At 74.3% G+C, this 57009-nt stretch carries 48 protein-coding genes and 2 pseudogenes (1 of these 50 only partly in view); 27 read left to right on the forward strand and 23 right to left on the reverse strand.

What is annotated here, in order from left to right:
* A pseudogene (locus AB0I11_RS14690) lies at window positions 1-368 on the reverse strand (hypothetical protein); the annotation flags it as partial.
* A 286-nt stretch (window positions 369-654) separates the two neighbouring features.
* On the reverse strand, window positions 655-2130 hold the full coding sequence (locus tag AB0I11_RS14695; protein WP_357319231.1) for an aminopeptidase P family protein: 1476 nt from the start codon (window positions 2128-2130) through the stop codon (window positions 655-657).
* 111 nt (window positions 2131-2241) lie between these two features.
* Here AB0I11_RS14695 and asnB point away from each other — a divergent pair, with 111 nt between their 5' ends.
* On the forward strand, window positions 2242-4203 hold the full coding sequence (gene asnB / locus AB0I11_RS14700; RefSeq protein WP_357319234.1) for an asparagine synthase (glutamine-hydrolyzing): 1962 nt from the start codon (window positions 2242-2244) through the stop codon (window positions 4201-4203).
* 96 nt (window positions 4204-4299) lie between these two features.
* Here asnB and AB0I11_RS14705 read toward each other — a convergent pair whose 3' ends face one another.
* The gene (locus AB0I11_RS14705; RefSeq protein ID WP_357319602.1) at window positions 4300-5421 is read right to left on the reverse strand and encodes a lytic polysaccharide monooxygenase; all 1122 of its coding nucleotides are present in this window, start codon (window positions 5419-5421) and stop codon (window positions 4300-4302) included.
* Between the two features lie 352 nt (window positions 5422-5773).
* Here AB0I11_RS14705 and AB0I11_RS14710 point away from each other — a divergent pair, with 352 nt between their 5' ends.
* Window positions 5774-6706 (forward strand): carbohydrate kinase, encoded by a 933-nt coding sequence (locus AB0I11_RS14710; RefSeq protein WP_357319237.1) that lies wholly within the window; start codon window positions 5774-5776, stop codon window positions 6704-6706.
* Between the two features lie 251 nt (window positions 6707-6957).
* Here AB0I11_RS14710 and AB0I11_RS14715 read toward each other — a convergent pair whose 3' ends face one another.
* Window positions 6958-8178 carry a multidrug effflux MFS transporter gene (locus AB0I11_RS14715; protein ID WP_357319240.1) on the reverse strand — a complete coding sequence of 407 codons (1221 nt, stop codon included), beginning with the start codon at window positions 8176-8178 and terminating at the stop codon, window positions 6958-6960.
* 81 nt (window positions 8179-8259) lie between these two features.
* Between AB0I11_RS14715 and AB0I11_RS14720 the strand changes: the two genes are divergently transcribed.
* On the forward strand, window positions 8260-8706 hold the full coding sequence (locus AB0I11_RS14720; RefSeq protein WP_357319243.1) for a MarR family transcriptional regulator: 447 nt from the start codon (window positions 8260-8262) through the stop codon (window positions 8704-8706).
* Between the two features lie 40 nt (window positions 8707-8746).
* Here AB0I11_RS14720 and AB0I11_RS14725 read toward each other — a convergent pair whose 3' ends face one another.
* The gene (locus tag AB0I11_RS14725; RefSeq protein ID WP_357319246.1) at window positions 8747-9577 is read right to left on the reverse strand and encodes an MBL fold metallo-hydrolase; all 831 of its coding nucleotides are present in this window, start codon (window positions 9575-9577) and stop codon (window positions 8747-8749) included.
* Window positions 9574-9978: a hotdog domain-containing protein gene (locus tag AB0I11_RS14730; RefSeq protein WP_357319249.1), complete on the reverse strand. Its 405-nt coding sequence runs from the start codon at window positions 9976-9978 to the stop codon at window positions 9574-9576. Before AB0I11_RS14730 ends, AB0I11_RS14725 begins: the two co-directional genes overlap by 4 nt.
* A 111-nt stretch (window positions 9979-10089) precedes the next feature.
* Here AB0I11_RS14730 and AB0I11_RS14735 point away from each other — a divergent pair.
* A pseudogene (locus AB0I11_RS14735) lies at window positions 10090-11046 on the forward strand (phosphatase PAP2 family protein); the annotation flags it as partial.
* 381 nt (window positions 11047-11427) lie between these two features.
* Here AB0I11_RS14735 and AB0I11_RS14740 read toward each other — a convergent pair.
* The 3 genes from AB0I11_RS14740 to AB0I11_RS14750 all read right to left on the reverse strand — a co-directional run bounded on the left by AB0I11_RS14740 (window position 11428) and on the right by AB0I11_RS14750 (window position 13944).
* On the reverse strand, window positions 11428-12798 hold the full coding sequence (locus AB0I11_RS14740; protein ID WP_357319605.1) for a PH domain-containing protein: 1371 nt from the start codon (window positions 12796-12798) through the stop codon (window positions 11428-11430).
* 368 nt (window positions 12799-13166) lie between these two features.
* The gene (locus AB0I11_RS14745) at window positions 13167-13691 is read right to left on the reverse strand and encodes a PH domain-containing protein (RefSeq protein WP_357319252.1); all 525 of its coding nucleotides are present in this window, start codon (window positions 13689-13691) and stop codon (window positions 13167-13169) included.
* A gap of 22 nt (window positions 13692-13713) precedes the next feature.
* A complete protein-coding gene (locus tag AB0I11_RS14750) occupies window positions 13714-13944 on the reverse strand; it encodes a hypothetical protein (protein ID WP_357319255.1) in 231 nt (76 codons plus the stop codon).
* A gap of 241 nt (window positions 13945-14185) precedes the next feature.
* Here AB0I11_RS14750 and AB0I11_RS14755 point away from each other — a divergent pair, with 241 nt between their 5' ends.
* The 3 genes from AB0I11_RS14755 to AB0I11_RS14765 are packed head-to-tail and all read left to right on the forward strand — an operon-like array spanning window position 14186 to window position 17219.
* On the forward strand, window positions 14186-15295 hold the full coding sequence (locus AB0I11_RS14755; protein WP_357319259.1) for a MoxR family ATPase: 1110 nt from the start codon (window positions 14186-14188) through the stop codon (window positions 15293-15295).
* Window positions 15274-16272 (forward strand): DUF58 domain-containing protein, encoded by a 999-nt coding sequence (locus AB0I11_RS14760; RefSeq protein ID WP_357319608.1) that lies wholly within the window; start codon window positions 15274-15276, stop codon window positions 16270-16272. The genes AB0I11_RS14755 and AB0I11_RS14760 overlap by 22 nt, the downstream gene beginning before the upstream one ends.
* On the forward strand, window positions 16269-17219 hold the full coding sequence (locus AB0I11_RS14765) for a VWA domain-containing protein (RefSeq protein WP_357319262.1): 951 nt from the start codon (window positions 16269-16271) through the stop codon (window positions 17217-17219). Before AB0I11_RS14760 ends, AB0I11_RS14765 begins: the two co-directional genes overlap by 4 nt.
* A gap of 503 nt (window positions 17220-17722) precedes the next feature.
* Here the strand turns inward: AB0I11_RS14765 and AB0I11_RS14770 are convergent.
* From AB0I11_RS14770 to AB0I11_RS14785, 4 genes are all read right to left on the reverse strand, one after another.
* Window positions 17723-19066 (reverse strand): acyltransferase, encoded by a 1344-nt coding sequence (locus AB0I11_RS14770; RefSeq protein ID WP_357319265.1) that lies wholly within the window; start codon window positions 19064-19066, stop codon window positions 17723-17725.
* Entirely contained in the window at window positions 19063-19959 is an 897-nt protein-coding gene (locus AB0I11_RS14775) for an alpha/beta hydrolase (RefSeq protein WP_357319268.1), read from the reverse strand. Before AB0I11_RS14775 ends, AB0I11_RS14770 begins: the two co-directional genes overlap by 4 nt.
* Window positions 19960-20057: 98 nt before the next feature.
* Window positions 20058-20720, reverse strand: coding sequence for a response regulator transcription factor (locus tag AB0I11_RS14780; protein ID WP_357319271.1), 663 nt, complete (start codon window positions 20718-20720; stop codon window positions 20058-20060).
* On the reverse strand, window positions 20717-21934 hold the full coding sequence (locus AB0I11_RS14785; protein WP_357319274.1) for a sensor histidine kinase: 1218 nt from the start codon (window positions 21932-21934) through the stop codon (window positions 20717-20719). The genes AB0I11_RS14780 and AB0I11_RS14785 overlap by 4 nt, the downstream gene beginning before the upstream one ends.
* Before the next feature lie 153 nt (window positions 21935-22087).
* Between AB0I11_RS14785 and fabG the strand changes: the two genes are divergently transcribed.
* The 4 genes from fabG to AB0I11_RS14805 all read left to right on the forward strand — a co-directional run bounded on the left by fabG (window position 22088) and on the right by AB0I11_RS14805 (window position 25544).
* Window positions 22088-22792, forward strand: coding sequence for a 3-oxoacyl-ACP reductase FabG (gene fabG, locus AB0I11_RS14790; protein WP_046570982.1), 705 nt, complete (start codon window positions 22088-22090; stop codon window positions 22790-22792).
* Between the two features lie 23 nt (window positions 22793-22815).
* Complete coding sequence (gene fabI, locus AB0I11_RS14795) at window positions 22816-23583, forward strand: enoyl-ACP reductase FabI (protein WP_357319276.1); 768 nt, start codon at window positions 22816-22818, stop codon at window positions 23581-23583.
* Between the two features lie 113 nt (window positions 23584-23696).
* Window positions 23697-24728 carry a ferrochelatase gene (locus AB0I11_RS14800; RefSeq protein ID WP_357319279.1) on the forward strand — a complete coding sequence of 344 codons (1032 nt, stop codon included), beginning with the start codon at window positions 23697-23699 and terminating at the stop codon, window positions 24726-24728.
* Window positions 24729-24764: 36 nt separating this feature from the next.
* A complete protein-coding gene (locus AB0I11_RS14805) occupies window positions 24765-25544 on the forward strand; it encodes an HAD-IIA family hydrolase (RefSeq protein ID WP_357319282.1) in 780 nt (259 codons plus the stop codon).
* Between the two features lie 12 nt (window positions 25545-25556).
* Here AB0I11_RS14805 and AB0I11_RS14810 read toward each other — a convergent pair whose 3' ends face one another.
* Window positions 25557-26351 carry a hypothetical protein gene (locus AB0I11_RS14810; protein ID WP_357319285.1) on the reverse strand — a complete coding sequence of 265 codons (795 nt, stop codon included), beginning with the start codon at window positions 26349-26351 and terminating at the stop codon, window positions 25557-25559.
* Between the two features lie 161 nt (window positions 26352-26512).
* On the opposite strand from AB0I11_RS14810, the gene AB0I11_RS14815 reads away from it, so the two are divergent.
* Window positions 26513-27325 carry a DUF3097 domain-containing protein gene (locus AB0I11_RS14815; protein WP_357319288.1) on the forward strand — a complete coding sequence of 271 codons (813 nt, stop codon included), beginning with the start codon at window positions 26513-26515 and terminating at the stop codon, window positions 27323-27325.
* A gap of 46 nt (window positions 27326-27371) precedes the next feature.
* On the opposite strand, the gene AB0I11_RS14820 is transcribed toward AB0I11_RS14815, so the two are convergent.
* The gene (locus AB0I11_RS14820; RefSeq protein WP_357319291.1) at window positions 27372-28685 is read right to left on the reverse strand and encodes a serine hydrolase domain-containing protein; all 1314 of its coding nucleotides are present in this window, start codon (window positions 28683-28685) and stop codon (window positions 27372-27374) included.
* A 91-nt stretch (window positions 28686-28776) separates the two neighbouring features.
* On the opposite strand from AB0I11_RS14820, the gene AB0I11_RS14825 reads away from it, so the two are divergent.
* The 4 genes from AB0I11_RS14825 to AB0I11_RS14840 all read left to right on the forward strand — a co-directional run bounded on the left by AB0I11_RS14825 (window position 28777) and on the right by AB0I11_RS14840 (window position 33609).
* Window positions 28777-29250, forward strand: coding sequence for an NfeD family protein (locus AB0I11_RS14825; protein ID WP_357319294.1), 474 nt, complete (start codon window positions 28777-28779; stop codon window positions 29248-29250).
* 4 nt (window positions 29251-29254) lie between these two features.
* Window positions 29255-30361, forward strand: a complete 1107-nt coding sequence (locus AB0I11_RS14830) for an SPFH domain-containing protein (RefSeq protein ID WP_357319297.1) — start codon at window positions 29255-29257, stop codon at window positions 30359-30361.
* 137 nt (window positions 30362-30498) lie between these two features.
* Window positions 30499-31293 carry a hypothetical protein gene (locus AB0I11_RS14835; RefSeq protein WP_357319300.1) on the forward strand — a complete coding sequence of 265 codons (795 nt, stop codon included), beginning with the start codon at window positions 30499-30501 and terminating at the stop codon, window positions 31291-31293.
* 108 nt (window positions 31294-31401) lie between these two features.
* Window positions 31402-33609: a transglycosylase domain-containing protein gene (locus AB0I11_RS14840; RefSeq protein ID WP_357319303.1), complete on the forward strand. Its 2208-nt coding sequence runs from the start codon at window positions 31402-31404 to the stop codon at window positions 33607-33609.
* Window positions 33610-33651: 42 nt separating this feature from the next.
* Here AB0I11_RS14840 and AB0I11_RS14845 read toward each other — a convergent pair whose 3' ends face one another.
* Entirely contained in the window at window positions 33652-34254 is a 603-nt protein-coding gene (locus AB0I11_RS14845) for a thymidylate kinase (protein ID WP_357319306.1), read from the reverse strand.
* 127 nt (window positions 34255-34381) lie between these two features.
* Between AB0I11_RS14845 and AB0I11_RS14850 the strand changes: the two genes are divergently transcribed.
* The gene (locus AB0I11_RS14850; RefSeq protein ID WP_357319309.1) at window positions 34382-34939 is read left to right on the forward strand and encodes a dihydrofolate reductase family protein; all 558 of its coding nucleotides are present in this window, start codon (window positions 34382-34384) and stop codon (window positions 34937-34939) included.
* A gap of 3 nt (window positions 34940-34942) precedes the next feature.
* Here the strand turns inward: AB0I11_RS14850 and AB0I11_RS14855 are convergent, their stop codons facing one another.
* Window positions 34943-36781 carry a thiamine pyrophosphate-requiring protein gene (locus tag AB0I11_RS14855; protein WP_357319312.1) on the reverse strand — a complete coding sequence of 613 codons (1839 nt, stop codon included), beginning with the start codon at window positions 36779-36781 and terminating at the stop codon, window positions 34943-34945.
* 110 nt (window positions 36782-36891) lie between these two features.
* On the opposite strand from AB0I11_RS14855, the gene AB0I11_RS14860 reads away from it, so the two are divergent.
* From AB0I11_RS14860 to AB0I11_RS14870, 3 genes are all read left to right on the forward strand, one after another.
* Window positions 36892-37713, forward strand: a complete 822-nt coding sequence (locus AB0I11_RS14860) for an RNA methyltransferase (protein ID WP_357319315.1) — start codon at window positions 36892-36894, stop codon at window positions 37711-37713.
* Between the two features lie 53 nt (window positions 37714-37766).
* Window positions 37767-39218 (forward strand): argininosuccinate synthase, encoded by a 1452-nt coding sequence (gene argG, locus AB0I11_RS14865; RefSeq protein ID WP_357319318.1) that lies wholly within the window; start codon window positions 37767-37769, stop codon window positions 39216-39218.
* Window positions 39219-39599: 381 nt separating this feature from the next.
* Complete coding sequence (locus tag AB0I11_RS14870) at window positions 39600-42164, forward strand: PucR family transcriptional regulator ligand-binding domain-containing protein (protein WP_357319322.1); 2565 nt, start codon at window positions 39600-39602, stop codon at window positions 42162-42164.
* 45 nt (window positions 42165-42209) lie between these two features.
* Here the strand turns inward: AB0I11_RS14870 and AB0I11_RS14875 are convergent, their stop codons facing one another.
* The gene (locus AB0I11_RS14875) at window positions 42210-43559 is read right to left on the reverse strand and encodes a hypothetical protein (protein ID WP_357319325.1); all 1350 of its coding nucleotides are present in this window, start codon (window positions 43557-43559) and stop codon (window positions 42210-42212) included.
* An 88-nt stretch (window positions 43560-43647) separates the two neighbouring features.
* Between AB0I11_RS14875 and murD the strand changes: the two genes are divergently transcribed.
* On the forward strand, window positions 43648-44994 hold the full coding sequence (gene murD / locus AB0I11_RS14880; protein WP_357319328.1) for a UDP-N-acetylmuramoyl-L-alanine--D-glutamate ligase: 1347 nt from the start codon (window positions 43648-43650) through the stop codon (window positions 44992-44994).
* A 34-nt stretch (window positions 44995-45028) separates the two neighbouring features.
* On the opposite strand, the gene AB0I11_RS14885 is transcribed toward murD, so the two are convergent.
* From AB0I11_RS14885 to AB0I11_RS14895, 3 genes are all read right to left on the reverse strand, one after another.
* Window positions 45029-45595 carry a DUF6114 domain-containing protein gene (locus AB0I11_RS14885; RefSeq protein WP_357319331.1) on the reverse strand — a complete coding sequence of 189 codons (567 nt, stop codon included), beginning with the start codon at window positions 45593-45595 and terminating at the stop codon, window positions 45029-45031.
* 1 nt (window position 45596) lies between these two features.
* A complete protein-coding gene (locus tag AB0I11_RS14890; protein ID WP_357319334.1) occupies window positions 45597-46226 on the reverse strand; it encodes a DUF6230 family protein in 630 nt (209 codons plus the stop codon).
* Between the two features lie 214 nt (window positions 46227-46440).
* Window positions 46441-47205 carry a TetR/AcrR family transcriptional regulator gene (locus tag AB0I11_RS14895; protein ID WP_357319337.1) on the reverse strand — a complete coding sequence of 255 codons (765 nt, stop codon included), beginning with the start codon at window positions 47203-47205 and terminating at the stop codon, window positions 46441-46443.
* 414 nt (window positions 47206-47619) lie between these two features.
* Between AB0I11_RS14895 and AB0I11_RS14900 the strand changes: the two genes are divergently transcribed.
* Window positions 47620-48282 (forward strand): Tat pathway signal sequence domain protein, encoded by a 663-nt coding sequence (locus tag AB0I11_RS14900; RefSeq protein ID WP_357319341.1) that lies wholly within the window; start codon window positions 47620-47622, stop codon window positions 48280-48282.
* A gap of 103 nt (window positions 48283-48385) precedes the next feature.
* Here the strand turns inward: AB0I11_RS14900 and AB0I11_RS14905 are convergent, their stop codons facing one another.
* A complete protein-coding gene (locus tag AB0I11_RS14905) occupies window positions 48386-49357 on the reverse strand; it encodes a hypothetical protein (protein WP_357319344.1) in 972 nt (323 codons plus the stop codon).
* An 88-nt stretch (window positions 49358-49445) separates the two neighbouring features.
* Between AB0I11_RS14905 and AB0I11_RS14910 the strand changes: the two genes are divergently transcribed.
* The 4 genes from AB0I11_RS14910 to AB0I11_RS14925 all read left to right on the forward strand — a co-directional run bounded on the left by AB0I11_RS14910 (window position 49446) and on the right by AB0I11_RS14925 (window position 54555).
* Window positions 49446-50318, forward strand: a complete 873-nt coding sequence (locus AB0I11_RS14910) for a hypothetical protein (RefSeq protein ID WP_357319347.1) — start codon at window positions 49446-49448, stop codon at window positions 50316-50318.
* Window positions 50319-50330: 12 nt separating this feature from the next.
* On the forward strand, window positions 50331-51311 hold the full coding sequence (locus AB0I11_RS14915) for a hypothetical protein (protein ID WP_357319350.1): 981 nt from the start codon (window positions 50331-50333) through the stop codon (window positions 51309-51311).
* A gap of 267 nt (window positions 51312-51578) precedes the next feature.
* Entirely contained in the window at window positions 51579-52886 is a 1308-nt protein-coding gene (locus AB0I11_RS14920; protein WP_357319353.1) for an aspartate aminotransferase family protein, read from the forward strand.
* Between the two features lie 178 nt (window positions 52887-53064).
* Window positions 53065-54555: a CoA-acylating methylmalonate-semialdehyde dehydrogenase gene (locus AB0I11_RS14925; protein WP_357319356.1), complete on the forward strand. Its 1491-nt coding sequence runs from the start codon at window positions 53065-53067 to the stop codon at window positions 54553-54555.
* Here AB0I11_RS14925 and AB0I11_RS14930 read toward each other — a convergent pair.
* Window positions 54527-56047, reverse strand: a complete 1521-nt coding sequence (locus AB0I11_RS14930) for an acyltransferase (RefSeq protein WP_357319359.1) — start codon at window positions 56045-56047, stop codon at window positions 54527-54529. The two genes, AB0I11_RS14925 and AB0I11_RS14930, sit on opposite strands and share 29 nt — an antisense overlap.
* A gap of 206 nt (window positions 56048-56253) precedes the next feature.
* On the opposite strand from AB0I11_RS14930, the gene ngcE reads away from it, so the two are divergent.
* Window positions 56254-57009 carry the 5' portion of an N-acetylglucosamine/diacetylchitobiose ABC transporter substrate-binding protein gene (ngcE, locus tag AB0I11_RS14935; RefSeq protein ID WP_357319362.1) on the forward strand. 663 nt of this gene lie beyond the right edge of the window, so the window shows 756 of its 1419 coding nt (coding positions 1-756); it begins with the start codon at window positions 56254-56256; its stop codon lies off the right edge, out of view.

Below are 57009 nucleotides of genomic sequence, written 5' to 3' on the forward strand. Positions count from 1 at the left end.
ACCGCCTCGACCAGCTCCTCGTCGTCACACGGCACCGCCCGCACCTCGCCGTGCTCACCCCACTCACCCCAGCCGTGGTCCTTGCCGTCCCGGCCCGCCTCGTCGTCGCGGTGGTCCTTGTCCTTGTCCTTGTCCGTGTCCTCGGCCTTGCCGGCGTCGCTGGCGTTCTGCGGCGCGACGGCGTGGTTCTCCGCGACCCGCTTCGGGTCGTCGGACTTGTTGTCCCGAGCGGCGAGGCCACCGAGCGCCGCCAGACCGACGACGCCGGTCAGCCCGGCCACGCCGGTGGCGACCCAGAGGGCTCGCCGCCTGCTCGTCGGCGGAGGCACCGGGGCCCCGCCGTCGGAAGTGGTTACGTCGTTGGACATCAGAGCTTCCGCCCTTTCGGTGTCTACCAAAGGGGCCGCACCACCCGAGGCGGGGCGACCAGCTACAAAACGGTTGTAGCCTCTGATCGACACCGTATGAGAAGGATCCTCGCGACGCGGACGTATCCGAAAAAATCGCGCATTAGCCCCAGATCGGGGAGCTGGGCGCGCAGTCGGGCGGACGGGTCTGAGCAGCGCAAACGGCGACGGGCCCGGCACCGGTGCCCGGCGACGACAAACGTCGCGAACACCGGCGGCGGGCCCGCCGTGGGTCGTACCTCCCGGATCAGCCCGGCAGGCGGGGGCCGGCCTCGCGCTGCTCGGCCAGCCAGGTCTCCACCTCGTCGGAACGCCGCGGCAGCCCGGCCGAGAGGTTCACCGGACCGTCCGCGGTCACCAGGATGTCGTCCTCGATGCGTACGCCGATGCCGCGCAGCTCCGCCGGGACCAGCTCGTCCTCCGGCTGGAAGTACAGCCCCGGCTCGACGGTGAGCACGTAGCCCTCGCCCAGCGGGCCGTCCCGGTACATCTCCTTGCGGGCGTTGGCGCAGTCGTGCACGTCGATGCCGAGCATGTGGCTGGTCCCGTGCAGGGTCCACCGGCGGTAGACCGTCGACGCCGGGTCCATCGCCTCGTCCACGCTCACCGGCAGCAGGCCGAGGTCCTTCAGCGCCTCGGCGAGCACCCGCATCGAGGTGAGGTGCACCTCCCGGAACGCCACGCCCGGCTTGATCGCGTCGATGCCGGCCTGCTGGGCCGCGTACACGGCGTCGTAGACCTGGCGCTGCAACGGGGTGAACCGGCCGTCGACCGGCAGCACCCGGGTGACGTCCGCGGTGTAGAGGTTGCGGTTCTCCACGCCCATGTCCATCAGCAGCAGCTCACCCGGGCGGGTGGCGCCGTGGTTGTGCACCCAGTGCAGGATCGTGGCGTGCTCGCCGGCGCCGACGATCGAGCCGTACCCGACGTCGTTGCCGTCGTGCCGGGCGCGCAGCGCGAAGATCCCCTCCAGCAGCCGCTCAGAGACGCCCCGGTCGGCCGGCAGCGCCCGGGCGACGTCCTCGAAGCCGCGCACGGTGGCGTCGCACGCCTCCTGGAGCTGGGCGATCTCCCACTCGTCCTTGACCAGCTTCAGCTCGGAGATCGCGATGGCCAGCTCGCGGTCCCGGCCCGGCTGCCCGTCGACCCGGGCCCCGTCGTACGGGCGCACCGCCGCGTCCACCCGGGCGTCGAAGCCGCGCAGCACCCGGGTACGCCCCGGCGCCAGGTCGGCCAGGGACGCCTCCAGCCCGGTCAGGTCGGCGGTGGGCAACCCCAGCTCGGTCGACTTCTCGCCCAGCGTCGGCCGGCGGCCCACCCACAGCTCGCCGTGCCGGCTGCGGAAGAACTCGTCGGTCTCCCGGGACGACCGGGGCCGCATGTACAGCATCGCCTCGCCGGCCGGGCGCAGCACCAGCACGCTGTCCGGCTCCAGGTCCCCGGTCAGGTACGCGAAGTCGCTGCCCGGCCGGAACCGGTGGTCGGTGTCGTTGGCCCGTACCTTCTCGGTGCCGGTGGGGATGACCAGCGTCTCGCCGGGGAAGGCCGCGGCGAGCGCGGCCCGCCGCTTGGCGTAGTTGGGCACCTCCGGGCGGGGACCGACCGGCAGTTCGGTGTCCTGCCAGCCCTGCCGCATGAACGCCAGGAAGGCCTCCGGGAAGTCCGGGTCGTGCGACTCGGTGCCGTCCGCCGGCTTGCCCTGCTGCGTCCGCTCCTCGGCCATGATCGTCCTCCTCGAGCCTCGTCGCTGGTCCAGACGGTATCGCGCGTCCGGCCGCGGGGAGAGCCTGCGGTGCCGCGACGGCCGCTCCGGAGGCGTGGAAAGATGGCCTTCATGTGCGGACTCCTGGCCTTCTTCAGCGCGCGCGGTGACGCCGCCGCTCACCGCGACCACATCGCCGGCGCACTGGAGTGCCTGCACCACCGGGGCCCGGACGAGACCGGGGTCGAGGTGGTCGGCGACGCCTCCGGCCGGTACGCGGACGGGGTGTTCGCGCACAAGCGGCTGGCGATCATCGACGTGGCGCTCAGCCACGAGCCGCTGCCCTACGCGGGCGGTCGCTACCTGCTCACCTTCAACGGCGAGATCTACAACTACATCGAGCTGCGCGACGAGCTGATCCGGGACTTCGGTGCCCAGTTCGCCACGAACGGCGACGGCGAGGTGATCGTCGCCGGCTACCACTACTGGGGTGAGCAGGTGCTCACCAAGCTGCGCGGCATGTTCGCCTTCGTGATCTGGGACCGGCAGGAACGCCGGGCCTTCGGTGCGCGCGACTACTTCGGCATCAAGCCGCTGCACTACCTGGAGACCGCAGACGGGCTCTACCTCGCCTCGGAGAAGAAGGCGCTGCTGCCGTTCGCCCAGTCGGCGTACGCCGGCGACGCCGGGATCGACACCGCCAGCCTGAGCCACTACCTGACCCTGCAGTACGTCCCCGAGCCCGGCACCCTGCACCGGGGGATCAACCGGATCGGGTCGGGGGAGTACCTGACCTGGAGCCCGGGCGGCCGGATCGAGGTGCGGCGCTGGTACCGGCCGGTGTTCCGGCCCGCGCCGGTCGCCGACGAGCAGAAGCTCTACCAGGAGATCCGGGAGACGCTGCGGGAGAGCGTCCGGATGCACATGCGCTCGGACGTGCCGGTCGGCTCGTTCCTGTCCAGCGGGATCGACTCCACCGCCGTGGTGGCCCTGGCCCGCGAGTTCAACCCGAACATCCTCACCTTCACCGTCGGGTACGACGTGCCCGGCTACTCCGAGATCGACGTGGCCCAGGACTCGGCCCGGCACCTCGACGTCACCACCATCCCGACGAAGATCGGGCCGCAGGACATGATCGACGCGCTGCCGAAGATCGTCTGGCACCTGGACGACCCGGTGGCCGACCCGGCGCTGGTGCCGCTCTACTTCGTGGCCAAGAAGGCCGCCGAGCACGTCACCGTGGTGCTCTCCGGCGAGGGCGCGGACGAGTTCTTCGGCGGGTACACGATCTACCGCGAGCCGCTCTCGCTCAGCACCGTCAACGGCCTGCCCGGCGGCGTGCAGAAGGGCCTGCGCGCGGTCTCCAAGGCGATCCCGCAGGGCGTGAAGGGCAAGAGCTTCCTGGAGCGCGGCACCACCCCGATCGAGCAGCGCTACTACGGCAACGCCCGGATGTTCACCGAGGAGGAGAAGCAGCACCTGCTGCGCCGCTACGACCCCTCGGTCCGCTACACCGACGTCACCGCGCCGATCTACGCCGAGGCCACCGAGCTGGACGACGTCACCAAGATGCAGTACGTCGACCTCTACACCTGGCTGCGCGGCGACATCCTGGTCAAGGCCGACCGGATCTCGATGGCGCACTCGCTGGAGGTGCGGGTGCCCTTCCTGGACCGGGAGGTCTTCAACGTGGCCGCCGGCATCCCGGTCGACCTGAAGCTGCCGCCGCGCTCCGAGGCCACCAAGTACGCGATGCGCCAGGCGTTGCAGGGTGTGGTCCCGCCGGCCATCGTCAACCGCAAGAAGCTCGGGTTCCCGACCCCGACCCGGGTCTGGCTGCGCGGCGAGATGTACGAGTGGGCCCGGCACGTGCTGGCCACCTCCGGCGCCGGCGACCTGATCGACCTGTCGTACGCGATGCGGCTGCTGGACGAGCACAAGCGGGAGGAGGCCGACCACTCCCGCAAGGTGTGGACGGTGCTGATCTTCTGCATCTGGCACGCCATCTTCGTGGCGAAGACCCTCGACCCGGGCATCCAGCGCAACCAGTCCGCGCTGCTCACCAAGCCGGTGGTCGGCAGCATGGTGCGCTGACCAGGACGCGGCGAAGGGCCCCCGGAACGTCCGGGGGCCCTTCCTTTTGCGCGTGCTCAGCTCGTGCTGCGCGGGCTCAGCTCGTTCTGCGCGTGCTCAGCGGCCGGTGCAGCTGACCGTGGGCAGGCTGTTCGTGCCGGAGACGTTCGCGGTGAAGCCGAAGGAGGTGCTGCCCTCCGGTGCGATCGTTCCGTTGTACGAGGCGTTGTTGACCGTCACCGCCGCGCCGCTGCCGCTCACCGTGCCGTTCCACAGCTGGGTGATGGTCTGACCATTGGCCCAGGTCCAGTTCGCCGTCCAGCCGGCGTACGTCCGGGTGCTGTGGTTCATGATCGTGACCTCGGCCTGGAAGCCGCCGCCCCAGGCCGTGACCACCTTGTAGACCGCCATGCAGCTGTTGGTGCCCGGCGACGTGTCCGGGGTGCTCGGCGAGGTGCCCGGCGTGGTCGGCGTGGTACCCGGCGTGGTCGGCGTGGTGCCGGGCGTGGTCGGCGTGCTGCCCGGGGTGGTCGGCGTGGTGCCGCCGCTCCCGACTCCGGTCACCTCACCGTTGCCGCCGTCGAAGGTCACGTCCGAGCAGCCGAAGAAGTTCTCCTGGCTGTCCGAGCGGACCCAGCGCGAGTAGATGATGTGCCGGCCGCTCTTGTTCGACGGCAGCGTGCCGTTGAAGTAGTAGTGGCCCTCGTTGGTCCCCACCGCCCCGCTCTGCGGCGGGTTGGTGACCTGGAGGAACGGCTGCTCCTCCAGGTCGCTCCAGGCCAGCGGCCGGGTCGGGCTCCAACTGTCCTTGGTCACGTAGAAGTAGAAGGTGCCCGGGTGGTGGGCCCAGTTGCTGTAGTTGAACTCCATCGTGCGCCCGGCGGTCAGGTGGGTGAGCGGCCAGTCGTTGCGGGCCGCGTCGTAGCCGGTGAAGTTCGGGTTGCCGCCGCTGCACAGCTTGCCGTCGGGGATGAACCCGACGGTCCGGCCGCCCGCGTCGGAGCGCAGCACGCTGAACCAGTTGTACAGCGAGTTCGTCCCGCTCTCGGCGACCGCCGCCGCGCAGGCGGGGTTGTTCGGCCGGATGTCGCCCTGCGGGCTCAGCCCGTCCTTCCAGCACAGGTAGGTCCGGGAGCCCGGCTTCATCGCCGCGCCGTGCGCGGCGGCCGGGTCGGGATTGCTGGCCAGCGCGAAGGCGCCCAGGGCCAGGGTGGCGACCGCGGTGAGCAGCGCGGCCATACGGGATCGTTGCACGGGTTTCTCCTGACTCGCGGGGCGCGACCGCACGGATCCGCCCCGCTGCGAGCAGCGGATGCGACCATCGCGGTGCCACGCCCGGCGGGCCCGGGAGTGCGGCCGGGGCCGTCGGAACGCGTGCACCGCCCCCGGTCCATGCCACGGACCGGTGTGCCCTCGCGTCGGCTCGACCCGGCGGCCGGTGGCGCGGCAGCCCCCGCACCCGTCCGGCAAGCGTCATCCCATCACGTCCCGCCAGCGGAGGCAATAGCTGTCGGTCGATGAGGCCGTCTCGTCGCGCCACCCCGGTGCCATACGCCAGGATCGGGGGGTACGACGGACGGAAGGAGCCAGCATGGGATACGCGGTGGTGCTCGGTGAGGCGCTGGTCGACCTGCTCGACGGCGAGTTCGACGGGCAGCCCGGCTACCGGCAGGCGATCGGCGGCGGGCCGCTCAACGTGGCCGTGGCGGTCGCCCGACTCGGCGGCGACGTCCAGTTCGTCGGCTCGCTCGGCGACGACGCCCTGGCGGAGCGGATCCGCGCCTTCCTCACCGCCGCGGGCGTCGGGCTGGCCGGGGCGGTGACCGTGCCGGCCCCGACCGCGCTGGCCGTGGCCACCTTCGCCGGCCCCGAACCGGACTTCCGCTTCTACGGCGAGCCCCGCTCGTACGCCCAGCTCACCGCCGACGACCTGGACGTGGCCCTGGTCGAGGGCGCCGACGTGCTCTACTGCGGCTCGATCGTGCTGCTCGACCCGCCGGTGCTGGCCGCCGCCCGGCGGGCCTGGACGATCGCCGGCGCGCTGCGGGTGTTCGACCCGAACGTGCGGCCGCGGCTGCTGACCGGGCCGGACGCGCTGGACGGGCTGCGCGCGGTGGTCGCCGAGTTCGCCGCGAGCGCGCATCTGGTGAAGCTGAGCAGCGCCGACGCCCGGCTGCTCTACCCGCACGAGCCCGTCGAGGGGGTCGCCGCGTACCTGCGCGAGCTGGGCGCGGCAACCGTGGTGGTCACCCTCGGCGCGGACGGCGCCCTGGTCGCCGCCGCCGACGACGTGGTGCGGGTGCCCGCGCCGAAGGTCCACGCGGTGGACGCCACCGGCGCCGGGGACTCGGTGATGGGCGCGCTGATCGCCGAGCTGCTCGCCGCCGGCGAGCCGGCCGACCCGGCCGGCTGGCGGGACCGGGTGGCCTTCGCGCTCCGGGTCGCCGGCCTGGTCTGCGAGTCCCCCGGCGGCGCCACCGCCATGCCCACCCGCCCCGCCGTCCACTCCCGCTTCCCCACCTGACCCCGCCCCTCCCACCCCCACCCCCGCCCCGCCCCGCCCCGCCCCCCGGCCCTCGCCCTCGCCCCCCGCTTCGTCGATCAAGGAGTTGTGGTGGTTGACATAGGGGGCAAAAGTGGCACAGCGGGCGCCACAACTCCATGATCGGCGTGGGGCGTGGGGCGTGGGGCGTGGGGCGTGGGGCGTGGGGCGTGGGGCGTGGGGCGTGGGGCGTGGGGCGTGGGGCGTGGGGCGTGGGGCGTGAGGGTGCGGGGCTAGCGGGGGCGGGTGAGGGTGAGGACGGCGGTGAGGGAGAGGGCGGCGGCGCCGGCCAGGACGACGGCCATCGGGAGGGCGCTGCCCTCGCCGCCGAGTCCGACCAGCGGCGCGGCGAGCGCGCCGACCACCGACTGGATGCCGCCCATCAGCGCGGCCGCCGTGCCGGCGTGCCGGGCGTGCGCGTCCAGCGCCAGCGCGGTGCTGTTCGGCATCACCATGCCCAGCGAGCCGACGAAGGCGAACAGCGCCACCGCCGTCACGGCGAGGCTGCCGGCGAGCGCACCGGTGAGCACGCCGATCGCCATGACCAGCCCGACCATCAGCGTGGTGACCAGTAGCCGACGCGGGCTGAACCGGTCGAGCAGCCGGGCGTTGAGCTGCCCGGTGGCCACCAGGGCGAGCGCGTTGACCCCGAAGACCACGCTGAACACCGTCGCCGAGACGCCGAAGACGTCCTGGAACACGAACGACGACCCGGAGATGTACGCGAACAGCCCGGCGAACGCGAAGCCCTGGGTCAGCGCGTACCCGAGGTAGACCCGGTCGGCGGCCAGCGAGCGCATGGTCCGGGCGGTGCTGGCCAGGCCGCCGGTGTTGCGCCGCTGCGCCGGCAGGGTCTCCGGCAGGCGCAGCGCGACGGCGACGGCGAGCACCGCCCCGATGACGGCCAGGGCGAGGAAGACCGCCCGCCACGAGCCGAACCGGAGCACCAGGCTGCCCACGCTCGGCGCCGCCACCGGCGCCACGCCGAAGACCAGGGTGAGCCGGGAGAAGTACTTCGCGGCGTCCCGGCCGGAGTAGAGGTCGCGGACCACCGCGCGGGCCACCACCACGCCCATGCCGCCGGCCAGGCCCTGCGCGAAGCGGGCGGCGGCCAGCATCGGGGCGTTCGGCGCCGCGGCGCAGGCCAGCGCCAGCAGGGCGTACGCGATGACGCCGATCAGCACCGGGCGGCGCCGGCCCCAGCGGTCGCTGAGCGGGCCGGTGACCAGTTGGCCCAGCGCCAGGCCGATCAGGCAGGTGGTCAGGGAGAGTTGGATGCCGGCCTGGTCGGCGCCGAGGTCGCGGGTCATCGCCGGGAACGCCGGCAGGTACATGTCCAGCGAGAGCGGACCGATCGCGGTGAGGGTGCCGAGCAGCACCAGCAGGGTGATGCCACCGCCGCGGGCGGACCGGTCGGCGGACGGGCGCGCGGCGGCCCGCACGGTCTGGCTCACGAAGGTACCCCCTGGATCTGGTGCGCTCCGGTAACCTTACCTCTGTAGTCAGAACTATTGCGATGTGAAGCAGGTGACTCCGTGGCGACCCAGGAGGAGATCGCGCGGTTCGGGGCGGTGCTGGGGGAGCTGCACCGGCTGCTGCGCCGCAGGACGGTCGCCCGGGCCGACGGCGAGCCGTTGCCCGAGGCGCAGGTGGAGGTGCTCCTGCTCGTCCGGGGCGCGCCCGGGATCAGCGGCAAGGAGGTGGCCCGCCGCCTGGGCACCGCCCCGAACACGGTCAGCACGCTGGTCCGCGACCTCACCGACGCCGGTCTGCTGGCCCGCGACCGCGACCCCGCCGACCGGCGGGTGGTCCGGCTGCGCATCACCGAGGCCGCCCGGGCCCGGATGGCCGACTACGAGGTCCACCGCGTCGCGCTGCTCACCGAGGCCCTCGCCGAGCTGGACCCGCCGGCCCGGGCCGCCGTGCTGGCCGCCGCGCCGCACCTCGACGCGCTGCTCACCGCGCTACGCGTCCGCGCCTGACGGCCGGCCCCGCCCCTGCCGTGGCCCGACCGGGCGGCGGTCAGGCGGTGCCGTCGAGTTCGGCGTAGCCGCGGCGGGCCGCGATCAGGCCGGGACGGGCCCCGAAGGGCGACTCGGCGGCCACCCGCTCCGGCGGAGCGTTGCCGGTGTGGCCGGCCCGGATCAGCCACGCCTGGCGGGCCAGCTGGGCGTGCTGGTCCCGGACGAAGTCGGCGTCGACCGGCTCGCCGTGCCCCGGCACCACCACCGTGCCGGGCGTGGTCAGCCGCAGCAGGTCGGCCACCGCGTCCGGCCACTGCAACGGGTACGACTCCTCGAAGGCCGGCGGCCCGCTCTGCTCTACCAGATCGCCGGCGACCAGCACGTCGGCGTCCGGCACGTGCACCACCAGGTCGGCGTCGGTGTGCCCGTGCCCGGGGTGGCGCAGCACCACCCGCCGGCCACCCACGTCGAGCACGGTCTCGCTGACCACCCCGTGGGTCGGCGCCAGCAGCTCGGTGTCGGCCAGCTCGGCGGCGAGCGCGGGCTGCTCGGCGCGCATCTCCTCGTACGCCGCCCGGCGCAGCGTGTCCGGATGGTCCCGGAGCACCACGAGGGCCTGCTCGTGCGCGTACACCGGGCGGGGCGGGTCGGCGGCCAGGGTGGCGTTGCCGAAGCAGTGGTCGAAGTGGTGGTGGGTGTTGACGATCGTCCACGGGTGCGGCGTGACCGCCCGGGCGGCCCCGGCCAGCTCCCGGGCCTGACCGGCGGTGGAGAGCGTGTCCACCAGCAGGGCGGCCCCGTCGCCCACCACCAGCGTCACGTTGACCCGCAGCAGCGGGTCGCGCAGCACGTGCACCCGGTCGGCGACCTCGACGAACCGGGCGGTCATGACGCCCGCGCGGCGCGCTCGACGAACCGCTGGCGGTCGACCAGCGCCCGCTCGACCCGCCCGTCGGCCACGGTCTCGTCGCCGTCGGTGACGGCCACCTCGAACAGCAGCCGCCGGCCGTCGACCTCGGCGAGCCGGGCCTGCGCCACCACCGTCCGCCCGACCGGGGTGGCGGCGCGGTGCGCCAGCTCGACCCGGGTCCCGACGGTGGTCGCGCCGGGCGGCATCCGGGTCGCGGTGGCCGCCACCGTCGCCGCCTCGGCCAGGGCGAGGACCCGGGGCGTACCGAGCACCGGCACGTCGCCCGAGCCCACCGCCTGCGCGGTGTCGGCCTCGGTGACGGTCAGCTCGACCCGGGCGGTCAGCCCCGGCGCGAAGGGCGGCTCCGGCTGCTCCTGCATGCCCCGAGCCTAGACGAGCCGGGGCGGGGACGTCCGGTCTCCGCGGCCGGGGGCCGGAGCACCGGTGGTCGCCGTCGGTCGATGCCTTCCGCGCCGTTAACCTTGACCGCGATGGCCGTCCAGACAGAATCCCAGCCCCCTGCCCCGACCAGCGCCTCCGCCGCGCCGGACGGCGGACGTCGCCGCGTCATCGCGATGGTGATCTGGGGGGTCGCCTTCGTGGCCGCCTGGCTCGCCATCGGCCTGCCCACCGACCCGGCGTACGCGTTCGTCTGGATCTGGGCCGCCACCATCGCCTGGCACTCGGCCCGGCCCTGGCGCAGCCACCTGCGCTTCGCCCGGGACTGGATCCCGGTGGTGCTGCTGCTGGCCGCGTACAACCTCTCCCGCGGCTTCGCCGACAACGGCGCGACCCCGCACGCCATGGAGCTGATCGTCGCCGACCGGTTCCTGGTCGGTTGGGCCACCGGCGGCGCGGTGCCCACGGTCTGGCTCCAGCAGCACCTCTACCGGCCCGAGGTGCACTGGTGGGACGTGCTGGTCAGCTGGATCTACTTCTCCCACTTCGTGGCGACGCTGGCCGCCGCCGCGGTGCTCTGGATGCGCAACCGGGCGAGTTGGGCGGCGTACATGCGCCGGTGGGGCTTCCTCTGCGCCGCCGGGCTGGTCACCTACTTCCTCTACCCGGCCGCCCCGCCCTGGTGGGCCGCCCAGAACGGGCTGCTGACCGAGGTCGCCCGGATCTCCACCCGGGGGTGGAAGGAGGTCGGCATGCACGGCGCGGGCAACCTGCTCAACGCCGGGCAGGTGGCGTCCAACCCGGTGGCCGCGATGCCGTCCCTGCACACCGCCTTCGCGCTCTTCGTGGTGCTGTTCTTCATGCCCGCGGTGCGCCGCCGGTGGTGGCCGCTGCTGCTCGCCTACCCGCTGGCGATGACCTTCACGCTGATCTACAGCGGCGAGCACTACCTGATCGACGTGCTGGTCGGCTGGGCGTACGTGGGACTGACCTTCCTGGTCGTGGGCCTGGCCGAGCGGGCCTGGGCCGGCTACCGGGCCCGGCGCGCCGCCGCGCGGCCCCCGGCGGCGACCGCACCGGCCGGCGCCGCCCCCGCGCCGGACGCGACCGAGCCGGTCCTGGCCGGGACCGCACCGGCCGTCGCCGCACCGGCGGCGCAGGCCCGGCCCGCCGGCCCGGCCGGCAGCGCCGCGGCTGTCCCGGCGGCGGCGTCGAACGGCAGCGCCCCGGGTACCGGCCCGACCGGCAACGGCGGGGCGGGCTCGAACGGTGACGCCGGGGCGGGCCCAAACGGCAACGGCGGGGCGGGCTCGAACGGCAACGGCGGGGCGGGTCCGAACGGTGACGGCGGGGCGGGTCCGGACGGTCCGGTCGCCAGCGACCCGTCCGCGGTGTCCGCCGAACGCTGAGCGCTGAGCGCCCGGCGCGGCTCAGCGCCGCCGGCCCCGGTCGTCGTGCCGGGCGGCGTGCGCCCGCGCGGTCAGCTCGGCCGCCAGCTCCCACGCCTCGCCGAGGTCCCGGTCCGGCGCGGCGGCGCCCGACCCGCCGGCGGTGTCCGTGTGCACGGTGGCCAGCCGTAGCCGCCGCTGGGCCGGACCCTGGGTCACCCGCACGCTCTGGATCCGGGCGTACGGCACCAGCGTCAGCCGGCGGGTGAGCAGCCCGGACCGGGCGACGAACACCTGCTCGTCGAGGCCGGCGCCGACCGCCCGCCAACTCAGCGGGCGCAGCCACCGGGCCCGGCGCGGCGGCGTCGTCGACGGCAGCGCGTCGAGCCGTACGCCGGGCAGCACCTCCGCCACGATCAGCGTCGCGGTGCCCGCGTCGCCGACCGGCAGCAGGCGGTCCGGCCGGTTCCGGTCGTCCGGCTCGGCGGCCGAGTAGCCGGCCACCTCCAGCCGCAGCCGCAGCCAGCCCTTCATCCGCCAGAGCAGCGGCCAGGTGACGCCGACCGTCTGCACCCGGTGCAACGGCACGGTCTGCACCCGGGTCTCCAGCAGCCCGTTGCGGACCCGCAGGGTGCCGTCCTCCCGGTCGAGCCGGAAGCCCCAGTCGTCGAGGACCCGGCGGACCGGCTGGAGCAGGACGCCGGCCATCGCGGTGAGCGTGCTGGCCACCGCGATGAACGACCACGACCCCTCGGAGAGGAACTGCGCCACCACGAAGGCCACACCGAACGGCAGCAGGAACGCCTGCGGGGTGAGCAGCTGGCTGACCAGCAGGTCCGCGTTGCGTACCGTGTGCAGCCGGCGCCCGGCCGGGGCGGGCGGGGGCACGGGCTCGGCGCCGGTCGGGACGAGCGCCGGCGGGGTGTCGGTCGGGACGGGCTGCGGCGGCCGGCCGGCCACCGCGAGCAGCCGCTGGCGCAGCGCGGTCGCCTCGGCCACCGAGAGGTACGCCAGCGGCGCCTCGGTCTTGCCCCCGCCGACCACCTCCAGCCGCAGCTCGGCCAGCCCGGTGAGCTGGGCCAGCAGCGGCCGGACCACCTCCACGGCCTGCAACCGTTCCAGCGGGATCGCCCGGGTACGCCGCCAGAGCAGCCCCTCGTGCACCCGCAGCTCCCGGCCCACCACGTGGTAGCCGGTGTTCCACCAGCTGACGATCGACAGCACGGTGGCGCCGAGCACGAAGATCACGACCAGCGCGGCGAACCACCCGAAGCCGACCCGGGACAGCGTGGACCAGGAGAGACCGGCGATCACCACGACCAGGGACTTGGCCCCGTGCAGCACGGGGCTCAGCGGGTGCAGCCGTCGCCGCGGCTCCCCGAGGCCGCCCGGCGGCGCCGGGAACGGTGGCAGGCCCGCGCCCCCGGGATACGGCGCGCCGGGAAGCGGGCCGTACCCGGGCGGCGGTGGCGCGGCGGGGCCGTACCCGGTTGGTGGTGCCGGTGGACCGTAGCCAGGTGGTGGCACCGGCGGGCCGTGCCCGGGTGGCGGCGCCGGCGGGCCGTATCCCGGTGGCGGCGCGGCGTGGCCGTAGCCAGGTGGTGGTGCGGGCGGACCGTATCCGGGTGGTGGTGGTCCGGCCGGGCCTGGTCCCGATGGAGCCGGCGGCGGCTGGCCGGGCGGGGGCGGCGGCCAGGGCTGGCCGTTCACGGCCGGCGGGGTGCGGGCCGGGCCGTCGTCGGCCGGCGGCGTCGCGGGCCCCGGCCCGGCCGGGCCCTGGCTCACAACCCCTCCGCCCGGTCCTCGCCGAGCGCGGTGAGCCGGTCCCGCAGCCGGGAGGCCTCGGCCGGGCGCAGCCCCGGCACCCGGGCGTCGCTCGCCGCGGCGGCCGTGTGCAGTTGCACGGTGGCCAGGTCGAACGCCCGCTCCAACGGCCCCGCGGTGACGTCCACGAACTGCATCCGGGCGTACGGGACGATGGAGAGCCGCCGGACCAGCAGCCCGTGCCGGACCAACAGGTCCTGCTCGCGCTCGGCGTAGCCCCAGGCGTGCACGGCCCGGACGATGGTGACGGTGCGCCAGCCGGCCAGCAGCAGCACCACGCCGACGGCCACGCCGAACAGCCAGTGGCCGGTGGTCGCCCAGCCGACCGCGAGCACCACCAGCGCCACGGCGAGCAGGATGCCGAGCCGGATCAGCTCCACCCAGATCAGGTCCCGGGAGATCGGCTGCCACCGGACGGTCGCCGGCCAGGGCTCCAGCGGGCCGGGCGGGGTGGGTGGCCGGCCGGCGAGGTCGTCGGTCACCGGGTTGGTCCGCTGCGCTCGCTCACCCTTCGAGAGTAGGCGATCCGGGCACCGCGACCACCTCGCGCAGGAAGCCCCGCGCCTCCAGGAAGCCGCCGAGGGACTCCCGATGGTCGGGGCAGGCCAGCCAGGTCTTGCGCCGGTCGGGCTCGTGCAGGCGGGGATTGTTCCAGCGCAGCTCCCAGTGGGCGGGGGCACGACACCCTCGCGCGGAGCAGATCAACGCCTCGCCGGCGGGAGTGGGAGTGCTCACCGGGGCCAGTCTACGGTCGCCACGCCGGGAGCTTTAGCGCCGGGCGGCCACGGGGGGAGCCGCCCGGCGACGGGATGAATCGTACACGCGGCGGACCCCCTGTTGTCCACCCGTGTTCGGGGTTTTCAGTGGCCGGTGACGACGCGGCGAAAATCGTCCCTCTCCCGCCCTCGGCTCTCAGCGAGGCATGACAGTCTTGGTACGCATCACATCGCGACGCCGACCAAGCTGTGGAGGACCGGTGGCCCAGCCGACCACGCCCGACGCTTCGACCCCGACCGCGGCGCTGCCGGAGGCGCCGCCGCCGGCGGTCAGCACCCCGGCCCAGGACGCCACGCTGCTGGAGCGGGCGCTGTTCGAGATCAAGCGGGTGATCGTCGGCCAGGACCGGATGGTCGAGCGGATGTTCGTCGCCCTGCTCGCCCGGGGCCACTGCCTGCTGGAGGGGGTCCCGGGCGTCGCCAAGACGCTGGCCGTGGAGACCCTGGCCAAGGTGGTCGGCGGCTCCTTCGCCCGGGTGCAGTTCACCCCCGACCTGGTGCCCGCCGACATCATGGGCACCCGGATCTACCGGCAGTCCAATGAGAAGTTCGACGTCGAGCTGGGTCCGGTGTTCGTCAACTTCCTACTGGCCGACGAGATCAACCGGGCCCCGGCGAAGGTGCAGTCGGCGCTGCTGGAGGTGATGAGCGAGCGTCAGGTGTCGATCGGTGGGGAGACCCACCGGGTGCCCGACCCGTTCCTGGTGATGGCCACCCAGAACCCGATCGAGCAGGAGGGCGTCTACCCGCTGCCGGAGGCGCAGCGGGACCGCTTCCTGATGAAGATCGTGGTGGGTTACCCGACCGACGCCGAGGAGCGGGAGATCGTCTACCGGATGGGCGTCGCCGCGCCGGAGCCGGCCCGGGTCTTCGACACCCCGGACCTCATCGCCCTGCAGCACAAGGCCGACCAGGTCTTCGTGCACAACGCGCTGGTCGACTACGCGGTCCGGCTGGTGCTGGCCACCCGCGCCCCCGCCGAGCACGGCATGCCCGACGTGGCCCAGCTCATTCAGTACGGCGCCAGCCCGCGCGCCTCGCTCGGCCTGGTCCGGGCCACCCGGGCGTTGGCCCTGCTGCGCGGCCGGGACTACGCGCTGCCCCAGGACGTGCAGGACATCGCCCCGGACATCCTGCGCCACCGGCTGGTGCTCAGCTACGACGCGCTCGCCGACGACGTGCCGGCCGACCACATCGTGCACCGGGTGATGTCGACCATCCCGCTGCCGGCGGTGGCGCCCCGGCAGCAGGCCACCCCGCCGCCACCGGCCGTGCCGAACGGCGCCGGCTGGCCCGGGCAGCGGCCGTGACCCCACCCACCCGACTGCCGGCCAGCGGCGACCGTTCCGGTGCCGTGCTGTCCCGGCTGCAGTTGCTGGTCACCCGCAAGCTCGACGGGTTGCTCCAGGGCGACTACGCCGGGCTGCTGCCCGGACCGGGCAGCGAGGCCGGGGAGTCCCGGGAATACCGTCCCGGCGACGACGTACGCCGGATGGATTGGCCGGTGACCGCGCGGACCACCACGCCGCACGTGCGGCGGACGGTGGCCGACCGGGAGTTGGAGACCTGGCTCGCGGTGGACCTGTCGGCGAGCCTGGACTTCGGCACCGGCCAGTGGCTCAAGCGGGACGTGGTGGTGGCCGCGGCGGCGGCCCTGGTGCACCTGACGGTCCGGGGTGGCAACCGGATCGGCGCGGTGGTCGGCACCGGCGCCCCGGTGCCGGCGCGCACCGGCCGGTGGCGCGGCGCGCCACCGGCCACCGGGCCGGGGACGCTGGTCCGGCTGCCCGCCCGGGCCGGCCGCAAGGAGGCGCAGGGCCTGTTGCGGGCCATCGCCGGCACCGAGATCCGCCCCGGGCGCGGTGACCTCGGCGCGCTGGTGGACATGTTGAACCGGCCGCCGCGGCGGCGGGGCGTGGCCGTGGTGATCTCCGATTTCCTCGCGCCGCCGCAGCAGTGGGCGCGACCGATCCGTAAGCTGCGGGTCCGGCACGACGTGCTGGCGATCGAGGTGGTCGACCCGCGCGAGCTGGAGCTGCCCGACGTGGGGGTGTTGCCGGTGGTCGACCCGGAGACGGGCGAGCTGCACGAGGTGCAGACCGCCGACCCGGGCCTGCGCCGCCGGTACGCCGATGCGGCGGCCGCCCAACGCGCCGCGATCGCCGCCGAGCTGCGCGCCGCCGGCGCCGGGCACCTGCGACTGCGTACCGACCGAGACTGGCTGCTGGACATGGTGCGATTCGTGGCCGCGCAGCGGCACGCCCGCACCCGGGGGACGACGCGATGATCCGTTTTCTGCAACCGTGGTGGCTGCTGGCCGTGCTGCCGGTGCTCGCGCTGGCCGCCGCGTACGTCTGGCGGCAGCTGCACCGCCGCGCGTACGCGATGCGGTTCACCAATGTGGACCTGCTGCGCACCCTCGCGCCGAAGGGGTTGGGCTGGCGGCGGCACGTGGCGGCCACCGCCTTCCTGCTCTGCCTGCTGGTGCTGGCCACCGCGCTGGCCCGGCCGGCGGTGGACACCAAGGAACCCCTGGAACGGGCGACCGTCATGCTGGCCATCGACGTGTCGTTGTCGATGCAGGCCGACGACGTCGCGCCGAACCGGCTGGAGGCCGCCCAGGAGGCGGCCAAGCAGTTCGTCGGGGAGCTGCCGGAGAGCTACAACCTCGGGCTGGTCTCGTTCGCGAAGTCGGCGAACGTGCTGGTGCCGCCGACCAAGGACCGGGGTGCGGTGACCACCGCCATCGACGGCCTGGTGCTGGCCGAGGCGACGGCCACCGGGGAAGCGGTCTTCACCTGTCTGGAGGCGATCCGGTCGGTGCCGGCCGACGGCGCGGCCGGCATCCCGCCGGCCCGGATCGTGCTGCTCTCCGACGGGTACCGGACCGCGGGGCGGTCGGTGGAGGAGGCGGCCGCGGCGGCCCAGGCGGCGAACGTCCCGGTCTCGACCATCGCGTTCGGCACCGACTCGGGTCAGGTGGACATCGGCGGCCAGCTCCAGCGGGTGCCGGTGGACCGGATGGCGCTGTCGCAGCTCGCGGAGACCACCCAGGGCTACTTCTACGAGGCGGCGTCGGTGAGCGAGCTGAAGCGGGTCTACCAGGACATGGGCAGCTCGATCGGGTTCCGCACCGAGCCGCGGGAGGTCACCCAGTGGTACGCGGGGCTGGCGCTGCTCCTCGCGCTCTGCGCGGGGGCGCTGAGCCTGGTCTGGTCGTCCCGCCTGATCTGAGGCGGGACGGGGCCGGCCTGGCCGGCCGGGGCGGTCAGTGACCGCCGCCGGCCAGCACGAAGAGGACGGCCACCCAGACGGCGGCGAGGGTGAAGCCCAGCGGGGCGACGTAACGGCTCATGGGACAGCTCCGTGGCGACGAGACGGTCCGGGCGGCGCGGGCCGGACCGCAGGGGTGGCTCAGGGCGTACGCACACGAAGTCGTGACCGGGGTGCTCCGCCGGCGGGCCGCGCAGCATGCCCGCCCCGGCTGGTAGGCCGAGGAGGCGGGGCAACGCGGAGGGCGGAAAGCGGGTCAGCTCGCCTGACTGAGTCGCGGCTCAGCAGGGCTGACGATCGGCCCGGCCACGACTGGGAGGATCGCTATCTCGCACAGCGATCACCTCCTGCGGTCGGCGGGTCCGAGGGCGGGCGGTCGATGGCCCGCAAACGCGATCATCGTACACCCGGGGCGCGGCGGGCACGCACTCGGCCGAGTGGCCCGGGCGCACCCGCCAACCGGGTCAGCCGCCGAGCCGACCACCTGCCGGACCTCGATATCCGCCGGGTGCCGCCGCGCCGCCGGGGATCGCCGGGGCGCGCCGCCGGACCGCTCCCGGGCCCGCGGCCCGGCCGCCGAAAGCAGTGAGCTGCGCCACACCGTCGACCGGAGTGCCGGCACCTACGCGACCGACCCGACCGGCGGCGGTGCCGCGGCCGGCCGGGGCGCCGGTGCCGACGGGGCCGGCCGGGGCGTCCGTGCTGATGAGGGGGACCGGGGCGGCGGGGTCGGCGTCGCGAGCCGGCGACCGGCCGGGCCGGCGCCGCATCGCCAGCAGGACCGCCGCGAAGACCGGCAGCCAGCAGAGCCGGGCCAGCACCCAGAGCAGGTCCCGCGGCGCGGTGTGCAGGCCGGGCAGGGCGAGGCCGGCATGCGCGAGCAGCGCGGTCACCCCGACCAGCACGGGCTGGTGGCCCAGGTAGACGCCCATGGCGGACCGATTGACCGCCGCCACCACCCGGGCCGGGGCCGGCCGCGCCAGCAGCCGCCGCACCGCCGGACGGAGCAGCAGGGCCAGCCCCACCTGGGCCACGGCCAGGGCCACCGCCACGAGGGACGGCGGGCTGAGGTTCGACATCGCCGCGCCGGGGACGCCGACCGCGCTGGCCGGGTAGCCGAGCGTGAACAGCGCGGCCAGCGCCACCGCCCCGGTGCCGGCCAGCGCCGCGCCGGCTCGCCGGCCGGCCAGCCGGCCGTCGGCGTGGGCCAGGCCGAGCAGCCAGGGCACGCACCAGGCGGCCAGGAGCGCGACCGGCAGTCGCCCCGGCACGGCCGGCAGCAGCCGACCCGCCAGATCCGCCGCGGCGACCAGGACCACCGCCGGGGCCACGCAGCGCCAGGGCCCCCACCGGCGTACGGCGGCGCGCAGCGGGACGATCAGCGCGGAGAGTGCGACCAGCGGGAGCAGGAACCACAGTGGGCTGATCGCGAGGTGGAGCGCCACGGCGAGGGTGGCGTCCGGGGTGCCCGTGACGATCGCGGCGAGCAGCACGGCGGAGCCGATGCCGAGCAGCGCGAGGATGGGCAGGACCAACCGGCCCATCCGCCGGGCCCACCAGCGCGCCGCACCGCCCGGACCGCCGGCCAGCGAGCGGGCGGCGGCGTACCCGGAGACGAAGAAGAACAGCCCGAGGGTCTGCAGCAGCCAGGTGACCGGCGCCAACCCCGGCATGGCGGCCAGCGGGCTCGCCACGTGCAGCGTGCCGTCGGCGTCCAGCACCAGCGCGGTGACCAGCCAGTGCCCGAGCACCACCCCGCCGATCGCGTACGCCCGCAGCGCGTCGATCACCCGGTCCCGGCCGTTCACCGGGTCACCGCCCGGGCGCCGGCGCCGTCCAGCACCACCGACGCCACCGCGGCCGTCGTGGCGCTGCCGGCGGTCAGGTAGTCGTCGTGACCGGCCACCCCGGTCACCGGCAGGGATCGCGCGCCGAAGGCCGGGTCGCCGGGCCGGCGGCCGTGACCGAGCCCGAGCAGCCGGACCTGCGGCACCCGGCGGATCCAGTCCGTCGGCGCCTCCGCCGCCCACACCCGTACCCGGCCCAGGTCGCCGGCCCGGTCGACGCCGAGGCCGATCCCACCCAGCGTCACGACGTCGGTGACCTGCGGCGGGGCGTCCCGCGCGGCGAGACCGACGACCAGCGCGCCGTAGCTGTGCCCGAGCAGGGTGATCCGCGCCCGCGGGCGCCGGTCGGTGAGTTCACGCACCTCCGCGCGCAGCCCGGCCGCCCCGCGCCGGGCGGCGGCCGAGCCGGCGGCGGACGTCACCGTGTCCGGCGGGTCGTAGCCGAGCCAGGCGAGCACGGCGACCCGCGCGGCCGGCGCGGCGGTGTGCAACGCCCGGTACACCTCGGCCGCCTGCCGGGCCGGCGCGCGGCGCGCGACACCGCCCAGGCCGCGGTCGAAGTCGCGTAGCGTGCTGCCCACTCCGGGCACCAGCACCACGATCCGGTCGGCGGTGGCCAGGTCGCCGAGGACCTCCACGGCGAGACCGTCGCCGTGGGGCTCGAAGGCCAGGAACCGCCGGCCCGCCGCGGCCCACCCGTCGTACGGCGGCCCGGCCGCCCGCAGCCGGGCGTCCACCGCCGGGTACGCCTCCAGATAGGCCACCGGCGCCAGCGGACCGGGCCGGGCCGGTACCAGCAGGCCGAACCCGAGCAGCGCGGCCAGCGCCATCCGGGCGGGTCGAATCCAGTGCATCGTGGTGCCCCCTCCGCGAGTTCTCGGCGGAAGGATGCGGTGCGGAGCGGTCGAAGATCGTCACCCCACGGGGCGGTTCCCGGCGTGCTACCCGGGAGCTACTCGCCGGCGGCGACCAGACCCGTCTCGTACGCGACGACCACCGCCTGGGCGCGGTCGCGGAGCTGGAGCTTGGCCAGGATCCGCCCGACGTGGGTCTTGACCGTCTGCTCGGCGACCACCAGGTCGGCGGCGATCTCGGTGTTCGAGCGGCCCCGGGCGATCAGCCGCAGCACGTCCGTCTCGCGGGGGGTGAGCGCGGCCAGGTCGGTCGGGCGGGGACGGCGGTGCGCCGGCCGGGCCGCGAACTCGGCGATCAGCCGGCGGGTCACCGCCGGGGCGAGCAGCGCGTCACCGGCGGCCACCACCCGTACCGCCTGCACCAGGTCGGCGGCGGGCGCGTCCTTGAGCAGGAAGCCGCTGGCGCCGGCGCGCAGCGCCTCGTACACGTAGTCGTCCAGGTCGAACGTGGTCAGGATGAGCACCCGGGGACGGTCGGTGCGGCGGTCGCCGAGCAGTTGCCGGGTCGCCGCGAGCCCGTCCAGCACCGGCATCCGGACGTCCATCAGCACCACGTCCGGGTCGAGCCGGCGGGACGCCTCGACCGCCGCCGCGCCGTCCGCGGCGTCGCCGACCACGAGCAGGTCGGGCTGGGCGGCCAGCAGCGCGCCGAACCCCTGCCGGACCATCGCCTGGTCGTCGGCGATCAGCACCCGGATCATCGCGTCGGGTCCTCCGTTTCCAGCGGCAGTTCGGCGGTGACGGCGAACCCGTCGGCGGTCCCGCCGGCGCTGAACGTACCGCCCAGCAGGCGGGCCCGTTCCCGCATGCCGGTCAGCCCGTGCCCGCTGGTCGGCTGCGCCGGCGCCGGCGGCCCGCCGGTGTCGCGTACCGCGATCGCCAGCACCCCGTCGTGCTCCCGCAGCCGGACGGTCACCGCCGCACCGGGCGCGTGTCGTGCCGCGTTCGCCAGGGCCTCCTGCACGATCCGGTACGCGGCCAGCCCGACCGCGTCCGGCGTGTCCGGCGGTGTGCCGTCCAGCCGGACCGCCATCCCGGCGCGTTCCGCCGCCGCCACCAGGTCCGGCACGTCCGCCATGCCGGGCTGCGGCGCCGTGGCCGCCGGGTCGGCGTCGCTGCGCAGCACCCCGAGCAGCCGGCGCAGCTCGGTCAGCGCCTCGCGGGCCGAGCCGGCGATGTCGAGGAACTCGGTCCGCGCGGCCTCGGGCACCGGGCCGACCCGGTACGGGGCGGTCTCCGCCTGCACGGCGATCATCGACATGTGGTGTGCGACGACGTCGTGCATCTCGCGGGCGATCCGGGTGCGCTCCTCCAGCACCGCCCGTCGGGCCTGCTCCAGCTCGCTCCGTTCGGCCTGCTCGGCCAGCGCCCGCCGGGTGTGCACGTTGCGCCGCACCAGGTCACCGAGGACCAGCACCACCACGAACAGCAGGATGACGCCGCCCTGGTTGGACCGCGGCACGAAGATCCAGATCGGGAGGAGGCTGAACAGCCCGAGCCAGGCCAGCACCGCCCGGTCGACCCGGATGGCCACCACGACCAGCACGGCGAGGATGACCAGGACCTGGCTGGGGCTCCACGGCCAGTCCTCCGTCGGCGGCCGGTTCAGCGTGCCGAGGAGTTGCCCGAGGAACATGATCCGCCAGGCCCACAACGGCCGGGCCAGCAGGATCGGCAGCGGCGCGACGGTGAGCGCCGCGAGCAGCCAGGCGGTGGCCGTCGGCAGCTTCCGCTCGTCGAGCAGGAACTGCGCGGTGATCAGGGTGAACCCGAGCAGCGCCAGCAGCGCGACCGGCGGGCCGGCGGCGGCGAGCCGGGGCCAGCGGCGCAGCGACGGCCGGGCCGGCGGGTAGTCCGGTCCGGCCCAGACGCGGCGCAGCGCCGCCAGGCCGGCGCGGACGGGGCTGGTGTCCATCTCCCGCAGGCTAGTGCGGCGGCCCGCGCCCGTCGTGCCACCCAGGACTGACCCGGTCACCCCTACCTGGGTATGACCCGCGGTTAGCGATTACCTATCGGTAACCCCTAGGCTCGCCAGCGACCGAGAGATCAGCAGACCAGAGGGGGAACCGTGGCCCGTACCGTGCTGGTGACCGGCGGAAACCGGGGCATCGGCCTGGCCATCGCGCAGGCCTTCGCCAAGCAGGGTGACCGGGTGGCGGTGACCCACCGCAGCGGCGACGCTCCCGAGGGGCTGTTCGGCGTGCGCTGTGACGTGACCGACGCCGAGTCGGTCGACGCCGCCTTCGCCGCCATCGAGGCCGAACTGGGTCCGGTGGAGGTGCTGGTCGCCAACGCGGGCATTACCGACGACACGCTGATCATGCGGATGTCCGAGGAGCAGTTCACCCGGGTGCTGGACACCAACCTGACCGGCGCGTTCCGCTGCGCCAAGCGGGCCTCGACGAAGATGCTCCGGGCCAGGTGGGGCCGGATGATCTTCGTCTCCTCGGTGGTCGGCCTCTCCGGCGGCGCCGGACAGGTCAACTACGCGGCCAGCAAGGCCGGCCTGGTCGGCGTGGCCCGCTCGATCACCCGCGAGCTGGGCAGCCGCAACATCACCGCGAACGTGGTGGCGCCCGGCTTCATCGACACCGACATGACCGCCGGGCTGCCCGAGGAGCGCAAGGCGGAGATCCGCAAGTCGATCCCGGCGGGCCGGATGGCCAGCGCCGACGAGGTCGCCGCCGTGGTCACCTGGCTCGCCTCGGACGCGGCCGGCTACGTCTCCGGCGCCGTCATCCCGGTCGACGGCGGCCTGGGCATGGGTCACTGAGAGAGAGCACGGAGGAACTGGCAATGTCCGGACTGCTGGCCGGTAAGCGGCTGCTCGTCACCGGCGTCATCACCGACGCCTCGATCGCCTTCTCGGTCGCGAAGCTGGCCCAGGAGAACGGCGCCCAGGTCGTGCTCACCGGCTACGGCCGGCTCTCGCTGGTCGAGCGGATCGCCAAGCGGCTGCCCGAACCGGCCCCGGTGATCGAGCTGGATGTCACCAGCACCGAGCACCTGGCCGGCCTCGCCGACAAGGTCCGCGAGCACGTCGACGGCCTCGACGGGGTGGTGCACTCGATCGGCTTCGCCCCGCAGAGCTGCCTGGGCGGCGGCTTCCTGGACGCCCCCTGGGAGGACGTGGCGACCGCCCTGCAGGTCTCCACCTACTCGTACAAGTCCCTGGCCATGGCGGCGCTGCCGCTGATGTCGGCGGGCGGCGCGGTGGTCGGGCTCACCTTCGACGCCACCAAGGCCTGGCCGGTCTACGACTGGATGGGCGTGGCCAAGGCCGGGCTGGAGTCCGCCTCCCGCTACCTGGCGCTGCACCTGGGCAAGCAGGGCATCCGCAGCAACCTGGTCGCCGCCGGCCCGCTGCGTACCATCGCCGCCAAGTCGATCCCCGGCTTCGATCAGTTCGAGACCGCCTGGGCCGAGCGCGCCCCGCTCGGCTGGAGCCTCACCGACCAGGAGCCGGCGGCCCGGGCCTGCCTCGCGCTGCTTTCCGACTGGTTCCCCGCCACCACCGGCGAGATCGTGCACGTCGACGGCGGCTACCACGCCATCGGCGCCTGAGGGGTGAGCCGGGGGCCCTCCGCGACCTCTCCGGTTGCGGAAGGGCCCCGGGTCACACCCGAATCCCGGGGGCCATCGCCGGGCCGGCCCGGGCCTCGGGGGAGAATGGACCCATGGCGTACGACGCGTTGGTGCTGGTCTCCTTCGGCGGGCCGGAGCGGCCCGAGGACGTGGAGCCGTTCCTGCAGAACGTGACCCGGGGACGGGGCGTGCCCCCGGAGCGGCTCGCCGAGGTCGTCCAGCACTACCTGCACTTCGGCGGGGTGTCCCCGATCAACCAGCAGTGCCGCGACCTGCTCGCGGCCATCCGCGCCGACTTCGCCGAGCACGGCGTGGACCTGCCGGTCTACTGGGGCAACCGGAACTGGGACCCGATGCTCGCCGACACCGTGGCCCGGATGCGTGACGACGGGGTGCGGCGGGCGCTGGCCTTCGTCACCAGCGCCTACGGCGGCTACTCCTCCTGCCGGCAGTACCAGGAGGACATCGCCGCGGCGCGGGCCGCCGTGGGCCCGGACGCCCCGGTGATCGAGAAGCTCCGCCAGTTCTGGGACCACCCCGGCTTCGTCGAACCGCACGCCGACGCGGTACGCGCCGCGCTCGCGCAGCTCGACCCGGCCCAGCGGGACACCACCCGGGTGGTCTTCACCGCGCACTCCGTGCCCACCTCGATGGCGGCCACCGCCGGCCCGCAGGGCGGCCGGTACACCGCGCAGCTCGCGGAGACCGCCCGGCTGGTGCACGCGGCGGCCGCCCCGGACCTGCCGTACGACCTGGTCTGGCAGAGCCGCTCCGGGCCGCCGCAGGTGCCGTGGCTGGAGCCGGACATCAACGATCACCTGGCCACCCTGGCCGAGCAGGGCGTCACCGCCGTGGTGGTCAGCCCGATCGGGTTCGTCTCGGACCACCTCGAGGTGGTCTGGGACCTGGACACCGAGGCGCTCGAGACGGCCAAGCAGCTCGGCCTGGACTTCGTCCGGGCCGGCACGCCGGGCACCGACCCGCGGTTCGTCGCGATGGTCCGGGAGCTGGTGCTCGAGCGCACCACCCCGGACGGCGAGCGGCTGCGGCGCCGGCTCGGCGAGCTGCCGATGTGGGACACCTGCCCGACGCCGTGCTGCGTGCCCCCGGCCCGCCGTCCCTGAACCCGACCGACTACCGAGATCCCATGGGGACGACACATGCATGAGCGCAAGCCGGTGCAGAGCTGGCTCACCGACATGGACGGCGTACTGGTGCACGAGGGGCAGCCGGTGCCCGGCGCGCCCGAGTTCGTCAAGAAGCTGCGCGGCTCCGGCAAGCCCTTCCTGGTGCTGACCAACAACTCCATCTACACGCCCCGTGACCTGCGGGCGCGGCTGGGCCGGATGGGGCTGGACGTGCCGGAGGAGGCGATCTGGTCGTCGGCCCTGGCCACCGCCAAGTTCCTCGCCGACCAGCGGCCGGGCGGCACCGCGTACGTGATCGGCGAGGCCGGCCTGACCACGGCGCTGCACGCGGTCGGCTACGTGCTCAGCGACTTCGCGCCGGACTACGTGGTGCTGGGGGAGACCCGCACCTACAGCTTCGAGGCGATCACCAAGGCGATCCGCCTGATCAACGACGGTGCCCGGTTCATCTGCACCAACCCGGATGTCACCGGCCCGTCGGTCGAGGGCGCCCTGCCGGCCGCCGGCTCGGTCGCCGCCATGATCTCCAAGGCGACCGGGGTGGAGCCGTACTTCGTCGGCAAGCCGAACCCGATGATGATGCGCTCGGCGTTGAACACCATCGACGCGCACTCCGAGTCCACCGCCATGATCGGCGACCGGATGGACACCGACATCCTCTGTGGCCTGGAGGCCGGGTTGGAGACGATCCTGGTGCTGACCGGGATCAGCTCGCGGGCCGAGGCGGAGCGGTACCCGTACCGGCCGTCCCGGATCGTCGAGTCGGTGGCCGACCTGATCGACGAGCTGTAGCCGCCGCCGCGGTCAGGGGCGCAGCGGGGCGTTGCAGGCGGCCACCAGGGCCTGCCGGCAGGCGGTGGTCAACGGGCGCAGCGCCGCGTCCCGCTGCTGCGCCTCGTAGGTGTTCACCGCCCCGCCCGGTGCGCTCTCCCCGGCCAGGGCGAGCACCCGGTCCAGCACCGCGGCGCGGGCGAAGAGCCGCCGGGCCCGCGGGTCGAACCCGGGCGGCAGGTCGGTGATGCCGTCCGGGCGGCGCAGCGCGGCCAGGGCGCCGGCCAGTTCGGGCCGCCACTGGGCCACGTCCAGCCGGGTGAGGGCCGCGGTGGTCTCGGCCAGCACGGCGGCCAGTTCGGCCTCCGCCTCGGCGGCGCCCGGCACGGCGAGCGACGCCCGGGGCGCGTCCGCCGGCAGCGGGAAGACCCGCCAGAGCACGGTTTCCCAGGTCATGCCGGAGCCCGAGGTGTGGCTGCGCACCTCCGGGACCAGGCCCAGCCCGCTGGCCACCACCGCCTCACCGGCGAGCAGCGCGGCGCCGGCGAAGTCGCCCGGGCCGGGCAGCCCGCGGGGGTCGCCCGGGGCGGGCAGCACCAGGCGGATCTCGTCCGGGGAGAGCTTGGCCAGGCTGGGTAGCGCCTCGCGGAGGGAGACGTCGGTCCAGGTGCCGGGCGCGTCGGCGACCAGGTGCTCCTCGTCGCCGGCGATCTCGTCGGCGACCTCGTCGAACGGCACCAGGCCGGCACGCCAGGCACGCACCCAGGCGACGAACCGGCTCGACCGGCGCGGAGCCAGTGTGGCCGCGCCCGTTGCGGGGAGGGACATGCCGAAAGGGTACGTGCTCGCCGCCGTCGCTGTCTCGGCTGCCGCTCCGGTGGCGTGACCTGCCCCTGACTACCCCCTTCGCCCCTTTCTGTGTCCGGCGCGGAACGCCTGGTCGGCGCGTCGCCGGGCGACACGCCGGCGCGCTGGCTAGCGTGATCGACATGGCGGGGCGATACGACGGAGACGTGCTGGCGGGCGGCTGGCGGCGGCGCAAGGTCACCCCGGAGGTGGACGCCGAGCTCGACCTCGTGGTCGAGGACGCCGAGTCCGGGTTCTGCGGCGCGGTGGTCGGCTTCGAGTCCGGCGCGGTGGTGCTGGAGGACCGGCACGGCCGGCGGCGCAACTTCCCGCTGCTGCCCGCCGCGTTCCTGCTCGACGGCCGGCCGGTGACGCTGCGCCGGCCGGCACGCGCCCCGGTGCCCGCCGCGCGGCGGCGTACCGCCTCCGGCTCGATCGCGGTCGACAACGTTCCGGCGCAGGTCGCCCGGGCCAGCCGGATCTGGGTCGAGGGCGTGCACGACGCCGCGCTGGTCGAACGGATCTGGGGCGACGATCTGCGCGTCGAGGGCGTGGTGGTGGAGCCCCTGGACGGCATCGACGCGCTCGCCGCCGAGGTGCGCGCCTTCGCGCCCGGGCCCGGCCGCCGGCTCGGCGTGCTCGTCGACCACCTGGTGCCCGGCTCGAAGGAGAGCCGGATCGTGGCGCAGGTCACCTCGCCGTACGTGCTGGTCACCGGGCACCCGTACGTGGACGTGTGGCAGGCGGTGAAGCCGGCGGCGCTGGGCATCCGGGCCTGGCCCGTGGTGCCGCCGGGGCGGCCCTGGAAGGAGGGGGTCTGCGCGGCTCTCGGGGTGGCCGAGCCGGCGGACCTGTGGCGGCACATCCTGTCCCGGGTGAACAGCTTCGCGGACGTGGAGACGCCGCTGATCAACGCGGTGGAGCGGATGATCGACTTTGTGACGTCGCCTGCGTGAGTGGTTGCGGCTGAGGGCCGGGGCGACCGTGCCCGGCTCCGGGCGGTCAGGGTTCCTGGTCGGGGTCTCTGGTGAAGACGAAGGTGGCGATGTCCAGGGCGGCCGGGGCGCCGGAGTCGTCGCGGACGACGGTGAGGATCTCGCCGTCCTGGGAGCCGGATCGGCCCCGCCAGCGGTCCGGGCCCTCCGGGGTGAAGCGCAGCAGCGGCCGGCCGACCGGGCCGCCGACCAGTTCGCCGGCCGGGTCGATGCGGAACTCGTACTCGCTGCCCATCCACCACCAGCGACCGGTCAGCTCGGCCAGGGCGGCGGGCGGGGCCTGCGCCGGGCGCCACGGCGCGGGGGCGGCCGGCTCGGCGTCCAGCACCAGGGTGAGGACCTCGCGGGCCAGCCCGACGATGTGGTGCCCGGCGCGCAGGCCGTACGAGTTGGCGAAGTCGACCACGGCGGTGCGGGTCGGCCGGTGCACGGCCAGGCCGGCGACGTACCCGGGCATGGAGCCGCCGTGGCCCAGGTACACCCGGTCGCCGACCCGGTAGAGCTCCACGCCGAGGCCGTGCCCGCCGGTCCAGGAGTCCAGGTCGCTGATCACCACGGGCGCGCACATCTCGGCCAGCGTTGCCGGGGCGAGCACGTCCGGGGCCGGGTCGGCCAGGAAAGCCGCCCAGCGGGCCAGGTCCTCGACCGTCGACCAGAGCTGGCCGGCCGGCGCCATGGCCCCCGTGTCGGTGCGCGGCTCCTCGCGCAGCGTCTCGTGCCAGGGGTGCACCACGTAGCCCCGGGCGTAGGGCTCGGTGGGGTGGTAGGTGGTGCGCCGCATGGCCAGCGGTTCGAGCAGCCGGTCGCGGAGCAGGTCCGCCCAGGGGGTGCCGGTGATCCGCTCCAGCACCCCGCCGAGCAGCCCGTACGCCAGGTTCGAGTAGTGGTAGACGCGGTGCGGCGGGTGGGCGATCTTCGCCGGGGTGAGCCCGGCGACCAGGGTGGCCAGGTCGCTGCCGGCGGCCCGTTCCCACCACTGCCCGTCCGGTTCCCGCTGGAGGCCGCTGGCGTGCCCGAGCAGCTGGCGCAGGGTGAGGGCGCCGACCGGGGTGCCGGGCAGGTGCTTCTCGAGCGGGTCGTCCAGGGCGAGGCGGCCGGCGTCGCGCTGCTGCATCACCAGCACCGCGGTCATGGTCTTGCTGATCGAGCCGATCCGGTACTGCAGGTCCGCGTCGGGGCGGGGCTGTTCGCCGGCGAGCGCCACGTGCGCCAGGGCGCCGTCCCGGACCACCCCGAGGGCGAGGGAGGGGCCGCGCCCCTCCGCCTGGGCCCGGGCGACCAGCAGGTCGACCTGTCGGGCGGTCTCGGGCAGCAGGGCCATGTCGTCCTCCTCGTCGCTCCGGCGCCGTTCACCGGGACCACGTGATCATGACAGTTCGATGACAGGTGCGTCGACGTGTCACGATCGGTGGGTGGACGCCGTGTTCTGGATCGTGCTGGGTGTGCTGCTGGCGGTCGCCGAGATCTTTACGACGACGCTCTTTCTGATCATGTTCGGGGCCGGGGCGTTCGCCGCCGCCGGGGCCGCGGCGCTCGGCGCCCCGGTCGCGCTCCAGGCTCTGGTCTTCGCGGTGGTCTCCGCGCTGTCGCTGTTCCTGGTGCGGCCGGTGATCAAACGGCACGCCATGCCGGCGCTGGAGAGCGGCGACCAGCCGTTCGGCATCGAGGCGATCGAGGGCTCCAGCGCGGTGGTGCTGGAGACGGTGGACGCCGAGCGGGGGTTCATCAAGATCGACGGTGAGCTGTGGACCGCCCGGTCGTACGACGCGACGCGCAGCTACGCGCCGGGCGAGCGGGTGCAGGTGATAAAGGTCCAGGGCGCGACCGCCCTGGTCTGGCAGGACGAGATCTCCACCCCGGGCGGGTTGCCCGAAGGGGAAAGGTGAAGATATGGAATTTGCAGCGATCGTCTTGATCGCCATCGCCGTGATCGTCGTGGTCACGCTCGTCAAGGCCGTGCGCATCGTGCCGCAGCAGCGGCAGGACGTGGTGGAGCGGCTGGGCAAGTACAAGCGCACGCTGAACCCGGGGCTCAACCTGCTGGTGCCGTACATCGACGCGGTGCGGACCAAGGTCGACATGCGCGAGCAGGTGGTCAGCTTCCCGCCGCAGCCGGTGATCACCTCCGACAACCTGGTCGTGTCGATCGACACGGTGCTCTACTTCAAGGTGGTCGACTCGGTCCGTGCCACCTACGAGATCTCGAACTTCCTGCAGGCCATCGAGCAGCTCACCGTCACCACCCTGCGTAACGTGATCGGCTCGCTGGACCTGGAGCGGGCGCTGACCAGCCGCGAGGAGATCAACCGGCACCTGTCGGGCGTCCTGGACGAGACCACCGGCCGGTGGGGCATCAAGGTGACCCGGGTCGAGATCAAGGCGATCGAGCCGCCGCCGAGCATCCGCGACTCGATGGAGAAGCAGATGCGCGCCGAGCGGGACCGCCGGGCGGCGATCCTCAACGCCGAGGGGCACAAGCAGTCGCAGATCCTCACCGCCGAGGGTGAGAAGCAGGCCGCCGTGCTGCGCGCCGACGGTGACCGGCAGGCCCGGATCCTCCAGGCGGAGGGCCAGGCGAAGGCGATCCGTACCGTCTTCGACGCGATCCACCAGGCCAACCCCAGCCAGAAGGTGCTCGCCTACCAGTACCTGCAGGCGCTGCCGCAGATCGCCAACGGCACCGCCAACAAGGTCTGGATCGTCCCGACCGAGCTGACCAAGGCCCTGGAGGGCATGGGTGGCGCGCTGGGTGGCCTGGCCAACATGGTCGGCGACGTGCCGTCGCCGGAGGCCACCAAGAGCGCCGGCGAGGTCGAGCGGGAGGCCGCCGAGGCCGCGCGGGCGGCGGCCACCGCCGCCCAGGAGATCCACAACGAGGTACGCGTCGCCGAGGCGCAGGCCACCGGGGGCAACGCCCCGCAGGGGCTGCCGGCTCCCGAGCCGGTCTCTCCGCAGAGCCTGCTCAACGACCCGACCGACCAGCGCGAACGGGGCTGATCGGCGCCCGCCGGCAAATCCGAGAATCACTCATACGGCGCCCCGGCGCCTGCCACGATCGGTCTGAGGACCGGTGGTGGCGGGGCCGGGGCGCCGTCGTGTGCCCCGCGCCTCCCGGAGGCGGAGCGAGGTGTCGCATGAAGGATCCGGCGAACAGGCTGTTCTCCAGGACCCCGGTGCCCGGCGCGCACGACCCCGCCGGGCCGGTGGGCACCCGGCGCGCCGGAGGCGGGTTCCGGGTGCTGCCGTTCGTCTCCGAGCCCGGACCGGCAGCGCCGGCCACCGACGCCAGCTGGGCCTGGTCGGTCCGCCGGTTCGCCCGGGCGGCGGTCTGGCTGCTGCCCGCGTACGCGATCCTCTACGGCCTGGTGGCGATGGCCAGCGACGGCGGGGTGGGCAACGACCCGTACCCGGCCGACGGCCGGCCCGTCTACCTGGTGGGCTGGGTGGCCGCGGTCTGGCTCGGGCTGCTCGCGCTGCTGGCCCTCACCGGCCTGCTCGCCGCCACCCGCTGCCGGCGGGTCGCGCTGGTGGGTCTGCTCGCCAGCATCGGCGGGATGGTGCTGATGCTGCCCTTCGCCGGGCTGGCCGAGCAGGCGCCGGTCTTCGGCACCACGGCGCGCCACATCGTGCTGTTCGGGGCCACCTGGTACAGCCTGGGCTGGTTGCTCACCGGCTGGTCGGTGGCCCGCTCCGGGCTGTTCAGCATGGGTGACGGGGTGATGCTGATGATCGCCGCGCCGCTGCTCGGCCTGGGCGGCGCGCTGATCGGCTCGCTGCAGACGTTCGGCGCGATCTTCGTGCTGATCGCCGGGATCGGCATCGGCTACCGTTCGGGCCGCCTGGTGCCGGCCGTCATCGCCCGCGACGCGGTGGCCGCCAGCGTGGCCGCCACCCCCGCCCCACCCCCCAACGGTCCGTTGCCGAGCTGACCCGGGCCCGCGGCGCCGGCCGGAACAAGCTGCGAGGTCACCGTGAGGTAACTGACAGTTGGCTGGCGAACTGGCCGCTTGGCGGCTTTCGCGGTAATCCTGGGGTGCATGCCGTCACCCCGGTCGCCGCTGTCGCGGCTCTTCACCGTGCTCCTCGCCGGCCTGCTGGCCGGGCTTGCCCTCGCGGTCGCCGGCCTGCCCGGCAGCCTGCTGGGCGGGTTCGCCGCCAAGGCCGCCCTGGGCGCGTACGCGGAGTTGCCCGACGCGCTGCGCACCCCCACGCAGCCGCAGCGGTCGTACCTCTACGCCAACGACGGCAAGACCCTGATCACCACGTTCTACGACGTGAACCGCAGCGACGTGCCGCTGGCCGAGATCGCGCCGGTGATGCGGCAGGCGATCATCGCGGCCGAGGACCGGCGCTTCTACTCGCACGGCGGCGCCGACCCGCGCGGCATCGTCCGGGCCCTGGTCGCCAACGTCAAGGGCGGCGGCACGGAACAGGGCGGCTCCACGCTGACCATGCAGTACGTCCGTAACGTGCTCAAGACCGACCCGTCCCGCACGGCCGAGGAGCGGCGGGCCGCCACCGAGCAGACCGTCGGGCGCAAGCTCCAGGAGATCCGGTACGCGAACGCGCTGGAGAAGACGCTCAGCAAGGACGAGATCCTCAACCGCTACCTGAACATCGCCTACTTCGGCTCCGGGGCGTACGGCGTCGCCGCGGCCAGCCAGCGCTACTTCGGCAAGGCGCCGGCCGACCTGACCCTCGGCGAGGCCGCCCTGCTCGCCGGCCTGGTGCAGTCGCCCGACGAGTACAGCCCGATCGACGGGGACAAGGACCAGGCCGTGGCCCGGCGGACGTACGTGCTGGACTCGATGGCCGAGACCGGGGCGATCACCGCGCAGCAGGCCGCCGCGGCCAAGGCCACGCCGGTGACCCTGCACCCGACCCCGCAGCCCAGCGGCTGCACCGCGGTCGCCCGGGGCCACGACGACTGGGGTTTCTTCTGCGACTACCTGCGCCGCTGGTGGCTCGGCCAGCCGGCCTTCGGCCACACCGTCGAGGAGCGCGAGCAGGCGCTGCGCCGCGGCGGCTACACCGTGGTCAGCACGCTCGACCCGAAGATCCAGCAGACCGCGCAGCAGCAGGCCACGAAGGTCTACGGGTACGACAACAAGCGGGCCCTGCCGATCGCCGCGGTCGAGCCGGGCACCGGCCGGGTGCTGGCCATGGCCGTCAACCGGCACTACAGCCTGGCCGACAACCCGGCCGGGCAGGCCAACCACCCGAACACGGTCAACCCGCTGATCTCCGGCGGCGCCAGCGTGCACGGCTACCAGGCCGGCTCGACGTTCAAGCTGTTCACCATGCTCGCCGCGCTGGAGGCCGGCAAGCCGCTGGCCACCGGCTTCGACGCCCCGGCCAAGCTGCCCACCCGGTACGCCTCGGACGACGAGGGCAACTGCGACGGCAAGTGGTGCCCGGCCAACGCCAACCCGGCGTGGATGGACGGCTACCGGATGATGTGGGACGGCTTCGGCCGCTCGGTGAACACCTACTTCGTCTGGCTCGCCGAGCAGGTCGGAGAGGACAAGGTGGTGGAGATGGCCCAGCGGCTCGGCATCACCTTCCGGGCCGACTCCGACGCCGCCTTCGCCAAGGACGACGCGGAGAACTGGGGCGCCTTCACCCTGGGCGTGGCCGCCACCACCCCGCTGGACCTGGCCAACGCGTACGCCACCGTGGCGGCCGAGGGCACCTACTGCACCCCGCTGCCGGTGGTGTCGGTGACCACGGCCAACGGCGAGAAGGTGGACGTCGGTCAGCCGTCCTGCAGGAAGGTGCTGGACACCGACGTGGCCCGGGCCGCCACCGACGCGGCCCGCTGCCCGGTCGGCCAGCAGTCGGCGTACGGGCAGTGCAACGGCGGCACGGCGACCTCGGTGGACCGGATCGTCGGCCGGCCGGTGGCCGGCAAGACGGGTAGCTCCGAGCAGAACGCCACCGAGACGTTCGTCGGGTTCACCCCGCAGGTGGCGGTCGCCGGGATCGCCGCCAACCCGGACGACTCGACCGACCTGGTCGGCTCGGCCGTGCAGGCCAAGGTCATCGACGGGGTGGCCCGGGTGATCAGGACGGCGGTGGCGGGCAAGCCGGTGCGGGACTTCACCGCGCCCAGCCGCGCGCTGGCCGGCGAGCCGCGCCGGCCGCAGCCCCGCGACACCCCGACGCCCGACGACGAGCGCCGGCAGGATCGGGACAACCTCCCCTCGGACCTGCTGCGCTGGCTCCAGGGCCGCGGCCGCGGCTGACCGCTCCCGGGCAGCGGCCGGACCGCGCGTGGCGGGGCCGGGTCAGCGGGGCAGCAGGGGGGACACCGCGCGGTCGAGCGCGCGGGCCACCTCGTCCGGGTCGGGATCGCCGTCGAGCACCACGAAGGAGCCGAACTCGGGCAGGCTCCGGTAGGCGCGGTCCAGCGCCCGCAGGTGGGCCAGTTCCTCGGTGTCGATGCCCCGGGCCGCCACCCGGCGCTGCGCGACCTCCGGTGCGGTGGCGAGGAAGCAGACCACCGTCGGGCGGGGGAAGATCGCGTACGCGGCCCGGACGGCCCGCCGCCCTCGGTCGCCGCGCGCCGCCATGACGACCTCCTGACACCAGGTCCACCGGTCCAGCACGGCCGTGCGCCCGGTGAGCCGGGTCACCAGCACGGTGCGCGCCATCGCCAGCGCCCGCACCGTCGCCTCCAGCACCGGATAGCGGGTACGACCGAACAGCGCCATCCCGTCCGGCCGGCCGACCGCCCGGGCCAGCCGGTTCCACAGCGGCCGGCCACCGGCGTTCTCGAAGTACCGGGCCGGCACGCCGGCGGCGGTCAACCGCCGGGCCAGGGCCTTGGCCTGGGTGCTCTTGCCGGAGCCGTCGACGCCGATCAGGGCGATCATCACGGGGCGGGTCACGGGCCGGACCGTAGTGGGTGCGGGCAAATCTTCTGGAAAAGTTCGGGCCGGGGTGTCGGATCGGGTCGGCCGGCTCCGACCCACCGATGAGCGCGCCCGCCGGGCGCCCACCGAGCAGGAGGACACCATGCGCAAGCTCGTCTACTGGGTGCACCAGTCGGTCGACGGCTTCATCGAGGGGCCGAACGGCGAGTTCGACTGGCCGGTCATGGGGCCGGAGCTGTCCGGGTACTCCTTCGAGCTGACCGACCGGGCCGACGCCTTCCTCTACGGCCGCAAGGTGTGGGAGCTGATGTCGTACTACTGGCCGCGGGTGGAGGAGCTGTCGCAGGACCCGCACGACCTGCGGTTCGCGCCGGTCTGGCGGCGTACCCCCAAGATCGTCATCTCCCGGAGCCTGGACCGCGCCGAGTACGACGCCCGGGTGATCGGCCGTGACCTGGCCGCCGAGGTCGCCGAGCTGAAGGACCAGCCGGGCGGCGAGTTGCTGCTCACCGGCGGCTCGGGCGCGGCGGCGGCGCTGACCCGGCTCGGACTGATCGACGAGTACCAGGTGGTCGTGCACCCGGTCGTGCTGGGCGGCGGCACCCCGGTCTTCCCGGACAAGGACCGCCTGGACCTGCGGCTGGTGGAGACCCGGACCTTCGACGGCCGGTCGGTGCTGCTGCGCTACGAGCGGACCTGACGGTCAGCGGCCGCGGCGGCGGGGACGGTACGTGGCGATGACGGACGGTACCCCCCGCCGGAGGATCTCGGCGCGATCGCTGTCCCCGCGCAGCATCGCGGCGGCCGTCTTGCGGGCCTGCCCGGCGGTGAAGTGGGGCGGCAGCATCAGCTCCGCCGGATCGACCACCGCGTTGATCACCACCGGCCGGTCGGCGCGGAGCACCCGGTGCCACAGCTCCGGCACCTGGTCGGGGGAGTCGACCAGCACCCCGTCGAGCCCCAGCACCTCCGCCCACCGGTGGTACGCCACGTCCGGCAGGTCCTGGCTGGCCGGGAACATCGGCGTCCCCTCGCCGGAGCGCTGCTCCCAGCTGACGAAGGACAGCTCCCGGTTGTTGAGCACCAGCACCACGAACCGCGGGTCGGCCCACTCCCGCCAGTACTTCGCCACGGTGATCAGCTCGTTGACCCCGTTCATCTGCATCGCGCCGTCGCCGATCAACGCGACCAGCGGGCGGTCCGGGTGGGCGAACTTCGCGGCGATGGCGTACGGCATGGCCCCGCCCATGGAGAGCAGGGTGCCGGAGAGGCTGGCCAGCATGCCCGGCCGGACCCGGATGTGTCGGGCGTACCAGGCGGTCGCGGTGCCGCAGTCCACCGCGAGCATCGCGTCGTCGGGCAGCACGTCGTCGAGGGTGGCGAAGAGTAGCTGCGGGTTGACCGGGTCGGCCGACTGCTCGGCCAGCTCCCGTTGGGCCCGCCGCCACTTCGACGTGGCGTCGGCCAGGGTGGCCCGCCAGGCGGTGGGCGCCGCCCCGGTGCCCAGCTCGCGCAGCAGCGCCCGCAGGGTCGGCGCGGCGTCCCCGGTCAGGTTCACCTCGGTTGGGTAGCGCAGCCCCATCCGGCTGCCGTCCAGGTCGATCTGCACCGCCCGGGCCCGCCCCTGCGGCGGATAGAACTCCGAGTACGGCATGTTGCTGCCCACGATCAGCAGCCGGTCGCACTCCTGCATGAGCTGCCAACTGGGGCGGCTGCCGAGCAGGCCGATCGCGCCGGTCACCCAGGGCTCCCGGTGGTCGACGGCGGTGAAGCCGAGCAGCGCGGTGGCCACCCCGGCGCCGAGCCGGTCGGCGACCTTGCGTACCTCGGACTCGGCCCCGATGGCGCCCTGCCCGACCAGCATCGCCACCTTGTTGCCGCCGCGCAGCACCTCGGCGGCCCGGCGCACCTCCTCGGCCGGCGGCACGGTCGGCGTGCTGCTCGGCACCGCGCTGGTGTGGTAGTAGCCGTGCGCGTGCGGCGGCTCCGGCACGGCCGGCTCGTCCTGCACGTCGGAGGGGAGCACCAGGGCGGTGACCGTACGCCGGGCCAGGGCGGTCCGGCACGCCCGGTCGACCAGGTGCCGCGCCTGCGACGGGTCGTCGAGCTGGGCCAGGAAGGCCGATGCCACGTCCTTGTAGAGGGCGAGCAGGTCCACCTCCTGGTAGTAGCCGCCGCCCTCGGCGGGCAGCGCGGTGTGCCCGAGCAGGGCCACCACGGGCTGGTGGTCGAGCTTGGCGTCGTACAGGCCGTTCAGCGCGTGGATCGCACCGGGGCCGCTGGTCACCACCACGCAGCCGAGCGGGCCGCCGCCGTACTTGACGTGTGCGGAGGCGGCGAAGCCGGCGGTCTCCTCGTGGCGCACCTGGATGAACCGGGCCCGGCCGGCGGCGCGTTGCAGCGCCGAGGTCATCCCGTTGATCCCGTCGCCCGGATAGCCGTAGTAGCGGTGCACCCCCCACTCGGCGAGCCGCGCCACGATGTAGTCGGCGACCGTGGCGTCCCGGGGCAGCCGGCCGTCGCCGGTGGGGTCCGCGTTCATCGTGGTGGTCCCTTCGTCGCCGTCCGCTTTCCGGAGATCCGTTCCCCGCCAACGTCGGCGGAAACCCGGGCCGCGCCGGGCCGACCGGGCGGACCAGGCAGAATCGTCCGGTGCCCGTCCACGAGATCACCGACCCCGACGACGACCGGATCGCCGACTACCGCGCGCTGACCGACGTCGAGCTGCGCACCAGGTGGGAGCCGCCGCACGGCCTGTTCATCGCCGAGGGGGAGCTGGTGTTGCGGCGGGCGCTGCGGGCCGGCTACCCGGCCCGGTCGTACCTGGTCGACGCGAAGCGGGCGGACCAGCTCGCCGACCTGGACACCGGGGACGCCCCGGTCTACGCGGCCACCCCCGAGGTGCTCCAGCGGGCCACCGGCTTCCACGTGCACCGGGGCGTGCTCGCCTCGTTCCACCGCAAGCCGCTGCCGTCGGCCGCCGCGGTGCTCGCCGACGCCCGGCGGGTGGTGATCATCGAGGACGTCAACAACCACACCAACCTCGGCGCGATCTTCCGGGCCGTGGCGGCGCTCGGGGTGGACGCCGTGCTGCTCTCCCCGACCTGCGCCGATCCGCTCTACCGACGCAGCGTCCGGGTCAGCATGGGCGAGGTCTTCGCCATCCCGTACGCGAAGCTGGACCCCTGGCCCGACGCGTTGGCCCAGGTCCGGGCGGCCGGTTTCACCGTGCTGGCGATGACGCCCGCGCCGGACGCGGTGCCGATCCAGCGGCTGGACGCGGCGCAACGGGCCCGGGCCGCGCTGCTGATGGGCGCGGAAGGGGCCGGCCTGACCCGGGCCGCGATGGACGCCAGCGACGTCCGGGTGGTGATCCCGATGCGCCGCGGGGTGGACTCGCTCAACGTGGCCGCCGCGACCGCGGTGGCCTGCTGGGAGCTGGGCCGCGACGATCCACCGTCCGCGGGCGGGTGACACGTCGCCCGATCCATTTGCATGACCATGCGATGCGGTGCATAATCTTCCCCGTGTCCAAGGTTCTCACCTCCCTGCCCATCGGTGAACGCGTCGGCATCGCCTTCTCCGGTGGCCTCGACACCTCGGTCGCGGTCGCCTGGATGCGCGACAAGGGCGCCATTCCCTGCGCGTACACCGCCGACATCGGCCAGTACGACGAGCCCGACATCGGCTCCGTGCCCGGCCGCGCGCTCAGCTACGGCGCCGAGGTCGCCCGACTGGTCGACTGCCGAGCCGCCCTCGTCGAGGAAGGCCTGGCGGCGCTGACCTGCGGCGCCTTCCACATCCGATCGGGCGGGCGGGCGTACTTCAACACCACCCCGCTGGGCCGGGCCGTCACCGGCACCCTGCTGGTCCGGGCGATGATCGCCGACGACGTCCAGATCTGGGGCGACGGCTCGACGTTCAAGGGCAACGACATCGAGCGTTTCTACCGGTACGGCCTGCTGGCCAACCCGCAGCTGCGCATCTACAAGCCGTGGCTCGACACCGCCTTCGTCACCGAACTCGGCGGGCGCAAGGAGATGTCGGAGTGGCTCCTCGAGCGGGGCCTGCCGTACCGGGACAGCACCGAGAAGGCATACTCCACCGACGCCAACATCTGGGGCGCCACGCACGAGGCGAAGACCCTCGAACACCTCGACACCGGCATCGAGACGGTCAACCCGATCATGGGCGTCCGGTTCTGGGACCCGTCGGTGGAGATCCCGACCGAGGACGTCACGATCGGCTTCGACCAGGGCCGCCCGGTGACGATCAACGGCAAGGAGTTCGGCAGCGCGGTCGACCTGGTGCTGGAGGCCAACGCCATCGGCGGCCGGCACGGCCTGGGCATGTCCGACCAGATCGAGAACCGGATCATCGAGGCCAAGAGCCGGGGCATCTACGAGGCGCCCGGCATGGCGCTGCTGCACGCCGCGTACGAGCGGCTCGTCAACGCCATCCACAACGAGGACACCCTGGCGAACTACCACAACGAGGGCCGCCGCCTCGGCCGGCTGATGTACGAGGGGCGCTGGCTGGACCCGCAGGCGCTGATGCTGCGCGAGTCGCTGCAGCGCTGGGTCGGCACGGCGGTCACCGGCGAGGTGACCTTGCGACTGCGCCGGGGCGAGGACTACTCGATCCTGGACACCACCGGCCCGGCGTTCAGCTACCACCCCGACAAGCTGTCGATGGAGCGTACCGAGGACTCGGCGTTCGGCCCGTCGGACCGGATCGGCCAGCTCACCATGCGCAACCTGGACATCGCCGACTCGCGGGCGAAGCTGGAGCAGTACGCCACCCTCGGCATGGTCGGCGGGGCGAACCCGGAACGGATGATCGGCGCCGCGCAGGCGGCCTCGACCGGGCTGATCGGCGCCATGCCCGAGGGCGGCGCGGAAGCCATCGCCTCCCGGGGCGTCTCCTCCGGCGACGACGCGGCACTCGACCGCGCCGCGATGGAGTTCGGCGTCGACTGACCTCATCCTCGGGCCGGCCTGCCCTGCCCGGTGATCGGCTCGGGTTGCGGCATGTCGGTGCCTTCCGGGCCGTCGAAGGGCCGCTTTGCCGCACTTCGGGTGCTCGCGCGAGATCGGCGCGTCGGGGTCGGCGTCCGTATCGGTGTTGGGTCGGTCAGGGCGTGGCGGCTGCTGCCCGGTGATCGGCTCGGGTTGCGGCATGTCGGTGCCTTCCCGGCCGTCGAAGGGCCGCTTTGCCGCAACTCGCGTGCTCGCGTGCTCGCCTCGACGTCGGCCGGAGCCGCTACGGGTCCGCACCGACCGGCGCGCCGCACCGACGGACGCCCCGGCCGGTCCGACGGTCCTTCGAGTTCGGCGGTGACGCAGGGTAGCGTGTCGCCCGTGTTCCCTACCGTCCGTGAGGTGCTCGCCCTGGTGCCGGTGCGCCACGGGGCGCCGCGTCTGGTCGCCGGGGACGCGGGGCTGGACCAGCCGGTGCGCTGGGTGCACGTGGCCGAGGTGCCGGACATCGCCACCTTGCTCGGCGGCGGGGAGCTGGTGCTCACCACCGGCATCGGGCTGCCCGCCGACGACGCCGGTCTGCGGGCGTTCATCGGCGACCTGGCCGACGTCGGGGTCTCCGGCCTCGTGGTGGAGTTGGGCCGCCGGTACGTCAGCGGGGTGCCCCGGGTGATGGCCGCCGCCGCCGAGCGGCGCGGGCTGCCGCTGGTCGAGCTGCGCCGGGCCACCCCGTTCGTCCGGATCACCGAGGCGGTCCACGCGCTGATCGTGGACGCTCAGCTCACCGAGTTGCGCGCCACCGAGGAGATCCACCAGCGGTTCACCGAGCTGTCCGTGGAGGGCGCCGAACCGGCCGAGGTGGTCCGGCAGGCCGCCGAGCTGGCCGGCTGCCCGGTGGTGCTGGAGAACCTGTCCCGGCAGGTGCTCGCGTACGACCCGGCGGGGGAGAGCGCCGAACTGCTGCTGGAGGGCTGGGAGCAGCACTCCCGGCGGATCCGGCCGGCCGGGCGCACCGCGTACGACCCGGACAGCGGGTGGCTGGTGACCACGGTCGGCGCCCGGGGCCAGGACTGGGGGCGGCTGCTGCTGCGCTGGCCGGCCGGCGGTGAGCTGACCACCAGCACCGTGGCGCGCGTCCCGGCCGAGGAGGAGCGCCCGGAACCGGCGCCCCGGCGTCCCGCCGTCACCGGGCCCGACGGGTCGCCCGACGCCAGTCCCGACCCCACCCAACCCGTCCACGCCGCCGGGCCCGCCCACCCGGCCGGGCCCGTGCACTCGGCCGGGCCCGTGCACTCGGCCGGGCCCGTGCACTCGGCCGGGCCCGTGCACTCGGCCGGGCCCGCCCACTCGGCCGGCCCCGCCCACTCGGCCGGGCCCGCGCACTCGGCCGGACCTGCCCACCCGGCCGGACCTGCCCACTCGGCCGGACCGGTGCACTCGGCCGGACCCGTGCACTCGGCCGGACCCGCGCACTCGGCCGGACCTGCCCACATGGCCGGAGCCGGGCACTCCGCGGAATCCGGCCGCTCGGTCGGGTCCGCCCACCCGGACGCGGGACCTGCGGACCGGGCCGAGCCCGCCGATGCGGTCCCGGTCCGGACCGCCGCCGAGCCACCGACCCGGCTGACCATCCTCGTCGAGCGGGCCGCCTCGACGCTGGCGCTGGGCCGGCTGATCCGGCGCGACGCCGAAGGGCTGGAACGGCAGATCCACCGCACCCTGCTCACCGCGCTGCTCGACCACTCCCGTCCGGTGGACGAGGTCGCGCTGCGGGCCAAGGCCCTCGGCGTCACGCTCGACCGGCGGCACCTGGTCGGCGTGGTGGTCCGGCACCGCGCCGACGACCCGGACGCCGGTGGGTCGGCCGCGGACCCCGCCGTGGAGTCCGGCCCGGCCCGGCTGCGCGACCTGTCGGAGGCCGTCGGTCAGGCGCTGCGCGAGGCCCGGCTGACCGGCCTGACCAGCGCGGTGGACGACCAGGCGGTGGGCGTGCTGCTCGCGCTGCCCGACCCGGCCGCCGAGGAGAAGGCGCTCGCCGCCTTCGCCACCGCGCTGCGTCGGGTACGCCTCGACGCCGCCCCGGCCCGCCCGCCGGCCGCCCGGGGGATCCGGCCAGGCGACCGCGTGGTCTCCGGCCCCACCCGACCCGACGGCCCTCAGACCCGTGCCGTCCGGCCCGACGGTTCTCAGACCCGTGCCGTCCGGCCCGACGGTCCAAAGACCCGTGCCGTCCGGCCCGACGGTTCTCCGGCCGACGCCGCACGGCTCGAAGGTCCTCAGGCTCGCGCCGGCCAGCCCGACGGTCCTCACGCTGACGCCGCCCAATCCGACGGGTCCCACGCTCGCGCCGTCCGGCCCGACGGCACCGGGGCCCGCGCCACGCGGCTGCCGGAAGGGGCCGCCCGGCCGCTGGTGGTCGAGTCGGGGCGGGCCGGGGTGCCGGGGGCTCGGGTCGCCGAGGGCGGATCCCGGGCCCACCAGCCGGGGCCGGTGGTGGCCGGGGTGATCATCGCGGCGGGCTCGGGGGTGAGCAGCCTGCGCGAGGCCGGGCGGTCCCTGGCCGAGGCCCGGCAGATCGCCGAGACCGCCCGCCGGGACCGCCGGGACCTGCCGATCTTCCGGCTGCCGCACGTCGGGCTGGCCGGTCTGCTGCACCTGCTGCGGGACGAGCCGCGCCTGCAGACCTTCGTCGAGCGGGAACTCGGCGCGCTGCTGGCGTACGACGCCCAGCATCCGCGGGAGCAGTTGCTCGGCACCCTGCGGGCGTACCTGGAGCAGGGCCGCAACAAGTCGGCGGCGGCCGCGGCGGCGCACCTGTCCCGGCCGGCGTTCTACGAGCGGCTGGCGCGCCTCGGCCGCATCCTCGACGTCGACCTCGACTCGGTGGAGGCCTGCCTCTCCCTCCACGTCGCCCTACTGGCCCTGGACGCCGTCCGCACCCCCTGAGGGCGCGGGGTGCCGGACGCCGGACTCCGGGCGCGGGGCGCGCGGTCAGGTCAGGGCGGTCAGGGCCTTGGCGTAGGGGGCGGGGACGTGGTTGGGGCCGGCGGGGGTGAAGACGTCGGAGGTGGCCGCGGCATCCCAGGCGCTGGCCGGGAGGGCGTCGACCAGGGCGCGGACCACCGGGGCGTCCCGCCACTGCTCCTGCTGGGCGAGCAGGCTCAGCGCCACCACGGACTCCTCGACCTCGCCGACGCACTCGAACGGCTTGTGCCCGTCCACGCCGAGCAGTTCCCGGTAGCCGGGGATCTGGGTGGGGTCGGCGAGCAGGTCGCCGCCGAAGATCCGGGTGACCCGCTCCCGGGTCATGAACGGCGCCATGGCCAGGAAGACGAACCGGCACTTCGGGCAGTCCCGGCACCACCGCTCACTCGGGTCGCGCAGCTTGAACGCGGCGTTGCAGCTGGTCACCACGGCGTCGTACCGGTCGATCTCGGCGAAGAGGCGAGCGATGTGCAGCTCGGAGAGCGACCGCAGCAGGGAGAAGTACGGCTCGGTCAGCCCGGCGTGCTCGGCCAGCGCGGCGCGCAGCAGCCCTTCCGCCTCGACCCCCTTGGACCACTGGTGGTTGATCTCGTGACCGTTCCAGATCAGGTTCGGGTCCGACGCGGAGCGCTCGTTGGACATCACCACCGGCCCGAGGCCGTGCAGCACCGCGGTGGCGACCGCGATCAGCGAGTTGATCGCGGTGACCGGGATGTGCCCGTTGCGCGCGCCGGCCGCGTTGAGGTCGAACAGCACCGGATCGATCCGCCGCCGGGCCGCCAGCGGCACCAGGTCGGAGGCCTCGTTGACCGAGACGATGACGTGGTTCGGGTTGACCGAGAACGGCACCGGGTCGAACCCGGCCCGGCGCAGCGCCTCCAGGGTGACGATGGAGTCCTTGCCGCCGCCCACCGCCGACAGCGGACGCCGGTCGGAGTTGTCCAGCGGCGCGGCGGCCGGCACCGAGCCGGTCGGCACCTCCGGGCGCAGCTCCAGCACGTGCGGGAGCTGGTTGCGGTACGCGTACTCGGCGAGTCCCTTGGTGTAGACGGCGGTGACCAGCTCGACGGCGGCCGCGCCCAGCGGCGCCGGCAGCACCAGCCGGGGCGGCGCGGCGGCCTTGTAGTAGCTGACCCCGGCGACCACGTGCAGCAGTTCGAGGACCCGGTTGAGGGTGGCCGCGGTCTCGTCGGTCACCGGCTCGGCCGGCAGCGGGAGGGTGATCGCCTCGGTGAACCGCTGCTCGCCGTCGGGGCCGGTCAGGGCGTAGTCGAACAGCACCTCGCCGGTGCCGAAGTCGATCGAGTAGGACGGGAAGGTGAAGGCGTCCATCCGCCGGAGCTGCTCGTTGCGCACACGCCATACTAGGCCCTGGTTCGTCCGGCCGTGTCCGGCTGCGTCGGACCATGCCTGCCGACCGCCGTCGCGACCCCGAGGAGTGCCTGTGCGCCTGTCTGATCTGCGCGGACGACATGTCGCCGTCTGGGGTGCCGGCCGGGAGGGCCGGGCCGCGGTGACCGCGATCGCCGCGCACGGCCCGGCCGGCCTGGTGGCCGTCGACGACAGCGCGAACTTCCTCACTCTGCCCTGGGAGGGCCCGCTGGCCGCGGCCGCGCCGCTGGTCACCGGAGAGGAGGGCTTCGCCCGGCTGGCCGCGGCCGACGTGGTGGTCCGTTCGCCGGGCGTGCCGAACACCCATCCGTGGATGGTGGAGCTGCGGCGCCGGTCCGTCGTCGTCACCCAGGGCAGCGCGCTCTGGATGGCCGACCACGCGGACCGGACCGTCGGCGTCACCGGCAGCAAGGGCAAGAGCACCACGTCCAGCCTGATCAGCCACCTGCTGACCGCGATGGACCGGCCGAACGTCTTCGGCGGCAACATCGGGGTGCCGCTGCTCGACCTGCCCGACGCCGAGCTGTACGTGCTGGAGCTCTCCAGCTACCAGTGCGCCGACCTGACCGACTCGCCCCGGGTGGCCGTGGTGACCGCGCTCTTCCCCGAGCACCTGGACGCGCACGGCGGGGAACGGGAGTACTACCGGGACAAGTTGAACCTGCTGGCGCACGGCCCGCACACCGTGGTGGTCAACGGCGCCGACCCGCGCCTGGCGCTGGAGTTGGGGGACCGGGCGGCGGTGCGGGCCGGTTCGCCGGACACCACGCACGTGGCCGTCGGCCCGGACGGCGCACCCTGGTTCCACCTGCGGGACACCCCGCTCTTTCCGCGGGCCGTGCTGCCGCTGGTGGGCCGCCACAACGAGGGCAACCTCTGCGTCGCGCTGGCGGTGCTCGACGCGCTCGGCGTCGACGTGGCGGGCCGCAAGGACAGCATCGCGGTGGCGGTCGCCGGGTTCCAGGGGCTGGCTCACCGGCTCACCGAGATCCCCGACCCGTCCGGGCTCACCTTCGTCGACGACACCCTGGCCACCAGCCCGTACGCGGCCATGCACGCGATCGACGCGTACGAGGGCAGACCGCTGACCGTGATCGTCGGCGGCACCGACCGGGGGCTGGACTACGCGCCGCTGCGGGAGCACCTGGCGGAGCGGGAGATGACCGTGATCGGCATTCCGGACAGCGGCCCGCGCATCGTCGAGGCGCTGGCCGGCCTGCCGGGGGTGCGTACCGAGATCGCCGACGACCTGGTCGACGCGGTGGCGTTGTCCCGGAAGCTCACCCCGGCCGGAGGCGTGGTGCTGCTCTCCCCGGCCGCGCCGAGCTACGGCCGGTTCCGCAACTTCGAGCACCGGTCGGAGGTCTTCGCCCAGGCGGTGGCGGACACCGCCCGCTGAGCCGGTCGGGGCCGCGGGGCCGGCTTCCGCCTGCTCAGCGTGGGTCGCCCGAGGCCGCCTCGGGCGTGCCCGCCCGGGCCCGCGCCGGGTCGAGTTGCGTCGGGAGGACGGGCTCGGCGCCGGGTTCCGGCGCCCGGTGTCGGGGGCCGGTCTCGTCCGACGGGTCCGGCTCGCCCGTCGGGGTCTCCGCCGGCGGCGCCGCCGGGCCCCGGGCCGGGGACGTCTTGTCCGGTGTCCAGGCGAACGCGAGCGCCCCACCGACCAGGGCGAGGAGCATCCCGACCAGGAAGCCACCCAGGTTGGAAGTGAGCCAGGAGACCAGCCCCAGCAGCAGCGACAGCAGCGCGTAGAAGACGCGCTGCTGCGGGGTGGCGACCAGCAGCACCCCGCAGATCACCAGCACGGCCGGCACCAGGTACGCGGCCAGCCCTTGTGGACCGACGTGCAGCAGCACCCCGAGCGGCGCCCGCAGGGTCACCAGCATCTCGATGCCGCCGAGCGCGATCAGCAGCCCGGCGGTGAACGGCCGGCCCCGCCGCCAGCGGCGCCAGCGTCCACCGTGGTGGACGGCCGGCGCCGGGGCGGTTGGTTCCTCGGTCACCTCAGCACCCGTCGGAGCTGAACGACATGTGCAGGTTCGGCAGGGTGAACACGGCCGCCGTGGTGGCGTAGTTGTTCTGCCGCAGGTTGGTGATGGTCACCGTGTCGGCCTGCTGGGCGAAGACGCCGGGGTTGCCGCGTACGCCGGGCACCTGGTCGACGGTGCTGGCGTCCTGCCCGACGTTGATGTTCCGGAAGGACGCGTTGCCCGCCACCTCGTCGCCGTCGACGACCAGGGTCCGGGCGGTGACCGGCTTGCCGGACCCGCCGGCGGTGATCCTGAGGTTGATTCCGCCGAGGCTGATGCTCTGGCAGAGGTTGGTGAGTTCGGCCTTGTCGATGGCCGAGACGATGACCACCACCTGGCCGCCGGTGTCGCCCTGGTTGGGGCTGTCGGGGATCATCTGGTCGAGGGTGGCGAACTGCTCGAAGCCGGTGCCCTCGAGCCGGTCCGCGGTGACGGTGAACGGCATGCCCGAGATGGCGAACTGCGCGCCGAGCACGCCCTGCGCGGTCAGCACGACCATGCCGGCCGCGCCCACCGCGACGGTGCCGAGCGTGACGGCGAACCGGCGCCAGCGCACCCCGCTCTGCGGCGGTCCGGGTTCCAGCGGTGCGTTCTGCTCCGACATGGCGGCTCCTTGTCGAGATCAATTCATCGGCGACGATGCAAGTGGCGTGTCGTCCGATGCCGTACGAGGGACCTGAATTGGCTGCGCATGGTGCCGCGCCGAGGGCGCAGGCCGAAGTTACCGCTGGGTAAAGGACCGGTCAACAGTCTGTAGCAGACAGTTGGGCGGCATTTGCGAAATGGGGCCAACGGTCAGAAACCGCAGCGGTTTTTCATCAAAGGGGCTCGCCGGGGGTGGCGCACGGGGCGGCGATGCTCGGGCTGTCGCCGGCGCGTACCGGCCGGATCGCCCGGCTCGCCTCGGCCGAGCCGAGGAAGGGCGCCACGGCCGCGTAGGTGAGCACGGGCAGCAGCAGCGGCAGCTCCTCGATCGGGCCCCGCGCCACCCGGCTGCGGATGGTCGCGTGCAGGCCGCCGACCACGGTGGACACCAGCAGGTCCCGGTCGACGTCGGCGCCCGGTCCCGGTCCGGCGTCGGCGAAGAACCGGCGGAAGCTGGCGAGCAGCGCGTCGCGTTCCCGGCGCGCGTCCGGGCCGGCCGCGTCCACCTCGACCAGTGCCATCCGGGCGAAGGCGGGGACGCTCGCGAGCACCTCCAGCAGGGTGCGCAGCGCGGCCCGTGCGGCGTCCGGCCAGTCCGGACCGGCCTCCCGGTAGGCGTGCTCCATGAGCTGCGACACCACCGCGATGCCGTGCCGGTAGGCGGCGAGGAAGGCGTCCTCCTTGCCGGTGAAGAGCGCGTAGAAGGCCGGCCGGGTCACCCCGGCCGCCCGGCAGATGTCGGTCACCCGGGCGTTGTCGTAGCCCCGGGTGGCCACCTCGTGCACCAGCCCGTCGAAGAGCCGGTCGCGCTGGGTGGCCGCCACCACCTCGGCGGAGACGCGGCGGGGTCCGCGCTTGATGGCTCGCTCCGGGTCGCGGCCGGGGCGGGCGCCGGGGAGCGGGACCAGCGCCGGTTGCGGGCGGCGCGAAGTGGACAAGTGATCGACCTCCTTTGATGGATTGACTTTACGACCCTCCGGGGTTTATAAAAACTTCACTCTCGGTTGACGCCCTGTCACGATTGGTGATCACCTCGAACGGTCACCCCGAGTTCGTCGAAGGAGGGCGCTGTGGAAGCCATTATCGCCAACGAAGGGTGCTCTCCCAAGGCCGGAGAGGCGCAGGTGACGCGGCCACGCCGCAGTGCCCCACCCCAGTCGGCGCGCTGACGACGCGGCACCCACCGCCGCCCGACCGGACCGCTCGACGGGCCGTGCCGGGACGTCCACCACCATCACCACCGTCCCCCCGTGGACGGTGCCACCGTCCGGTCCGTACGGCCGGGCGGCGGCCGCGCCCGCCCCCATGCGGCGCGCGGTCCGACATCCCCGTCCCACACGGAAGGAACAACCATGCCCAGGTACGGACGAATCGGCGCGAGCCTCGCCGCCGCGGCGCTGCTGGCCAGCAGCCTGATCGGCGCCGCCCCCGCCACCGCCGCCCCGCTCGCCTCCTCGGTGCTGACCTACGGCAGCATCGGCGGCAGCGCGGTCTCCGTCGGCGACGTCATCCAGGCCAGCCTGGCCAGCGGCACCAGCGCCACCTTCTACTCGTCCACCAGCGGCAGCACCGGCGTGAAGTGTGCCGCGTCCAGCTTCAGCGCCAAGGTGCTGACCAACCCCACCGCACCCGGCACCGCCACCGAGAGCCTGACCGCGCAGAGCTTCACCAGCTGCACCACCAACGTGTTCGGGACGACCGGCGTGCAGAGCGTCACGGTCAACAACCTGCCGTACGCCACCTCGGTCACCAGCGCCGGCGTCCTCACCATCACCGGCTCGATCCAGAGCACCGTGGTGCTGAACACCCTGCTGGGCCCGACCACCTGCGTCTACAAGGCCACCAGCCTCACCGGCGCCGCGACCAACGGCACCAACTCGATCACCTTCACCAACCAGGTGCTCACCAAGTCCTCCGGACCCATCACCTGCTTCAGCACCGCGTACTTCTCGGCGCGCTACTCGCCGGTGAAGGACATCACCAAGAGCGGCAGCCCTGCCGTCTACGTGAACTGACCGCACCGGAGCGGGGCGCGGCGGTTCGCCGCGCCCCGAGCCGGTCCGGGCCGGAGCCGGCCTCAGCGCAGCGTCCCGAGCCGGTCCGGGCCGGTACCGGCCCTCAGCGCAGCGCCGCGTGCAGGGCGCGCAGGGACCGGATGGCCGAGCGGATCTCCTGCAGGTACCGCCCCGGGGTCAGCGTCGGCTCCGGCACCCCGGCCACCACCGCCAGCGCCGGGTCCACCCCGACGGTGTCGATCCCGCAGCCGTACGGCACGGCGAGGGTGCGCAGCGCGTCGCAGTGCTGGAACGGCACGTAGATCGGCGCGGTGACCATCAGCACCGCATCGCCGGCGCACAGCCGCACGTGTTCGGCCCAGAACCGCTGGGTGTCGGCGGTGTGCGCCCGGCGCCGGTCCGGCTCGGTCGACGGAGCGGCCAGGACCCGGACCGGGGGCAGACCGGCGGGCCGGTAGGTGCGCGACGACCAGGACCGGTGCGGGTGGTCGGCGTCCTCGCCGATCTCCTCGCTCGGCGCCGACACCCCGAACGCGGCCCGTACCCCGGCGTCGAGCACGTCCACCTCGGTGGCGCAGCCGGTCACCCCGGCCTCGGCCAGGATCCGCGACTCGGCCGGGGAGAGCGCCCGGAAGCTGCCCAGCACGGCCACCTCGCCGGCCACGCCGACGACCGCCCGGGCCAGGTGCGCGGCGTACGCGGTGCGGCGCAGGCAGGCGTGCGCCAGCCCGCCGAGCACCAGCAGGTGGGCGTACCCGGGCCGGGCCGGCGGGTCGGCCCGGACCAGACCCAGCGCCCGCGCCGAATCCAGCACCAGCCCGACGGTGGCCGGGTCGAAGGCCGGCTCGCGGGCGTCCGGGCGTTCCCGGCCCTGCCGGAAGTCCCAGTGCCGGGCCGAGAAGTCGTCGAGCCCGGCCAGCACCGCACTGACGTCCCCGGCCGGCCACTCGCCGCCGAAGTGCCCGACCAGGGCCCGCAGCGGCGGAGACTCCACCCAGGTCCGCACGCCCGCCGCGAGTCGTCCGGCGCTCGTACCCGCCGCGCCCGCCGGCAGCGCCACCTCCGTCGTCCGCACCCGGCGGATGCTACCGCCGGGCGGCACGGCGGATCCGGACGTTGTGGATCGTGGCTACCCTGGGGCCCTACGGGATCGGAGGCGTCCGATGGCGGGTGACCTGGTACGACGACAGTCCCGGGGACGGGCCGGGGCCGCGGACGGCTTCGTCCGGCTGGTCGCGCACACCGACCCGGTCGCCCTGATCGGCATCACGCTCTCGGTCTTCCTGTCGGTGACCCTGGACCTGACCAACGCGGCCACCGGGGTCGAGTCGCTGCTGGCCGGGCTGATGGGCATCACCATCTCGCTGCTGGTCGACTCGCTGGCCCGGGCCGAGCGCCGGTTCCACCTGCGGACCCTGCTGGACGGGCCGCCCTGGCTGGTCCGCACCACCCCGCTGGTGGCCGGCGCGGTCCGCGACGCGGCCGAGCAGCACGCCGGCACCCGGGTCGCCGCCGAGGCGCGCCGCCGTTACGAGGAGTTCCGCCTGACGGCCGAGCAGTTCGCCGCCGGCCGGATCATCCGGCCCGGCGACGACGGCGAGGACCTGGTGGGCGCCACCCGCGACTGCACCGGGCAACTGGTCGCGCTGACCAACGTGATGCCCCGGGTCAGCGGGGAGCTGAGCTGGTGGCGGGGGGAGGTGGGCCGGCGTTACTGGGAGGCCAACGTCGCCGCCCTCGCCCGGGGCGTCCGGATCACCCGGATCTTCATCTACGCCACGCTCAGCGAGGAACTGCGCGAGCTGGTGGAGACGCAGCGCCGGGCCGGCGTCCGGGTCGGGCTGCTGCCGCACGGCGCGGTCAGCCCGCAGTTGCACGTCAACCTGGTGGTCTGGGACTCGTCGAGCTGCTGGGAGGCGAGGATGACCGCGCACGGCGAGATCAGCGAGCACCAGTTCTCGGTGAACCGGTCCGATGTCGAGCGGCTCGACCGGGTCTTCCGGCTCTGCGCCGACGTCGCCCGCTTCACCGACTGAACGGAAACCGCCATGACCTGGGGCGCCGTGCTGCTGGTGACCGCTGTGGTCTGGGCGGTCAGCATGCTCCGTTCGGTCCGGCTCCGCGCCCTCGTCTACAGCCTGCCGCTGCCGATGACCCTCGCCCTGGTCGCCACCGGACACCGGGTCGACGGGGCGCAACTGCTCGGGGTGGTCGGGCTCAATCTCTTCTTCGCGCTCGTCGCGCTGACCTACCGCCGGCTGCGCTGGCCGATCCTCCTCGCCGACCTGGCCGGGATCGCCGGTTACCTGGCGCTGAGCGCCGGGGTGCTGGCGGTGCCGGTGCCGTTCGAGGCCGCCCTGGCCGGCACCGTCGCGCTCTGGACGCTGGCCATGGTGCTGCTGCGCCGCCGCGCCCGGGCCCGAGGGCCGGCCGGGCGGCAGGAAGTGCGCGAGCCGGCACGGGAGCCGGCCGGGCGAAAGGCCGCGCACGAGGCGGCGCGCGAGCCGGCTGAGCGGGAGGCGGAGCAGGAGCCGGCCGGGCGGGAGCCGGCCGGCAGCGGGCGGGACGGGCTCGCCGCCCCCGCCAAGCTCGTGGTGATCTTCGTGGGCGCGCTGCTCACCGGGCTTCTCGGTGAGCTGCTGCGCGGCATGGTGGTCACCTTCCCGTACTCCGGGGTGCTGGTCGCCGTGGAGGCGCGCCGCGAACTCGCCGACTTCACCCGGCACTTCGCCCGCAACAGCCTCGGCCTGGTCGGCTTCCTGACCGGCTACCACTACCTGCAGGACACCTCGCCGACGCTGGCGCTGGCCGGCGGCTGGGCCGCCTTCGCGCTGCTCGCCGCGGCCCTGCACCTGCCGCGCCGCCGCCCCGCCCGGCCGGCCGCCGCCGGCCAGCCCGTGCCGCCGCCCACCCGCGCGGCCCGGCCGGCCGCCGCCGGGCCGCCCGTGCCGCCTCCCACCCGCCCCGACGGTGGTCAGGGGCGCGCCCCGCGCCCGCGCACCGGGCCGGAACGCCCCGCGGCCACCTGACCGCTCGCCCGCCGGCGGCCGGCGGAGCCCGTCCCCACGGACGGCCGCGGTCAGCGTCCGCCCCGGGGAGGGTGTTGCGGATCGAGTGGTTGATTGCCGGTATGCCCGGCGGAAAGGTGAGTGCGGGGCGGGTTCGACTCCGGAAACCGCACCGGCTGGTTGACGCGGTGTCAGGCGCGGACGGTCGCTGCGCTACACAGTGACAGTTGTCCCTGTGCCCGGCCGGTGAGAGCGTGCGAGGACCAACCGCCGCTGAAGGGTGCGCCGATGACCGCCGACGACCTGCTCGCCCGCCACCGGGCCGTACTCCCCTCCTGGATGCCGCTCTACTACGCCGAACCGCTCGAGCTGGTCGCCGGCTCCGGCCGCCGGGTCACCGACGCGCAGGGCCGCAGCTACCTGGACTTCTTCGGCGGCGTGCTGACCAACATGATCGGCTACGACATCCCGGAGATCCGCGAGGCGGTCGAGCGGCAGCTGCGTACCGGCATCGTGCACAGCTCGACGCTCTACCTGATCCGCCAGCAGGTCGAGCTGGCCGAGAAGGTGGCCCGGCTCTCCGGCATCCCCGACGCCCGGGTCTTCTTCACCAACTCCGGCACCGAGGCCAACGAGGCCGCGCTGCTGATGGCCACCAACCACCGCCGTTCGCACCAGATCCTCGCCGTGCGCAACAGCTACCACGGCCGGTCGTACGCGGCGATGGGGGTGACCGGCAACCGGGGCTGGTCGGCCAGCGCCCTCAACCCGCTCCAGGTGGCCTGGCTGCACTCCGGCGAGCGGCTGCGCGGGCTGCTGGCCCGCCTCGACGAGGCCGACCGGATCGACGCGGCCGTGGAGGACCTGCACGAGGTCCTGGCCACCCAGACCGCCGGCGACGTGGCCTGCCTGATCGCCGAGCCGATCCAGGGCGTCGGTGGCTTCGTGCACGCCCCGGACGGGCTCTTCGCCGCCTGGAAGAAGGTCCTCGACGAGCACGGCATCCTGCTCATCTCCGACGAGGTGCAGACCGGCTGGGGCCGCACCGGCGAGCACTTCTGGGGCTACCAGGCGCACGGCGTCACCCCCGACCTGCTCACCTTCGCCAAGGGCATCGGCAACGGCTTCGCCCTGGCCGGCGTGGTCGGCCGGGCCGAGGTGCTGGAGGCGGTGCCGGCGATCAGCTTCTCCACCTTCGGCGGCAACCCGGTCTCCACCGCCGCCGGCAACGCCGTCCTCGACTACCTGCTCGACCACGACCTGCAGGCCAACGCCGCCCGGGTCGGCGCGATCCTCGGCGACGGCCTGCGCGCCGCCACGGCCGACCTCGACCGCGTCGCCGAGGTACGCGGCAAGGGGCTGATGCTCGGCGTCGAGTTCGTCCGCCCCGGCACCACCGAACCGGACCCGGCGCTCACCACCCGGGTGTTCGAGGCGTGCCGGGCCGGCGGCCTGCTGGTCGGCAAGGGCGGCCTGCACGGCAACGTGGTGCGGATGGGTCCGCCGCTCACCCTCACCGAGGACGAGGCCCGCGAGGGCCTGGCCATCCTGGTCGACGCGATCCGGTCCTGCGCCGCCGAGGCGGTGGCGCTGTGAGCGTGAGGAGTGAGCCGGTTTTGCGAGCCCCGCAGTCGCGAACGGAAGGTGGCGCTGTGAGCGTGAGGAGTGAGCCGGTTTTGCGAGCCCCGCAGTCGCGAACGAATGGTGAGTCTGTGAGCGCGAGGAGTGAGCCGGTTCTGCGAGCCCCGCAGTCGCGAACGGAAGGTGTGGCACGGTGAACCAGATCGGGCACTTCATCGACGGCAAGCGGGTGGCCGGCGACTCCGCGCGGCGCGGCGACGTCTTCGATCCGGCCACCGGCCGGCGTACCGGTCAGGTGGCGCTGGCCTCGGCCGCGGACGTGGCGGGGGCGGTGGAGGCCGCCGAGCGGGCCGCGCGGGCCTGGCGGGATGCCTCGCTGGCCAAGCGGACGGCGATCATGTTCGCCTTTCGGGAGCTGGTCAGCGCCCGCCGCGAGCGGCTCGCCGAGGTGATCACCGCCGAGCACGGCAAGGTGCTCGCGGACGCCGCCGGCGAGGTGCAGCGCGGCCTGGAGGTCATCGAGTACGCCTGCGGCATCCCCTCGGCGCTGCGCGGCGGCTACAGCGAGAACGTCTCCACCGAGGTCGACTCGTACAGCCTGCGGCAGCCGCTCGGCGTGGTCGCGGTGATCTCGCCGTTCAACTTCCCGGTGATGGTGCCGCTCTGGTTCGTCCCGGTCGCGGTCGCCTGCGGCAACGCCGTGGTGCTCAAGCCCAGCGAGAAGGACCCGAGCGCGGTGCTGCTGCTGGCCGAGTGGTTCGTCGAGGCGGGCCTGCCCGACGGGGTGCTGAACGTGGTCAACGGCGACAAGGAGGCGGTCGACGCGCTGCTCGACCACCCGGGCGTGAAGGCGGTGTCGTTCGTCGGCTCCACCCCGGTCGCCCGGTACGTGCACCAGCGCGGGTCGCTGGCCGGCAAGCGGGTGCAGGCGCTCGGCGGGGCGAAGAACCACATGGTGGTGCTCCCCGACGCGGACCTGGACTTGGCGGCCGACGCGGCGGTCAACGCCGGCTTCGGCTCGGCGGGGGAGCGGTGCATGGCCGTCTCCGCGCTGGTCGCGGTCGAGCCGGTCGCCGACGCCCTGGTCGCGAAGATCGCCGAGCGGATGGCCGGGCTGCGCACCGGCGACGGCCGCCGGGGCTGCGACATGGGCCCGCTGGTCACCGCCGCGCACGCCGAGCGGGTCCGCTCCTACGTGGCGTCCGGGATCGCGGCCGGCGCGATTCCGGTGGTGGACGGCCGGACGGTCACCCCGGACGGGGACGACGGCGGCTTCTGGCTCGGCCCGACCCTGTTCGACCAGGTCACCCCCGAGATGTCGATCTACACGGACGAGATCTTCGGGCCGGTGCTCAGCGTGGTCCGGGTCGGCTCGTACGACGAGGCGGTCGAGCTGGTCAACGCCAACCCGTACGGCAACGGCACGGCGATCTTCACCAACGACGGCGGGGCGGCCCGGCGCTACCAGCACGAGGTGGAGGTCGGCATGGTCGGCATCAACGTGCCCATCCCGGTGCCGATGGCCTACTACTCCTTCGGCGGCTGGAAGTCCTCGCTCTTCGGCGACCTGCACGCGCACGGCGCCGACGGGGTCGCCTTCTTCACCCGGGGCAAGGTGGTCACCAGCCGCTGGCTGGACCCCCGGCACGGCGGGGTCAACCTCGGCTTCCCCACCCAGACCTGAGCAGGCGCAGCACCCCCGCCCCGGCCAGGTACGCGGCCAGCGCCGGGGCGGGCAGCCCCAGCGGTTCGGGTGCGGTCTTGCGGGTGAGGCTGTTCAGCAGCAGCCCGGCGACGACGCCCGCGTACCCGGCGACGGCCAGCGCGGTGCGCGACCGCCCGCGCCGGCCGCGCGCCGGCGGCCGGGGCGGGCCGGGTGGACGGCGGGTGCGCGCCTCGATCGGGCCGAAGACGGCGACCAGGGCCGCCAGGACGGTGGCCAGGGCGAGCAGCCACGGGATCCGCCAGCCCCACCAGGCCGCCGAGCCGACCGGCGGCGTGGGCAGCACGCCGAGCGCGTCGAGCAGGCCGACCAGCAGCACCGCCGCGGTGAGGTGCCAGAGGAAGACGGTGAGCACCACGGCGTTCACCGCGATCACCGCCTGCCAGGGGCCGGGCCGGCGCAGCCAGCGTCCGGCCGGCGCCCGCAGCAGCAGGATCAGCCCGAGCTGGGCGGTCGCCACGGCGAGCAGCGCCAGGCTCGGCGGGGCGGCGTTGTCCAGCCGCGCGCCGGGCACGTTGAGCATCGCCACCGGGTACGGCCCGAGCACCGTGAGGAGCACCAGCGCGGCCAGGCCGCCGGCCAGCAGGACCACCCCGGCGCGGCGGGACAGCGGTAGCCGCCGCCGGCGCAGCCCACGTGCCTCGCCACCGGGCGGCGCGGCGGTGTCGGTGGACGGCGCGGCCGGCCTGGCGGCCGGCGCGGCGGTGTCGGCGGGCGGCGCGGCCGGGCTACCGGGCGGCGCGGTCTCGGGGGGCCGCGCGGGCGGCGCGGGGGTGGCGTCGCCGGGCGGCCCGGCCGGGGTGCGGGTGTCGTACCAGGCGAAGCCGAGCTGGTGCACGGCCAGCCAGCCGAACAGGTAGTTGCCGGTGGCCAGCCCTGCCGGCCCGAGCAGCCGGCCCAGGTCGCCGAGGGCGACGAGCCCGACCAGCGCCACCGGCACGGCGAGCCCGAAGCGGCGGTGCAGCGCGTACATGGGTGGGGTCAGCGGCACCACGACCAGGTAGGCGACCAGGAACCAGAGGGGGATGGTGGCGAACCAGACCACCGTGCGGACCTGTGCCGGGTCCGCGCCGCGCAGGCTCGCGACCGCGGCGCCGGCCGCCAGCACCACCAGGAGCGCGGTGGTGGGCCGGACCAGCCGCGCGCTGCGGTCGACCAGCCAGCCGGTGGTGCTGCCGCCCCGGTGCCGCCGGGCGTTCAGCGAGGCGGCGTTGGCGTACCCGCCGACCAGGAAGAAGACCGGCATCACCTGGGCCACCCAGGTCAGCGGCCAGGCCCAGGGGAGGTCGCCCAGCGCGGAGTGGCCGGTCGGGTGGCGGGCGCGGTCGTACCCGATGACGCTGATCCCCCAGTGGCCGAGCACCACCATGGTGATGGCCAGGGCCCGGAGCAGGTCGGCGTAGCGCTCCCGCCCGGCCGGCGTGCGCTCGGCGAGCTGCCGCAGGCGGCGCATGGACCCAGGTTATGCCAGCCTCAGGCGGACGGTGGTGATAACGGTTCGGTCGTGAGGTCTTGTGGTCCGGGCCGCACTGCCGTAGAAATTCTTCAGCAACATCAACTTAAGTGAAGACAAGCAACAGCTGAACCCGAGTGCCTCGACGTCGCGGCCGCCGTTCCCCCATCCCGGCCGGTCGCGCCTACCCGAACCGAGGAGATGCCATGAACAGGCGTGAGATCCTCCGGCGGACCGCTGCCGCCGGTCTGCTGGCCACCCCCGCCGCCGGCCTGCTCGCCGGCTGCGCCACCTCCGGCGGCGACGACGACAAGGGCGACGCCGGCACCTACAAGGGCACCAAGAGCGAGCAGAACCCGCTCGGTGTCAAGGAGGACGCCCCGCTCGAGGTGGTGATCTTCAACGGCGGCTTCGGCGAGGAGTACGCCAAGGCCCACGAGGCCATGTACAAGGAGAAGTACCCGAAGGCCGAGATCAAGCACTCCGCCACCCAGGAGATCAACAAGACGCTTCAGCCGCGCTTCGTCGACGGCACCCCGCCGGACGTGGTCAACAACTCCGGCGCCGGTCAGATCGACTTCAACGGGCTGGTCAGCCAGAACGCGATCGCCGACCTGGGCGCGCTGCTCGACGCGCCGAGCCTCGACCAGCCCGGCAAGAAGGTGCGGGACACGCTGCTGCCCGGCGCGGTCGAGGTCGGCTCGTACGACGGGAAGTTCCTGGTCCTCAACTACACCTACACCGCGTACGGCATCTGGTACTCCACCAAGCTCTTCGCCGACCGCGGCTGGCAGTACGCGAAGACCTGGGACGAGCACATCGCGCTCTGCAAGCAGATCAAGGCCGCGGGCATCGCCCCCTGGACGTACGCGGGCAAGCACCCCCGCTACATGAGCTGGCCGCTGATCGCCACCGCGATCAAGTTCGGCGGGCCCTCGGTGGCGACCGCGATCGACAACCTC

The sequence above is a fragment of the Micromonospora sp. NPDC050495 genome (assembly GCF_040655175.1).
Taxonomy (GTDB): domain Bacteria; phylum Actinomycetota; class Actinomycetes; order Mycobacteriales; family Micromonosporaceae; genus Micromonospora.

Bases quoted from the DNA above. Each gene is read 5' to 3' on its own strand.
- AB0I11_RS14695 (WP_357319231.1), bottom strand. From the start codon at position 2,130: ATGGCCGAGGAGCGGACGCAGCAGGGCAAGCCGGCGGACGGCACCGAG.
- asnB (WP_357319234.1), top strand. From the start codon at position 2,242: ATGTGCGGACTCCTGGCCTTCTTCAGCGCGCGCGGTGACGCCGCCGCT.
- AB0I11_RS14705 (WP_357319602.1), bottom strand. From the start codon at position 5,421: ATGGCCGCGCTGCTCACCGCGGTCGCCACCCTGGCCCTGGGCGCCTTC.
- AB0I11_RS14710 (WP_357319237.1), top strand. From the start codon at position 5,774: ATGGGATACGCGGTGGTGCTCGGTGAGGCGCTGGTCGACCTGCTCGAC.
- AB0I11_RS14725 (WP_357319246.1), bottom strand. From the start codon at position 9,577: ATGACCGCCCGGTTCGTCGAGGTCGCCGACCGGGTGCACGTGCTGCGC.
- AB0I11_RS14730 (WP_357319249.1), bottom strand. From the start codon at position 9,978: ATGCAGGAGCAGCCGGAGCCGCCCTTCGCGCCGGGGCTGACCGCCCGG.
- AB0I11_RS14765 (WP_357319262.1), top strand. From the start codon at position 16,269: ATGATCCGTTTTCTGCAACCGTGGTGGCTGCTGGCCGTGCTGCCGGTG.
- AB0I11_RS14775 (WP_357319268.1), bottom strand. From the start codon at position 19,959: ATGCACTGGATTCGACCCGCCCGGATGGCGCTGGCCGCGCTGCTCGGG.
- AB0I11_RS14780 (WP_357319271.1), bottom strand. From the start codon at position 20,720: ATGATCCGGGTGCTGATCGCCGACGACCAGGCGATGGTCCGGCAGGGG.
- AB0I11_RS14785 (WP_357319274.1), bottom strand. From the start codon at position 21,934: ATGGACACCAGCCCCGTCCGCGCCGGCCTGGCGGCGCTGCGCCGCGTC.
- fabI (WP_357319276.1), top strand. From the start codon at position 22,816: ATGTCCGGACTGCTGGCCGGTAAGCGGCTGCTCGTCACCGGCGTCATC.
- AB0I11_RS14800 (WP_357319279.1), top strand. From the start codon at position 23,697: ATGGCGTACGACGCGTTGGTGCTGGTCTCCTTCGGCGGGCCGGAGCGG.
- AB0I11_RS14805 (WP_357319282.1), top strand. From the start codon at position 24,765: ATGCATGAGCGCAAGCCGGTGCAGAGCTGGCTCACCGACATGGACGGC.
- AB0I11_RS14810 (WP_357319285.1), bottom strand. From the start codon at position 26,351: ATGTCCCTCCCCGCAACGGGCGCGGCCACACTGGCTCCGCGCCGGTCG.
- AB0I11_RS14815 (WP_357319288.1), top strand. From the start codon at position 26,513: ATGGCGGGGCGATACGACGGAGACGTGCTGGCGGGCGGCTGGCGGCGG.
- AB0I11_RS14820 (WP_357319291.1), bottom strand. From the start codon at position 28,685: ATGGCCCTGCTGCCCGAGACCGCCCGACAGGTCGACCTGCTGGTCGCC.
- AB0I11_RS14830 (WP_357319297.1), top strand. From the start codon at position 29,255: ATGGAATTTGCAGCGATCGTCTTGATCGCCATCGCCGTGATCGTCGTG.
- AB0I11_RS14835 (WP_357319300.1), top strand. From the start codon at position 30,499: ATGAAGGATCCGGCGAACAGGCTGTTCTCCAGGACCCCGGTGCCCGGC.
- AB0I11_RS14840 (WP_357319303.1), top strand. From the start codon at position 31,402: ATGCCGTCACCCCGGTCGCCGCTGTCGCGGCTCTTCACCGTGCTCCTC.
- AB0I11_RS14850 (WP_357319309.1), top strand. From the start codon at position 34,382: ATGCGCAAGCTCGTCTACTGGGTGCACCAGTCGGTCGACGGCTTCATC.
- AB0I11_RS14855 (WP_357319312.1), bottom strand. From the start codon at position 36,781: ATGAACGCGGACCCCACCGGCGACGGCCGGCTGCCCCGGGACGCCACG.
- AB0I11_RS14890 (WP_357319334.1), bottom strand. From the start codon at position 46,226: ATGTCGGAGCAGAACGCACCGCTGGAACCCGGACCGCCGCAGAGCGGG.
- AB0I11_RS14900 (WP_357319341.1), top strand. From the start codon at position 47,620: ATGCCCAGGTACGGACGAATCGGCGCGAGCCTCGCCGCCGCGGCGCTG.
- AB0I11_RS14910 (WP_357319347.1), top strand. From the start codon at position 49,446: ATGGCGGGTGACCTGGTACGACGACAGTCCCGGGGACGGGCCGGGGCC.
- AB0I11_RS14915 (WP_357319350.1), top strand. From the start codon at position 50,331: ATGACCTGGGGCGCCGTGCTGCTGGTGACCGCTGTGGTCTGGGCGGTC.
- AB0I11_RS14920 (WP_357319353.1), top strand. From the start codon at position 51,579: ATGACCGCCGACGACCTGCTCGCCCGCCACCGGGCCGTACTCCCCTCC.
- AB0I11_RS14930 (WP_357319359.1), bottom strand. From the start codon at position 56,047: ATGCGCCGCCTGCGGCAGCTCGCCGAGCGCACGCCGGCCGGGCGGGAG.